The 54,981-nt window shown below is 66.0% G+C and carries 56 protein-coding genes and 2 pseudogenes (1 of these 58 only partly in view); 33 read left to right on the top strand and 25 right to left on the bottom strand.

The window, feature by feature from the left end; genetic code table 11:
* Positions 1-471, bottom strand: the 5' end (the start) of a protein-coding gene (dsrB, locus tag A6A05_RS19640) for a dissimilatory-type sulfite reductase subunit beta (RefSeq protein WP_068504860.1). 600 nt of this gene lie to the left of the window's left edge; only the first 471 of its 1,071 coding nucleotides appear in the window; the start codon lies at positions 469-471; its stop codon lies beyond the left edge, outside the window.
* A 38-nt stretch (positions 472-509) separates the two neighbouring features.
* Positions 510-1,760, bottom strand: a complete 1,251-nt coding sequence (gene dsrA / locus A6A05_RS19635) for a dissimilatory-type sulfite reductase subunit alpha (RefSeq protein ID WP_068504858.1) — start codon at positions 1,758-1,760, stop codon at positions 510-512.
* 282 nt (positions 1,761-2,042) lie between these two features.
* Between dsrA and A6A05_RS19630 the strand changes: the two genes are divergently transcribed.
* Together A6A05_RS19630 and A6A05_RS19625 are read left to right on the top strand one after the other, a co-directional pair.
* The gene (locus A6A05_RS19630) at positions 2,043-2,963 is read left to right on the top strand and encodes a TauD/TfdA family dioxygenase (protein ID WP_068504856.1); all 921 of its coding nucleotides are present in this window, start codon (positions 2,043-2,045) and stop codon (positions 2,961-2,963) included.
* Positions 2,964-2,977: 14 nt separating this feature from the next.
* A complete protein-coding gene (locus tag A6A05_RS19625) occupies positions 2,978-3,211 on the top strand; it encodes a DUF6967 family protein (protein WP_068504854.1) in 234 nt (77 codons plus the stop codon).
* Positions 3,212-3,218: 7 nt separating this feature from the next.
* Here the strand turns inward: A6A05_RS19625 and secA are convergent, their stop codons facing one another.
* Complete coding sequence (secA, locus tag A6A05_RS19620; protein WP_068504852.1) at positions 3,219-5,945, bottom strand: preprotein translocase subunit SecA; 2,727 nt, start codon at positions 5,943-5,945, stop codon at positions 3,219-3,221.
* Positions 5,946-6,128: 183 nt separating this feature from the next.
* Between secA and mtnA the strand changes: the two genes are divergently transcribed.
* Positions 6,129-7,229 carry an S-methyl-5-thioribose-1-phosphate isomerase gene (mtnA, locus tag A6A05_RS19615; protein WP_068504850.1) on the top strand — a complete coding sequence of 367 codons (1,101 nt, stop codon included), beginning with the start codon at positions 6,129-6,131 and terminating at the stop codon, positions 7,227-7,229.
* A 9-nt stretch (positions 7,230-7,238) separates the two neighbouring features.
* Positions 7,239-9,293, top strand: a complete 2,055-nt coding sequence (locus A6A05_RS19610; RefSeq protein WP_068504848.1) for a bifunctional aldolase/short-chain dehydrogenase — start codon at positions 7,239-7,241, stop codon at positions 9,291-9,293.
* A gap of 101 nt (positions 9,294-9,394) precedes the next feature.
* On the opposite strand, the gene A6A05_RS19605 is transcribed toward A6A05_RS19610, so the two are convergent.
* From A6A05_RS19605 to dsrE2, 5 genes are all read right to left on the bottom strand, one after another.
* Complete coding sequence (locus A6A05_RS19605; protein ID WP_068504845.1) at positions 9,395-9,892, bottom strand: GlcG/HbpS family heme-binding protein; 498 nt, start codon at positions 9,890-9,892, stop codon at positions 9,395-9,397.
* 133 nt (positions 9,893-10,025) lie between these two features.
* On the bottom strand, positions 10,026-10,385 hold the full coding sequence (locus A6A05_RS19600) for a thioredoxin domain-containing protein (protein WP_068504843.1): 360 nt from the start codon (positions 10,383-10,385) through the stop codon (positions 10,026-10,028).
* A 7-nt stretch (positions 10,386-10,392) separates the two neighbouring features.
* On the bottom strand, positions 10,393-10,617 hold the full coding sequence (locus tag A6A05_RS19595) for a sulfurtransferase TusA family protein (protein ID WP_068504842.1): 225 nt from the start codon (positions 10,615-10,617) through the stop codon (positions 10,393-10,395).
* A 46-nt stretch (positions 10,618-10,663) separates the two neighbouring features.
* Positions 10,664-11,002, bottom strand: coding sequence for a ribbon-helix-helix domain-containing protein (locus A6A05_RS21135; RefSeq protein WP_068504839.1), 339 nt, complete (start codon positions 11,000-11,002; stop codon positions 10,664-10,666).
* Positions 10,978-11,466 (bottom strand): sulfur carrier protein DsrE2, encoded by a 489-nt coding sequence (dsrE2, locus tag A6A05_RS19585; RefSeq protein ID WP_068504837.1) that lies wholly within the window; start codon positions 11,464-11,466, stop codon positions 10,978-10,980. Before dsrE2 ends, A6A05_RS21135 begins: the two co-directional genes overlap by 25 nt.
* A 261-nt stretch (positions 11,467-11,727) precedes the next feature.
* On the opposite strand from dsrE2, the gene A6A05_RS19580 reads away from it, so the two are divergent.
* Together A6A05_RS19580 and A6A05_RS19575 are read left to right on the top strand one after the other, a co-directional pair.
* On the top strand, positions 11,728-12,831 hold the full coding sequence (locus tag A6A05_RS19580) for a YeeE/YedE family protein (RefSeq protein ID WP_425411952.1): 1,104 nt from the start codon (positions 11,728-11,730) through the stop codon (positions 12,829-12,831).
* A gap of 68 nt (positions 12,832-12,899) precedes the next feature.
* A complete protein-coding gene (locus A6A05_RS19575) occupies positions 12,900-14,543 on the top strand; it encodes an EAL domain-containing protein (RefSeq protein WP_068504835.1) in 1,644 nt (547 codons plus the stop codon).
* On the opposite strand, the gene A6A05_RS19570 is transcribed toward A6A05_RS19575, so the two are convergent.
* Genes A6A05_RS19570 through A6A05_RS19555 form a run of 4 tightly spaced genes read right to left on the bottom strand, consistent with a single transcriptional unit; the run spans position 14,527 to position 17,872 of the window.
* Entirely contained in the window at positions 14,527-15,693 is a 1,167-nt protein-coding gene (locus A6A05_RS19570) for a glycosyltransferase family 9 protein (protein WP_068504833.1), read from the bottom strand. The genes A6A05_RS19575 and A6A05_RS19570 overlap by 17 nt on opposite strands.
* A complete protein-coding gene (locus A6A05_RS19565; protein WP_068504830.1) occupies positions 15,693-16,802 on the bottom strand; it encodes a glycosyltransferase family 9 protein in 1,110 nt (369 codons plus the stop codon). Before A6A05_RS19565 ends, A6A05_RS19570 begins: the two co-directional genes overlap by 1 nt.
* Before the next feature lie 13 nt (positions 16,803-16,815).
* Positions 16,816-17,205 carry a DUF6165 family protein gene (locus tag A6A05_RS19560; protein ID WP_068504828.1) on the bottom strand — a complete coding sequence of 130 codons (390 nt, stop codon included), beginning with the start codon at positions 17,203-17,205 and terminating at the stop codon, positions 16,816-16,818.
* Between the two features lie 58 nt (positions 17,206-17,263).
* Positions 17,264-17,872: a hypothetical protein gene (locus A6A05_RS19555; protein ID WP_068504827.1), complete on the bottom strand. Its 609-nt coding sequence runs from the start codon at positions 17,870-17,872 to the stop codon at positions 17,264-17,266.
* Positions 17,873-18,045: 173 nt separating this feature from the next.
* On the opposite strand from A6A05_RS19555, the gene A6A05_RS19550 reads away from it, so the two are divergent.
* From A6A05_RS19550 to A6A05_RS19540, 4 genes are all read left to right on the top strand, one after another.
* Positions 18,046-18,504, top strand: a complete 459-nt coding sequence (locus A6A05_RS19550; protein ID WP_068504825.1) for a CreA family protein — start codon at positions 18,046-18,048, stop codon at positions 18,502-18,504.
* A gap of 5 nt (positions 18,505-18,509) precedes the next feature.
* Positions 18,510-20,198, top strand: a complete 1,689-nt coding sequence (locus A6A05_RS19545) for a hypothetical protein (RefSeq protein ID WP_068504823.1) — start codon at positions 18,510-18,512, stop codon at positions 20,196-20,198.
* A gap of 72 nt (positions 20,199-20,270) precedes the next feature.
* Positions 20,271-20,459 carry a rubredoxin gene (locus tag A6A05_RS20460; RefSeq protein ID WP_082911094.1) on the top strand — a complete coding sequence of 63 codons (189 nt, stop codon included), beginning with the start codon at positions 20,271-20,273 and terminating at the stop codon, positions 20,457-20,459.
* A gap of 10 nt (positions 20,460-20,469) precedes the next feature.
* On the top strand, positions 20,470-22,356 hold the full coding sequence (locus A6A05_RS19540; protein WP_068504821.1) for a PhoX family protein: 1,887 nt from the start codon (positions 20,470-20,472) through the stop codon (positions 22,354-22,356).
* A gap of 3 nt (positions 22,357-22,359) precedes the next feature.
* Here A6A05_RS19540 and A6A05_RS19535 read toward each other — a convergent pair whose 3' ends face one another.
* Positions 22,360-22,803, bottom strand: coding sequence for a hypothetical protein (locus A6A05_RS19535; protein ID WP_068504819.1), 444 nt, complete (start codon positions 22,801-22,803; stop codon positions 22,360-22,362).
* A 162-nt stretch (positions 22,804-22,965) separates the two neighbouring features.
* Here A6A05_RS19535 and A6A05_RS19530 point away from each other — a divergent pair, with 162 nt between their 5' ends.
* From A6A05_RS19530 to A6A05_RS19520, 3 genes are all read left to right on the top strand, one after another.
* A complete protein-coding gene (locus A6A05_RS19530) occupies positions 22,966-23,829 on the top strand; it encodes a dienelactone hydrolase family protein (RefSeq protein ID WP_068504816.1) in 864 nt (287 codons plus the stop codon).
* 63 nt (positions 23,830-23,892) lie between these two features.
* Positions 23,893-24,390 (top strand): cache domain-containing protein, encoded by a 498-nt coding sequence (locus tag A6A05_RS19525; protein ID WP_082911093.1) that lies wholly within the window; start codon positions 23,893-23,895, stop codon positions 24,388-24,390.
* 54 nt (positions 24,391-24,444) lie between these two features.
* Positions 24,445-26,235 carry a potassium/proton antiporter gene (locus tag A6A05_RS19520; RefSeq protein ID WP_068504815.1) on the top strand — a complete coding sequence of 597 codons (1,791 nt, stop codon included), beginning with the start codon at positions 24,445-24,447 and terminating at the stop codon, positions 26,233-26,235.
* Here the strand turns inward: A6A05_RS19520 and A6A05_RS19515 are convergent.
* Together A6A05_RS19515 and A6A05_RS19510 are read right to left on the bottom strand one after the other, a co-directional pair.
* Positions 26,179-27,330 carry an FUSC family protein gene (locus A6A05_RS19515; RefSeq protein ID WP_068504813.1) on the bottom strand — a complete coding sequence of 384 codons (1,152 nt, stop codon included), beginning with the start codon at positions 27,328-27,330 and terminating at the stop codon, positions 26,179-26,181. The two genes, A6A05_RS19520 and A6A05_RS19515, sit on opposite strands and share 57 nt — an antisense overlap.
* A gap of 271 nt (positions 27,331-27,601) precedes the next feature.
* Positions 27,602-28,291, bottom strand: a complete 690-nt coding sequence (locus tag A6A05_RS19510) for a hypothetical protein (RefSeq protein ID WP_068504810.1) — start codon at positions 28,289-28,291, stop codon at positions 27,602-27,604.
* Positions 28,292-28,467: 176 nt separating this feature from the next.
* On the opposite strand from A6A05_RS19510, the gene A6A05_RS19505 reads away from it, so the two are divergent.
* The 4 genes from A6A05_RS19505 to A6A05_RS19490 all read left to right on the top strand — a co-directional run bounded on the left by A6A05_RS19505 (position 28,468) and on the right by A6A05_RS19490 (position 31,419).
* The gene (locus A6A05_RS19505; RefSeq protein WP_068504809.1) at positions 28,468-29,010 is read left to right on the top strand and encodes an aspartate 1-decarboxylase; all 543 of its coding nucleotides are present in this window, start codon (positions 28,468-28,470) and stop codon (positions 29,008-29,010) included.
* Between the two features lie 3 nt (positions 29,011-29,013).
* The gene (gene queC, locus A6A05_RS19500; protein ID WP_068504807.1) at positions 29,014-29,700 is read left to right on the top strand and encodes a 7-cyano-7-deazaguanine synthase QueC; all 687 of its coding nucleotides are present in this window, start codon (positions 29,014-29,016) and stop codon (positions 29,698-29,700) included.
* A gap of 68 nt (positions 29,701-29,768) precedes the next feature.
* Positions 29,769-30,797: an alpha/beta hydrolase gene (locus A6A05_RS19495; protein WP_082911097.1), complete on the top strand. Its 1,029-nt coding sequence runs from the start codon at positions 29,769-29,771 to the stop codon at positions 30,795-30,797.
* Positions 30,798-30,816: 19 nt separating this feature from the next.
* Positions 30,817-31,419 (top strand): hypothetical protein, encoded by a 603-nt coding sequence (locus A6A05_RS19490; RefSeq protein WP_068504805.1) that lies wholly within the window; start codon positions 30,817-30,819, stop codon positions 31,417-31,419.
* On the opposite strand, the gene A6A05_RS19485 is transcribed toward A6A05_RS19490, so the two are convergent.
* A complete protein-coding gene (locus tag A6A05_RS19485) occupies positions 31,416-31,607 on the bottom strand; it encodes a hypothetical protein (protein WP_068504804.1) in 192 nt (63 codons plus the stop codon). The two genes, A6A05_RS19490 and A6A05_RS19485, sit on opposite strands and share 4 nt — an antisense overlap.
* A 172-nt stretch (positions 31,608-31,779) precedes the next feature.
* A complete protein-coding gene (locus tag A6A05_RS19480) occupies positions 31,780-33,075 on the bottom strand; it encodes a sensor histidine kinase (protein ID WP_068504802.1) in 1,296 nt (431 codons plus the stop codon).
* Positions 33,076-33,214: 139 nt separating this feature from the next.
* Here A6A05_RS19480 and A6A05_RS19475 point away from each other — a divergent pair, with 139 nt between their 5' ends.
* The 11 genes and pseudogenes from A6A05_RS19475 to A6A05_RS19430 all read left to right on the top strand — a co-directional run bounded on the left by A6A05_RS19475 (position 33,215) and on the right by A6A05_RS19430 (position 44,812).
* Positions 33,215-34,048, top strand: coding sequence for a peptidylprolyl isomerase (locus A6A05_RS19475; RefSeq protein WP_068504801.1), 834 nt, complete (start codon positions 33,215-33,217; stop codon positions 34,046-34,048).
* A 16-nt stretch (positions 34,049-34,064) separates the two neighbouring features.
* Positions 34,065-35,297, top strand: coding sequence for a bifunctional glutamate N-acetyltransferase/amino-acid acetyltransferase ArgJ (gene argJ / locus A6A05_RS19470; RefSeq protein ID WP_068504798.1), 1,233 nt, complete (start codon positions 34,065-34,067; stop codon positions 35,295-35,297).
* Positions 35,294-35,764: pseudogene (locus tag A6A05_RS22285) on the top strand (GNAT family N-acetyltransferase); the annotation flags it as partial. The gene argJ and the pseudogene A6A05_RS22285, both read left to right, overlap by 4 nt.
* 123 nt (positions 35,765-35,887) lie before the next feature.
* Complete coding sequence (locus tag A6A05_RS22280; RefSeq protein ID WP_425411953.1) at positions 35,888-36,280, top strand: (deoxy)nucleoside triphosphate pyrophosphohydrolase; 393 nt, start codon at positions 35,888-35,890, stop codon at positions 36,278-36,280.
* 270 nt (positions 36,281-36,550) lie between these two features.
* A complete protein-coding gene (locus A6A05_RS19460) occupies positions 36,551-36,811 on the top strand; it encodes a hypothetical protein (protein ID WP_068504795.1) in 261 nt (86 codons plus the stop codon).
* Positions 36,812-37,086: 275 nt separating this feature from the next.
* Positions 37,087-38,709 (top strand): flagellar hook-length control protein FliK, encoded by a 1,623-nt coding sequence (locus A6A05_RS19455; RefSeq protein WP_068504793.1) that lies wholly within the window; start codon positions 37,087-37,089, stop codon positions 38,707-38,709.
* Between the two features lie 11 nt (positions 38,710-38,720).
* Positions 38,721-39,398, top strand: a complete 678-nt coding sequence (locus A6A05_RS19450; protein WP_068504791.1) for a flagellar hook assembly protein FlgD — start codon at positions 38,721-38,723, stop codon at positions 39,396-39,398.
* A gap of 25 nt (positions 39,399-39,423) precedes the next feature.
* A complete protein-coding gene (locus tag A6A05_RS19445; RefSeq protein ID WP_068504789.1) occupies positions 39,424-41,493 on the top strand; it encodes a flagellar hook-basal body complex protein in 2,070 nt (689 codons plus the stop codon).
* Between the two features lie 124 nt (positions 41,494-41,617).
* Positions 41,618-42,748 carry a tetratricopeptide repeat protein gene (locus A6A05_RS19440; RefSeq protein ID WP_068504912.1) on the top strand — a complete coding sequence of 377 codons (1,131 nt, stop codon included), beginning with the start codon at positions 41,618-41,620 and terminating at the stop codon, positions 42,746-42,748.
* Positions 42,745-44,442 (top strand): hypothetical protein, encoded by a 1,698-nt coding sequence (locus tag A6A05_RS19435; protein WP_068504788.1) that lies wholly within the window; start codon positions 42,745-42,747, stop codon positions 44,440-44,442. Before A6A05_RS19440 ends, A6A05_RS19435 begins: the two co-directional genes overlap by 4 nt.
* Before the next feature lie 91 nt (positions 44,443-44,533).
* Entirely contained in the window at positions 44,534-44,812 is a 279-nt protein-coding gene (locus A6A05_RS19430; RefSeq protein ID WP_068504786.1) for an HU family DNA-binding protein, read from the top strand.
* A gap of 71 nt (positions 44,813-44,883) precedes the next feature.
* Here the strand turns inward: A6A05_RS19430 and A6A05_RS19425 are convergent, their stop codons facing one another.
* The 4 genes from A6A05_RS19425 to A6A05_RS19410 form a co-directional block, all read right to left on the bottom strand.
* Entirely contained in the window at positions 44,884-45,213 is a 330-nt protein-coding gene (locus A6A05_RS19425; RefSeq protein ID WP_156521165.1) for a hypothetical protein, read from the bottom strand.
* 78 nt (positions 45,214-45,291) lie between these two features.
* Positions 45,292-45,786: a tetratricopeptide repeat protein gene (locus A6A05_RS19420; protein WP_068504782.1), complete on the bottom strand. Its 495-nt coding sequence runs from the start codon at positions 45,784-45,786 to the stop codon at positions 45,292-45,294.
* A 2-nt stretch (positions 45,787-45,788) separates the two neighbouring features.
* On the bottom strand, positions 45,789-46,130 hold the full coding sequence (gene arsC, locus A6A05_RS19415) for an arsenate reductase (glutaredoxin) (protein ID WP_068504780.1): 342 nt from the start codon (positions 46,128-46,130) through the stop codon (positions 45,789-45,791).
* A complete protein-coding gene (locus tag A6A05_RS19410; RefSeq protein ID WP_068504778.1) occupies positions 46,127-46,678 on the bottom strand; it encodes a regulatory protein RecX in 552 nt (183 codons plus the stop codon). The genes arsC and A6A05_RS19410 overlap by 4 nt, the downstream gene beginning before the upstream one ends.
* Before the next feature lie 35 nt (positions 46,679-46,713).
* Between A6A05_RS19410 and A6A05_RS19405 the strand changes: the two genes are divergently transcribed.
* Complete coding sequence (locus A6A05_RS19405) at positions 46,714-47,526, top strand: ABC transporter permease (RefSeq protein WP_068504775.1); 813 nt, start codon at positions 46,714-46,716, stop codon at positions 47,524-47,526.
* A 5-nt stretch (positions 47,527-47,531) separates the two neighbouring features.
* On the opposite strand, the gene metW is transcribed toward A6A05_RS19405, so the two are convergent.
* Both metW and metX read right to left on the bottom strand, forming a co-directional pair.
* Complete coding sequence (gene metW / locus A6A05_RS19400; protein ID WP_068504774.1) at positions 47,532-48,155, bottom strand: methionine biosynthesis protein MetW; 624 nt, start codon at positions 48,153-48,155, stop codon at positions 47,532-47,534.
* A complete protein-coding gene (metX, locus tag A6A05_RS19395) occupies positions 48,152-49,336 on the bottom strand; it encodes a homoserine O-acetyltransferase MetX (protein WP_068504910.1) in 1,185 nt (394 codons plus the stop codon). Before metX ends, metW begins: the two co-directional genes overlap by 4 nt.
* 140 nt (positions 49,337-49,476) lie before the next feature.
* Between metX and pheA the strand changes: the two genes are divergently transcribed.
* From pheA to A6A05_RS19380, 3 genes are read left to right on the top strand one after another with little or no spacing between them, the layout of a single operon-like run.
* Positions 49,477-50,334, top strand: a complete 858-nt coding sequence (gene pheA / locus A6A05_RS19390) for a chorismate mutase (protein WP_068504772.1) — start codon at positions 49,477-49,479, stop codon at positions 50,332-50,334.
* Positions 50,335-50,380: 46 nt separating this feature from the next.
* Positions 50,381-51,478 (top strand): histidinol-phosphate transaminase, encoded by a 1,098-nt coding sequence (gene hisC / locus A6A05_RS19385; protein ID WP_068504770.1) that lies wholly within the window; start codon positions 50,381-50,383, stop codon positions 51,476-51,478.
* 1 nt (position 51,479) lies between these two features.
* Positions 51,480-52,364, top strand: a complete 885-nt coding sequence (locus tag A6A05_RS19380; protein ID WP_068504768.1) for a prephenate/arogenate dehydrogenase family protein — start codon at positions 51,480-51,482, stop codon at positions 52,362-52,364.
* A 120-nt stretch (positions 52,365-52,484) separates the two neighbouring features.
* On the opposite strand, the gene A6A05_RS19375 is transcribed toward A6A05_RS19380, so the two are convergent.
* Positions 52,485-52,958 (bottom strand): hypothetical protein, encoded by a 474-nt coding sequence (locus tag A6A05_RS19375; RefSeq protein WP_068504766.1) that lies wholly within the window; start codon positions 52,956-52,958, stop codon positions 52,485-52,487.
* A gap of 144 nt (positions 52,959-53,102) precedes the next feature.
* On the opposite strand from A6A05_RS19375, the gene guaA reads away from it, so the two are divergent.
* Positions 53,103-54,656 (top strand): glutamine-hydrolyzing GMP synthase, encoded by a 1,554-nt coding sequence (guaA, locus tag A6A05_RS19370; protein WP_068504765.1) that lies wholly within the window; start codon positions 53,103-53,105, stop codon positions 54,654-54,656.
* Positions 54,657-54,870: 214 nt separating this feature from the next.
* On the opposite strand, the pseudogene A6A05_RS21130 reads toward guaA, so the two are convergent.
* Positions 54,871-54,981 (bottom strand): annotated as a pseudogene (locus A6A05_RS21130) (IS5/IS1182 family transposase); the annotation flags it as partial.

Raw genomic sequence — 54,981 nt, 5'->3', positions numbered from 1 at the left:
GTTGCGGAACTCTTCCGACAACTCGTCCATCAGCGACTTGACCACGCCCGAGGCGTCGGTGCCGGGGATGTCGCAGTGCAGCCAGCCCTGGGTGTGGCTGATGAAGCCCACCGAGTTGCCGGTGCCGCCGACCGGATAGCCGGCCTTTTCCAGGGCGTCGATCAGCGGCTGCACCTTGGCTTCGTCGGGGGTCATGAACTCGACCGCCGAACGGATGGTGAAGCGGATATAGCCGTCGCAGAACTGGTCGGCGATGTCGCACAGATTGCGGATGGTATAGACGTCCATCTGGCGCTGGGTGCCGGCCTTGACGGTGAACACCTGTTCGCCGGAATTGGACACGTGGCGCAGAACGCCCGGGCGGGGCCGGTCGTGATAGGCCCACTGTCCATAATTCTTCTTCAGGACCGGATGCATAAACTGGGTGGCCTCGGGCACACCACATTCGTCGGGACGGCGCAACTGGCTCATCGTCCTAGCTCCCTCTATTTCTGAATTGGTTGTCCCGATTACTCGGCCGCGGCGGTCTTACGATCGTTCCACTTGCGCACTTCGTCGTCCCACCCGTCGGTGCGGATGTACGAATTGGTGCGCGGTTGGGCGATCATGTTGACGTCCAGGTCGAGACCCAGGCCTTCCAGGAAATTGACCAGGCCGATGCGCTCGATCATCTCGCCGGTGCGCTCGTGTTCCAGGGCGTTCTCGGCGAAGAAATCCAGGATGTTGTGGGCCAGTTCGACGAGCTTCTCGTAATCCTCGTCGTTTTCCAGCTTCATGAAGGGGATCACCACCGAGCCGAACAGGTCGCCGATCTTCAGCGTGCGCTTGCCGCCGACCAGGATGCAGATGCCACGATCCTTGCCGGGCTTCAGCGCCTTGGTGCAGACGTTGATGCAATGCATGCAGCGCACGCAGCTCTTGTTGTCGACGTCCAAGGTGTCGTCGTCGTTGAGCGCCAGCGCCTGGGTCGGGCACATGCGGATCACCTGATTGATGAATTCCTTGCGCCCCAGATGCTTGACCTTGGCCTTGACCTCTTCCTGGTTGACGACCATGTCGTCGCGCCAGGTGCCGAGGATGGCGACATCGGCACGCTGGGTGGCGTTGGCGCAGTCGTTGGCGCAGCCCGAGAACTTGAACTTCATCTTGTAGGGCAGGCTGGGCCGGTGAATGTCGTCGGTGAAGTCATTGATGATAACGCGGTGCGCTTTCAGGGTGTCGTAGCAGGCCTGCTCGCAGCGGGCCGGACCGATGCACGAGGCGGCGGTACGCACGCCGGCGCCAGCGCCGCCCATGTCGAAGCCCATCTCGTTGATCTTGTCCCAGGCCGGCTGCACCTGGTCGGTGCGGGCACCCTGCAGCATGATGTCACCCGACTGGCCGTGCAGGGCGATCAGGCCCGAGCCGTGCTCGGCCCAGATGTCGCACATCTGACGCAGCGTCTTGGTGTCGTAGAAGAAGCCCGGCGCCGGCATGATGCGCAGCGTATGGAACTCCGAGGATTCCGGGAACTGGTCGGCGACTTCCGAGAAGCGCGGGATGACACCGGCGCCATAACCGAACACACCGACCGTGCCGCCCTTCCAGTAGCCCTTGCGGGTCACGTAGCTCTTTTCGAGCTGACCCAGCAAGCTCTTCATGTAGTCGGCATAGGGCTTGCCCTCGTCGGTGGCCAGCCGCTTCAGGCCGGTCACGAAGCTCGGCCACGGACCGCTTTCCAGCTGATCCAGAAGCGGGGTCTCGGGCATCTTCTTCGACATAGTCCTCATCTCCCTGACCGTCATTAGTCCTAGGCGAGGTCGCGCACGCCGCGCATCCCTCATCCTGCTCCCGCCGCCGGCCCACCCGGTGCGGGGTTCATCGCATTCATACACTTATGTCCAGGTGTCGCTTTCGCAGACCTTGGAACCGTCCCTTGATCGGGCCATTCTCGTGGGTGGCCCTTTACATTAATTGATTATAATATTGTGCAGCAGCCCGTTCCAAGCGGATTCTTTCATCCAACGGCAATTCGTTCAGAAGGCGCTGAAATGCGAGGTAAAATGATTCCAATAACGGCCCAAGAGCAGCAGAATTCTGCGCTTTCTCTCGCCCCTCAATTTGATCTTTCCAACAAGGGTGCGTATCAAAAGTGGCGGGATTCGCGCCTGGAATCGGCACCAGACCGGGTCGAGGACCTGCTGGTCGAGGTCGGCGACATCGCCAAGCCCACCCCATCCGAGCACGCCAAGCTGGTGGCGCTGGTGGCCGCCTGCAACATGGCGGTGACGGTCGAAAAGTCGGTCCCGCCCGACCGCGACGACAAGAATGCGCTGCGCGCCCTGGGCCGAACCCTGGGCCTGGAATCGCTGGACGGCAACCACCTGGCCGACGATGACGGCATCACCCCGCTGGCGGTGCACCGTGACGGAACCCGGTCGCGCTACATCCCCTATACCGAGCGGCCCATCGCCTGGCACACCGACGGCTATTACAACGCCCCATCCCACCGGGTGCGCGGCCTGCTGCTATATTGCGCCCGGCCGGCGGCCGAGGGCGGCGCCAACAAGCTGATGGACCCCGAGGCCTTGTATATCGCGTTGCGCGACGAGGACCCGGCCCTGGTGGCGGCCCTGATGCGACCCGACGCCATGACCATTCCGCCCAACGAGGACGAAGGCATGACGCGGCCGGCCATGGGCGGCCCGGTCTTCTTCGTGGAACAGGGCCGCCTGCAGATGCGCTATACCGCGCGGACCCGCTCGATCGAGTGGCATGCCGATCCCGAGGTCCAGGCGGCGGCCGCCGCCATCCGCCGCCATCTCGACGGCCCCGCCCCCACCTTGTTCCAGGCCCGCCTGGAAAGCGGCTGGGGCCTGGTCAGCAACAACGTCTTGCACACCCGCGAGCCGTTCAAGGACGATCCCGCCCATCCACGGCTCTTGTACCGGGCGCGCTATCACGACAGGATCAGCGGGACTTGAGCCCAGAGGACAACATGACCACCGACGCCCCCGAATTCGCCACCGAGACCGCCACCCCCATCGCGACGCTGGAAGCGCCGTGGAGCCGCGAGATCAGCCTGTCGGCGATCGACCATGAAAGCGGCCTGCGCATGCTGAAGATGCGCATCAAGGAAGGCCGCGCGCGCTTCACCATCATCGATCTGGACGAGAAGACCGCCCGCGAGCTCGCCCGCCTGCTGGGCGAGTGGGCCGGGCCCGAACGTTAAGCCCCGGTCACACCGCCCCGTGGCAATGCTTGTACTTCTTGCCCGATCCGCACGGGCAGGGCGCATTGCGCGGCGTGTCGCCCCAGGTCGAGGGATCGCCGGCCACCGCCACCTGCTTGCGCACCTGCTGGGGCGGCCCGGCCATGACGGCGGCATCGGATTCCGGGTCGCGGCCGAAGGCCGGGTCGATGCGGCTTTCATGCATCTCGCGCGGGGCCGGCGTCAGGGCTTCCTGGACATCGTTCTCGTTGGGGCCGACCCTCAGCTCGACATGGGCCAGGACGCTGGTGACGCGCTCGCGCAGGTCGTTCAGCAGGGTTTCGAACAGGTTGAAGGCTTCGCGCTTGTATTCGTTCAAGGGGTCGCGCTGGCCATAGGCGCGCAGACCGATGCCCTGGCGCAGATGATCCAGCTGCAGCAGGTGCTCCTTCCACGACTGGTCGAGGATCTGCAGCAGCAGGCTTTTTTCCACCATGCGCATGATGTCGGGGCCGTATTCGGCCGCCTTGGCCGCCATCTTGCGATCGGCATGGTCGGTGATGCGGGCCTTGATCTCCTGGTCGGCGATGCCTTCTTCCTTGGCCCACTCGACCACCGGCAGGTCCAGGTTGAAGACGCGCAGCACCTCTTCGTGCAACAGCGCGGTGTTCCATTCCTCGGCATAGGCGCGCTCGGGGATGCAGCGGCCGACCATCTCGTCGATGACCTCGTGGCGCATGCCGACGATCTCGTCCGAGACGTCATCGACCTGCATCAACTCCTTGCGCTGCTCATAGATGACCTTGCGCTGGTCGTTCATGACGTCGTCGAACTTCAACAGGTTCTTGCGAACGTCGAAATTACGGGCCTCGACCTTCTGCTGGGCCTTTTCCAGGGCCTTGTTGATCCACGGATGGATGATCGCCTCGCCATCCTTCAGACCCAGCTTCTGCAGCATGCCGTCCATGCGCTGCGAGCCGAAGATGCGCATCAGGTCGTCTTCCAGCGACAGGAAGAACTTCGAGCCGCCGGGATCGCCCTGGCGACCCGAACGGCCGCGCAGCTGATTGTCGATGCGGCGCGATTCGTGGCGTTCGGTGCCGACCACGTACAGGCCGCCGGCCGCCAGCGCCTCGGCCTTGCCGGCCGCGACTTCGTCCTTGATGGTCTGGATGCGCTTGGCCCGCTCGGCCTCATCGGTGATGTCGGCCAGTTCCAGGCGGATGCGCATATCGACATTGCCGCCCAGCTGGATGTCGGTGCCGCGGCCGGCCATGTTGGTGGCGATGGTCACCGCGCCGGGCACGCCGGCCTGGGCGACGATGCTCGCCTCCTGCTCGTGGTGGCGGGCGTTCAGCACCTGGTGGGGGATCTTCTTCTTTTTCAGCATGTCGGACAGCAATTCCGACTTCTCGATCGAGGTGGTGCCGACCAGCACCGGCTGCTTACGTTCGCGGCATTCCTCGATCAGCGTGACGATGGCTTCGTACTTCTCGCGGGCGGTGCGATAGACCTCATCGTCGGCATCGACGCGGCTGACCGGCATGTTGGTCGGCATATCGACGACTTCGAGATTATAGATCTCCTGGAACTCGCCGGCCTCGGTCATCGCCGTGCCGGTCATGCCCGACAGTTTCGGATAGAGCCGGAACAGGTTCTGGAAGGTGATCGAGGCCAGGGTCTGGTTCTCGTTCTGGATGGTGACGTCTTCCTTGGCCTCCAGCGCCTGGTGCAGGCCTTCCGAGAAGCGCCTGCCTTCCATCATGCGGCCGGTGAACTCGTCGATGATCATCACCTTGCCGTCCTTGACGATGTAATCGACATCGCGGGTGAACAGCTTGTGCGCCTTCAGGGCCTGGTTGACGTGATGGACCAGGCTGACATTCTGAATGTCGTAAAGGTTGCCGCCTTCCTTCAACAGGCCGGCGCCGATCAGCAATTCCTCGATCCGCTCGGTGCCCACTTCGGTCAGGGTCACGGCGCGGGTCTTCTCGTCCTTCTCGAAGTCGGCCTCGCCCAGTTCGGGGATCAGGCGATCGACGAAACGGTACAGTTCGGAATTGTCCTCGGTCGGGCCCGAGATGATCAGCGGCGTGCGGGCCTCGTCGATCAGGATCGAATCGACCTCGTCGACGATGGCGTAGTTGAACGGCCGGTGGACCATTTCCTCCAGCCGGAACTTCATGTTGTCGCGCAGATAGTCGAAGCCCAGCTCGTTGTTGGTGCCGTAGGTGACGTCGCAGCCATAGGCCTCGCGCCGCTGCTCGTCGTCCAGGCCGTGATGAATGCAGCCGACGGTCAGGCCCAGGAATTTGTAGACCTGGCCCATCCATTCGGCGTCGCGGCTCGCCAGGTAATCGTTGACGGTGACCACATGGACGCCGGCACCGGAAATGGCGTTCAGATAGACCGGCAGCGTGGCCACCAGGGTCTTGCCTTCACCGGTGCGCATCTCGGCGATCTTGCCCATGTGCAGCACCATGCCGCCCATCAGCTGGACGTCGAAATGGCGCTGGCCCAGGGTCCGCTTGGCGGCCTCGCGCACGGTGGCGAAGGCTTCTTCCAGCAGATCGTCCAGGTCGGTGCCGTCGGCCAGGCGGGCACGGAATTCGTCGGTCTTGGCGCGCAGGTCCTGGTCGGACAAGGCCGCCATTTGCGGCTCGAGCGCGTTGATCGCGTCCACCTTCTTCTTCAGACCCTTGACGATGCGGTCGTTGGCGGTTCCAAAAAGGCGGCGGGCAATGGCGCCAAACATGGGCGGTACCTCGGTATTCAAGACGGCGGGACGGCCCCGGGGCGCCGGGCCTTGGTGCGACCGGCAAGAGATAGAGGCCTAACGGGGGCCTGTCAACGTCGGGGGACGTTGCACGGCCGGGCGCCATCCCTTAAGGTGCGCGCCCGACCGTCCCTTTCCGGCAGGATCGAAGACACAGAAGCGATGAAGATCAACGGCACCCCCACCCGCACCATCTGGCCCGCCGCCGATGGTCAAGCGGTCGAGATCATCGACCAGACCCGCCTGCCCCACGAATTCGTCACCGTCCGGCTGGAAACGCTGGCCGACGCGGCGCACGCCATCAAGGCGATGCTGGTCCGGGGTGCCCCCTTGATCGGCGCCACCGCCGCCTATGGCATGGCGCTGGCCGCCAAGGCCAACCCGTCCGACCTGGCGCTGACGGTGTCCTATAACGTTCTGCACTCGACCCGTCCGACCGCCATCAACCTGAAATGGGCGCTGGACGAGATGATCAAGGCGCTGGGCGGCATCCCCGAATCCGATCGCGTCGCCGTCGCCTGGCAGCGCGCGGCCGAGATCGCCGACGAGGACGTCGCCATCAATTCCGCCATCGGCGACAACGGCGCGAAACTGATCAAGGCCGCCTGGGACCAGGCCAAGGCCCGCGGCGCGACCCAAGTCAACGTTTTGACCCATTGCAATGCCGGCTGGCTGGCCACCGTCGATTGGGGCACCGCGCTGGCCCCGGTCTATAAGGCGTTCGATGCCGGCATCCCGGTGCATGTGTGGGTCGATGAGACCCGGCCGCGCAACCAGGGTGCGTCCTTGACCGCGCGCGAATTGAACTGGCACGGCGTGCCGCACACGGTGATCGCCGACAATACCGGCGGCCATCTGATGCAGCATGGCATGGTCGATCTGTGCATCGTCGGCACCGACCGCACCACCCGGCTGGGCGACGTCTGCAACAAGATCGGCACCTATCTGAAGGCGCTGGCCGCCAAGGACAACAACGTGCCGTTCTATGTGGCCCTGCCCAGCCCGACCATCGACTGGACAGTCGCCGACGGGGTGAAAGAAATCCCCATCGAGGAACGCGACGTCACCGAACAGACCCACATGACCGGCAAGAATGCCGACGGCGCCATCGTCACCGTGCAGGTGACCCCCGACGGCAGCCCGGCCGGCAATTGGGGCTTCGACGTCACCCCGGCCCGCCTGGTCACCGGCCTGATCACCGAACGGGGCGTCTGCCCCGCCAGTCCCGAGGGGCTGGCCACCCTGTTTCCCGAACATGCGTGAGGTCACCCGATGAAGTCCCTGTGGTCCGATTCCGACGCCCAAGCCTTCGTCGCCAAGTACAAGGACCAGGGCCACAACGAAGATGTGGCCTTACGCGTCTACACCACCCGGCTGCTGGGCGGTGATCCTCGCCTGGTCCTGCATGGCGGCGGCAACACCTCGGTCAAGACCCGCGCCACCGACCTGTTGGGCGAAAGCGTCGACGTGCTGTGCGTCAAGGGCTCGGGCTGGGACATGGGCAACATCGAGCCGGCCGGCCTGCCCGCCGTGCGCATGGACCCTTTGTTGAGGCTGCGCCGGTTGGACAAGCTGTCCGACGAGGACATGGTCAATTATCAGCGCGCCAACCTGATGGACCAGACCAGCCCCAACCCTTCGGTCGAGACCCTGCTGCACGCCTTCCTGCCGCATAAGTTCATCGACCACACCCACTCGACCGCCGTGCTGTCGGTCACCGACCAGCCCGACGGCGAGGAACAGTGCCGCGCCCTGTACGGCAAGCGCATGGGCTATGTCCCCTATATCATGCCCGGCTTCGCCCTGGCCAAGAAGGCGGCGGAAGTGTTCGAGCAGGACCCCACCGTCGAGGGCCTGATCCTTTTGAAGCACGGCATCTTCACTTTTGGTGACAGCGCGCGTTCGGCCTATGAGCTGATGATCGAGATGGTCACCCTGGCCGAGGACCGCCTGAAGAAGAACCGCAAGACGGTGTTCGTGCCGGCCAAGCTGCCGGCCAAGACCGCAAGCGTCGCCGAAGTGGCGCCGATCCTGCGCGGCTTGCTGTCGCTGGACCAGGGCGACGGCGCCTATAAGCGCTGGGTGCTGGATTTCCGCACCTCGGACGCCATCCGCAATTATGTCGATGGCAAGGATGTCGAGCGCTATTCCCAGGTCGGCGTGGTCACCCCCGACCACACCATCCGCACCAAGAACTGGCCGGTGGTGCTGCCCGCCCCCGAGGCCGGCAAGCTGGACGAATGGACGCAAGGCGCCAAGACCGCCATCGGCGCCTTCGAGGCGCTGTATCACGATTATTTCACCCGCAACAACGAACGCTTCCATCCGGCCAAGACCGAGCTGGACCCGATGCCCCGCGTCGTCCTGGTGCCGGGGCTGGGCCTGTTCGGCGTGGGTGCCAGCAAGAAGGACGCGATGATCGCCGCCGACATCGCCGTCAATACCGTGGAAAGCGTCACCGACGCCGAGGCCATCGGCACCTACAGCCCGGTGACCGAAGCCGACATGTTCGATTGCGAATATTGGAGCCTGGAACAGGCCAAGCTGGGCAAGGGCGCCGAGAAGGCGCTGGCCCGCCAGGTGGCGGTGATCACCGGCGGTGGTTCGGGCATCGGCGCCGCCGCCGCCCGCGCCTTTGCCAAGGAAGGCTGCGAAGTGGCGGTGCTGGACCGCAACGAAGCCGCCGCCAAGGACACCGCCCGCCAGGTCGGCGGCAAGGCCCTGGGCTTGGCCTGCGACGTCACCGATCCGGCTTCGGTCAAGGCGGCGTTCGCGGCGGTGGCCGCCCATTTCGGCGGCATCGACATCGTGGTGTCCAATGCCGGCGCCGCCTGGCAGGGCCAGGTCGGCATCGTCGACGATTCGGTGGTGCGGCAAAGCTTCGAATTGAATTTCTTCGCCCACCAAAGCGTCGCCCAGGCGGCGGTGGCGGTGATGAAGGCGCAAGGGACCGGCGGCTGCCTGCTGTTCAACACCTCGAAGCAGGCGCTGAACCCGGGCAAGAATTTCGGCCCCTACGGCATGCCCAAGGCGGCGACCTTGTTCCTGATGAAACAATACGCCCTGGACCATGGCGGCGACGGCATCCGCTCGAACGCGGTCAATGCCGACCGCATCCGTTCGGGCCTGCTGACGCCCGAGATGATCGCGGCCCGTTCCAAGGCCCGCGGCGTCACGGAAAAGGACTACATGGCCGGCAACCTGCTGGGCTGCGAAGTCACGGCGGAAGACGTCGCCGACGCCTTCGTCTGGTTGGCGCGCGCCACCAAGACCACCGCCTGCACCGTCACGGTCGATGGCGGCAATATCGAGGCCAGCCTGAGGTAATCGCGCTTCGCGCCAAAAGCCCGAGCGGCAACTGAGCCGCCCGGGACCGGGCGCGCCAAAAGCAGACTCTGATCCGTCGGCCGGCAACGCCGGCCGACGGATCAGAAGTTCAGCGCGTCCTCGATGGCCTTGATGCCGGCCTTGGCGCAGACATCGTCGGCGTCGCCGCCCGGCGCGCCCGAGACACCGATGCCGGCGACGATCGAGCCGGCCGATTCGATCTTCAGCCCGCCGCCCAGGATGGTGGCACCCGGCACATTGCGCAGGCCGGCCTGCGGCATGCCCGGCCCGGTCATGCCGACCAGTTCGGTGGTGTTGGTGCGGAAGCTGACCGCCGTCCACGCCTTGCCGGTGGCCACACCCGGCGTATGCGGGCCGGCATAACGGTCGCGCAACAGCGCCTGGACGTTGCCGCCGCGATCGACCACCGCGATCGCCGCCTGCCAGCCATTCTTGCGGCAGCTTTCCAGCGCCGCCTGGGCGGCCTTCAGCGCCACCTCGGGAGTCAGCATCGTCTGGCTGAAGGTACCCTCGGCGGCATGGGCCGCAGGGGCCAGCGGGGCACAGGCCACCAAAGCGGCCAGCAGCATCTTACGCATGGTATGTCCCTCCCGTTTAGATCGTGATGCAGAACATCTGCATCACTATAAGCCCTCTGCCTTAGCGGGCGCATCCGCGCCCTTGGCCGCCGCCGCAATGGCGGCTGGCGTGATGCACGTTTCGCGCATCACGCTAACAGCTCTTGGACTTCAAGTTTCGCAGTATGGCGGACAATTCGCCCCAGAAAAAATCGTCGCCGCCATAGCCGACGATGCGCCCGGCTTCGCGGCCACATTGCATGACCAGGAAGGTGGGGGCATAGCGCAGGTTCTTGACCGAGCGAAGATCGGCCGGCAAGGCGCGCAACGACACCCGGCGCAACGGCGCCCGGATTCCTTCTTCGGTCTTGGGATAAATCGGGCCGATCTCGCGGTGCCAGCGCACGCAGAACGGACAGCCCTCGGATTCGACCATCACCAGCTCGGCGGCAAGGGCGGTCCCGGCGCCCAACGACACCAGGACCGCCACCAGCGCGGCGAGGGCTCGCCTCACGACAGGCTTACGCCTTGCGTTCGATCTTGAAGGTATAGGTGCCGCCGGCATCCTTGGTCTCGAGCAGAACATTGCCGGTCTGCTTGCAGAAGGCTTCCATGTCCTTGACCGAACCGGGATCGGTGGCGATCACTTCCAGGACCGAGCCCACCGCGATGTCCTTAATGGCCTTCTTGGTGCGCAGGATCGGCAGCGGGCAGTTGAGGCCCTTGACGTCGAGAACCGTGCTCATAACAGATACTCCCCTTCTAAGTTGGTTTCCTCAGGCCGCGCACCGCTTACGCGACGAGATTGATGTATTTCAGGCAAACAACCCGCAGACATGATGCCAGATTCTTATCGTTGTTGATAAGACAATGATCATGTACGCGGGCAATTAGGGCGTTGGCGGTGACGCCCTCGTCCCGGGCCATTTCCTCCAGCACCGACCAGAAGGCACGCTCGAGGCGGATGGTGGTGGAATGGCCATGGATGCGGATCGAGCGTTTCTCGGGCGCGTATTCACGCGCCTGCTCGGAATTGCACAGCCCGAACAGGCGGGCCAGCGGACCGGTGCCGGTCCGGTCGCTCAGGAAGGCCGGCTCGGGGGCGCCTAGATGAACAGATTGATGTCGCACTGGGTTGCCGTCTCGATATAGGTGGCCGCTCCGGCATACTCGATGCCGTCGATCAAGTCGGAAGGCTGGTACTCGAACAGGTCCATGGTCATCTGGCAGGCGATCATCCGCACGCCGGCTTCCTGGCAGGCATCGCGCAATTCTTCGATGCTGGCGACGCCCTTCTTCTTGATCAGGTCCTTCATCATCATGGTGGTCAGGCCGGGAGCGCCGGGCATGGCGGCCAACAGGTTGGGCATGGCCATGTGCATGCCCATCATCGGCATCTCCATCGCCTCGTTGCCCAGCGTCGTCACCTTGAGATCCAGCTTCTTCTTCAACAGCGTCAACCCATAGAACGTGAAGAACAGCGTGACGTTCAGATCCATCGCTACGGCCGTACTGGCCAGGATCAGCGGCGGATAGGCCCAATCAAGCGTCCCCTTGGTGACGATGATCGACATCGACTTGCCGGTTTCGGCCATCACTCGAACTCCATTGACATGATTGCATCAGATTTTGCTAATATGCAACCACCGTCATGGGGGCCGGGTAGTAGCCTTTGCCTACGCCTGAAAGTTTTCCCCAAGACAGTTTTCGGGGAGGGACGAAAATCGCCCCACTTGCCCGCTTGTGCGGACACTCGGGTCGATGCTAATTTAGACTGAAGAAATATATATGGGTTCGGTCCCGCCGCCAAGCACCTTCGCCAACGAAGCGACGGACCAGACATCCATCCAGGGAGGATGACCGTGAGCGAACTTCCAATTTCCACCATTGTCGGCCTGGGTGCCTTCATCACCGGCCTGATTTTCGGCGCTGTCGCCAACCGTACCCATTTCTGCACCATGGGTGCGCTGTCCGACATCGTCTTCATGGGCGATTGGAAGCGTTTCCGCTCGTGGATGCTGGCCCTGGCCGTCGGCCTGATCGGCACTCAGGCGATGCAATCGGCCGGCATGATCGACCTGTCCAAAAGCATCTATCTGCAGGGCGCCATCGGCTGGGCCGGCGCCGTCATCGGCGGCCTGCTGTTCGGTTTCGGCATGACCATGGCCGGCGGCTGCGGCAACAAGACCCTGGTCCGCCTGGGCGCCGGCAACCTGAAAAGCCTGGTCACCTTCATGGTCATCGCGCTGTTCGCCTATATGACGCTGAAGGGCTTCATCGGCCTCGCCCGCGTCCAGATGGATGCGACGACCGCCATTGCCGTGGCCGGCAAGGCGGCCAACCAGGGCATTCCGGCGCTGCTGGCGATGATCGGCATCCCGGCTTCCGTCGCCCAGTGGGGCACGGTGGCGGTGATCGGCGGCGGCCTGTTGGTGTTCTGCCTGAAGGATGGCGAGTTCCGTTCCAGCCCGGCAGACCTGTTCGGCGGCCTGGTCATCGGCCTGCTGATCGTGGCCGGCTGGTGGGTGACCGGCGTCCTGGGCAACGACGAGTTCGAGCCCACCGCCATCGCCAGCTTCACCTTCGTCGCCCCCATCGGCGATACCATGCAGTACCTGATGACCTTCACCGGCTCGACCATCAATTTCGGCATCGCCGCGGTCGGCGGCGTGATCGTCGGCTCGTTCCTGGCGGCGATCGCCAGCAAGACCTTCGCCTTCGAGGCCTTCGCCGGCACCGAGGACATGGGCCGCCACCTGATCGGCGCCGCCATGATGGGCGTCGGCGGCGTGCTCAGCATGGGCTGCACCATCGGCCAGGGCCTGACCGGCATGAGCACCTTGTCGATCACCTCGCTGATCGCGCTGGGCTCGGTGATCTTCGGCGGTGTGTGGGGCCTGAAGTACATGGAGGAAGGCGAGATCGGCGCCGCCCTGAAGGCGGTGTTCGCCCGCGGTTAGGGTTGCGCGGACTCACGGCAGCGGTCATGATGGGAACGTCACTTATTCCTTAAGGATGCTTCCTCATCATGGCCGATCGTGAGCGCGACCGCTTCGTCGCCCTGGCCTTTTGCCGCGCCGATATCTTGCTGGAGTTGGACGACGAGCACGACGTCGTCTTCGCCGCCGGCGCCACCCAGTTCCTGCTGGGCCTGGGGCCGGATCAATTGCGGCACAAATCATTCCTGGACCTGGTCGCCGAGCCGGATCGCGCCCTGGCGGCCGAAATGCTGGACGCGGCCCGGGCGCAAGGCCGTATCGACGACGTGGTGGTGCGCCTGTCCGGTGTCGGCACCCGGCGCCCCAACGTGGCGATGGCCGGCTATCGGGTTCCCGATTTCGACAACCATTTCTTCCTGGCCCTGAAGGTCGAGCCGGCACTGCAAGCCGAGCGCCTGTCGGAAACCCAGTTGAAGCGCGACGACGAGACCGGCCTTCTGGACGAGGCCTCGTTCGCCTCGCAGGCGGCCGAACGGGCCTTGGCCTTCAAACGGGCCGGCGGCCGGCCGCAGATCACCGTCATCAAGGTCGAGAACTTCGCCGAGATGACCACCGCGCTGGGCACCAGCGAGCGGCGCGAGGTGATGAACACCGTCGGCGACATTCTGGCAAAGCATTCGCTGGGCGGCGGCACCGCCGGGCGCATCTCGGACGACAGCTTCTCGTATCTGCATCGCGACGACGTCGATCCCGAGGAAGTGTCGTCGATGATTTCCGACGCGGCCAAGCGGCTGTTCAACGGCGATGTCAAGACCACCGGACAGACCCTGGACGCCGATGGCGCCGGCCTGGCCGAGCATCAGGTCGCCAAGGCCATCGCCCACACCATCCGCCGCTTCTCGGAAGAAGGCCATCTGGACAAGAAGAAAAGCATCTCGCAGGTGCTGACCGGCATGGTGTCCGACACCATCGAGAACGTCGCTTTCATCCGCCGTGTGGTGGCCGGGCGCGATTTCGACATGGCCTTCATGCCGATCTGCGATCTTAGGGTCGAGCGCATCCACCATTTCGAGGCGCTGACCCGCTATCGCGACGCCAAGCCCGGAACCTCGCCCTATCACCTGTTCTGCCTGGCCGAGGAAGTGGGCATCGTCCACGAGCTGGATCTGGCGGTGGTCGATACCACCATCCGCACCATCGGCGAAATGGTGGCCAAGCGCGGCTTGATGCCGTCGGTGGCCATCAACCTGTCGGGCCAATCGCTGTCGAACCCGCGCTTCGTCGAAGATTTGCGCATGCTGCTGCGCCGGTCGGGCATCCAGCCGCGCAAGCTGATGTTCGAACTGACCGAATCGGTGCGGATCGACCATCTGACCGAGGTCAACAACGTCATCCAAAGCTTCCGCAACCTGGGCTTCCGCTTCTGCCTGGACGATTTCGGCTCGGGCGCGGCCAGCTTCGACTATCTGAACGCGCTGGATATCGACGTGGTCAAGTTCGACGGCCCGGTGATCAAGCGGGCGGCGGCCAGCCAGAAGGGCTCGGACCTGTTGGCTTCGATGGCCCGCATGTGCGCCTCGATGGGGGTGCGCACGGCGGCCGAGATGGTGGAAGACAAGCGCATGGCCGGCCGGGTCTATCAATGCGGCGTCGATTTCGGCCAGGGCTATTATTTCGGCAAGCCGGAATTCGACCCCTATGTCTTCGCCGACCGCTTCATGACCGGGGCGTAAGAGTCAGCTCCTCGACCGCCTGCCATACCCGATCCGGCGTGACTTCGGCGACGCACGGAAAGGCATCCTGGTCACTGGCCCGCTTGGGGCAACGCCACAGGCAGTGATAGCACTCCATCTCGTGGGCCAGGAAGCGGGTGTTGGGCGGGCTGATTTCGTCCGGGTACGGCACGAAGCAGCCGAAATGGCCGCCGCCAGCGATCAGAATGGTCGGCGCCCCCACGCCCAGGGCCAGATGGCCGGGTCCGGTGTCGTTGGTGACCACGCAGGCGGCGTGCTTCAAGACATCGACCAACTCGCCCAGCTTCAGCGCGCCGATGGTGTCGATCACCCCCGGATGGTTCAGTTGGGCGATCAGCGGCTTGGCGAAGGCTTCCTGGCCAGCTCCGACGAACACCACCCTGAGGCCCGCATCCAGGCAGCGCCTGGCGACGTCGAGGAATTGCCCGAACGGCCAGCGCCTTCCCGGCTCGTTCGAGCCGAAATTCATCACCACATAGGGCCCGCCCTCGGGCAGCTTGGGCTCGTGGTCGCGCCACGGAATGGCCGGCACCTCGGGGGCCATGGTCCGCCCGGCCAGTTCCGACAGGAAGGTGAAATGGCGCAGGCCTTCATGGGTCGGATAGGGGCCGGTGTCGATGACCCGGGTGGCACGGTCGAGGTACCAGCCATATTCCGCCCGCGTGCGGTCGGTGATGAAGGGCTGGCAGACGATGCGCTGGGGGGCGCGGCTCATCCACACCAGCGAATCGGCGGTCAGGACCTTGCGCATGAACATGTCGCAGATCGCGGTCTGGAAGCCCTGGCGGCGGACCCACAGGGCGATCTTGGCGCGGTACCACCATTTCTTTTCGAAGGCGTGTTCGTCGATGGTGACCAGATTGAAGCCGGCGAACACCTCGGGCCCCAGGCCCTTCCACGAATGGCAGCCCAGGACCGTGATGTCGGACTTGGCCACCCCCAGCAAAGCCGGCAAATGTTCCAGGGCGCGGCGATACATCACCATGTCGCCGATGCCGTCCATCCGCACCACCACCACGCCCTTGCGGGCCTTGGGGGCCGGCGTCAGGGCGACCAGGGCGTCGATGGGGCGAAACAGCCACCACCGCCGGCGCATGCCGCGCGGGAACAAGCTCGACAGCAGCCCCATCAGCAGCCCCTGGCGATGATGTCGTCGACGGCGCCCAGCACCGTGTCGAGGTCAAGCGCGGCGACGCACGGATACATGCCGTCCTCCAGCGGGAAATAGCAGTTGCCCAGGCAGCCCTGGCACTCCACCGGGGCATAAAGCACATGCATGTTGGCCGGCGTGACCTGGGCGGCGTAGGGGACGATCTCGCCGACATAGGCGGCCGAGGCCAGGCACAGGGTCGGCGCGCCCAAGGCCACCGCCAGATGCATGCAGGCGGTATCGACGCTGACCACCATGCGGCAGCCGCGGATCAGGGCGGCCAGGCGGTCGAACGGCGCGCCTTCGAAACTGACGTTGGGCAGGTCCAGCAGGGCCTTGAATTCGGGGTTCTTTTCCAGGTCCGACGGGTGGCCGGCCAGCCGCACCTGCCAGCCATGCGGCAGACGGGCGGCAATCAGCTTCCAGACTTCCGGCGGGCTTTGCTTGGCCTTGACCGCCGAGAACGGCTGGAACAGCACGGTGGCGGCCGGCAGAAGCTCGCGGCTTTCGAACTGGCCCAGATGGACCACCGGCGGATCGAAATGCTTGCCGGTCAGGAAATCGGCGAAGGCCGACCAGCGCACCACCTTGTCGGTCTTGGGCGGTCCGGACGCGTACAGGCGGGAATAAAGACAGCGATTGGCGGCCAGCCGCTCGCCGTGCTTGTCCGACGGCCGAGGCTCCATCGCCACCGCTTCCCTTGCAGCGCAGGCCTCGACCAGCGCCTCATCCAGGTCGGGATGACGCAGATAGTCGGTGTGGATCACCAGCCGGTAATGGGCGGCGTGCAGCTCGCCGAAAATGCGGCGGCGATAGCCGATGTCGCGCAGGCGCTTGAAATCCACCGCCTTGACCCGAACCCCCGGCGGCATGACAAAGCCCATCCGGGCGGCATCGGACCGCAGCAGCACCGTTACCGGTTCGCCCGGTTGGGCCAACGCCAGGAAACGCGGCAGAACCACCGCCAGCAAGACGGTGTCGCCCAGCCCGCCGGCACTGATCAGCAGCACGCCATTGGCCTTGCTATCGCGACGCTTCAGCGACAGTTCCAGCTTCAGCAGCGGATCAAGCAGGCGATGGGCGCGCACCCGTCACACTCCGTCAGGCATAGGGGGCGTAGGACTTTTCCTCGACCAGGGCCGAGCCCAGCAGGTCGTTGACCTTGCGCTTGACCAAGGCGCGTTCGTCATTGGTGAAATAGACGGCGCGGGCCAGTTCGACGAAGGTCTGGCCGAAATCCTTGGCGCGCTCGCAATCGCGGATGTCGTCCTCGATCACCCACAGCTTCTCGTTGATGGCCTTCAGCTCGGCGGCCAGCGCCGCCAGGCCGGCATGACCCGGGAACTCGCGCTCACGCACGGCCACCAGCTCGTCCAGCTCCTTGTTGACGTTGGCAAGCTTGCCCGCGTCGGTCAGGCGCTCGGCCTTGATTTCCAGAATGGTGATCTTGTCGATCACCTCGCCCCACGACACCGGAACCAATACGGACATACCACGAACCGCCTTGTTCTTAACCCGAAAGGCGCGTTCTAGCAGATTTCTCGGCCGGCTAGAAGGGAGCCAACGCGATCAGTTCGGGATCGTCGGCATGGTCGAGCAGAATCCTGCGCACGCGGTCTTGCCACAATTCGGCGAAGGCCGCCCCCGACCGATCGTCGCCATCCCCGGACAACAAGGCCTGCAGGTGGCCACGCATCATCGGATCGGCTGGCACCAATTCCGGTCGATACCGTGCCGCCACGCCAGCCCCGCTGTCGGTGCGACGAAATCCCAGCGTGGCCGGCACCGGCGTATCGAAGGCCAGCAGGTCCAGACGGGAGAACCGCCCGGCGATGCCCTTGAAGCCGCCCGGGCCGGCGGCACCGGTCACCAGGCCGGCCACAGCGGCGATCACCCCGGCCACCCCTTCGTGCTGCGCCTCAGGCAACAAGACCTGAATGGCGCCGCGCTTAGGGATCTGGCCCGGCCATAGGGCGACCAAGGCCGCGCGCGTCATCAGCCAGGCCCCGGCAACGGTGGGACAGGAATGCCCGGCCAGTCGCACGGCATCGCCGTAGCCATAGGTGAAGCATCCGTCTGCCGGCGCCCCCACAAAGGCGGCCAGCGGGTCGTAGACGGTGATGCGGGGGGCCTGGTCGAAGAAATCCGGCAGTTTCATGACATCGGGGTCCTGGGGTGACGAGAGACCGACAAACGACCACAAAACCACGCGCCATAACATTGAGCCCGATCAAGCCCCTTTCGCGCCCCATTTCCTTATCCTATATTTGATCTGGTGCCCGCGAACGCTGCAATTTTATTCAATTATGCGCACACGCGCCGGAGTCACTGATGAAGTGGATCGCCCTTGTTGCATTCCTGGCCCTGATCGCCGGCCCCGCCAAGGCCGAGGAGATCGGCTCGGTGTCGACGGTGTTCAAGATGCTGGGCCCCAACGACAAGATCGTGGTCGAAGCGTTCGACGACCCCAAGATCAGCGGCGTCACCTGTTATCTGTCGCGGGCCAAGAAGGGCGGCGTCAGCGGCGGGCTGGGCGTCGCCGAGGACCCGTCCGACGCCTCGATCGCCTGCCGCCAGGTCGGCCCCATGGCCTTCAAGGCGAAGTTCAAGGAAGGCGAGACAGTGTTCGAGAAGGACACCTCGTTGCTGTTCAAGACCATTCAGGTGGTGCGCTTCCATGACAAGGAGCGCAACGTCCTGGTCTATCTGGTCTATTCCGACCGCATCATCGAGGGCTCGCCCAAGAATTCCATTTCGGTGGTGCCGGTGCCGCCCGGACAGGGAGGCTGACGCCCATGGCCCTGCCGATCGACCAGCAACGTCTGCTGCACGATCTGTGCGCCAAGCTGAAAGGCGTCACCGACCAGGCCCAGTTGATCGCCTTCATGGCCGAGGTGATGCGCTCACTGCTTCGCCGGGCCGGCGATGCCGAATTTCGCGCCCAGGTGCAAGACAGCTTCATCACCGGCCTGGCCGGCCGCGACTGGCCCGATCAGGTCATGCTGGCGCGCGGCGTGCTGGCGGTGGTGATCGCCAAGCGGCCCGAGATCGCCAAGGCCTGGCAGTCCCTGCACGACGCCGTCGCCCCCGGCCAGGCCCGCCGCGCCGCCGACCGCGGCGAGACCTTGCCGGCCGACGACGACGACCTGCCCGACCTGGACGGCATCGAGATCGAGCTGCTGGAAGAGGCGCAAGAACAGGTGGCGATGGCCGCCCCGCCGCCGCCGCCCTATGACTTCGCCGATGCCGAATCCCTGGTCGCCGCCTGGATCGCCGATGTCCTGGAACGCCGCCTGGGCATCTTCCGGCTGCCGACGACCCCGTTCCCCTCGGTGGCCTATAGCCACGAACGCACTTTCTTCCTGTTCGAGCCGGATTTCGCCCCGGTGGCCCGGCGCTTCCTGACCGAAGTGCTGATCCCGGCCTGTCGCGCGCCGCTGGAACGTCACGTCTACCGCACCGCCGACGCCCAGACCCTGGTCAGCCCGAAGCTCTTGGACGCCTTCCTGACCGAAAAGCGCCCGACGATCTGGAAGATTCTGATCGAGCGCCTGGGCAAGCTGGCCGCCCAGCACCGCCAGGCCGAGGCCAAGATCGAGGCGGCAAGCACGCCCGCGACCGGCGGCCCCGAATTCGAGGAGGTCAATATCCCGGTCTCGAAGCCGCGGGTCGTCACCGTGCTGGGGGTGTCGTTCCGCCTGGGCAAGCAGACGGTCAGCCAGCGCATGAAGGTGCGGCTGCGGGCCTCGACCGAACTCGAGGAATCCGAGCGCGAGGCGCTGACCCTGCTGGCGCGCTTTTCCGATCTGGCCGGCGAGGCCGGGCTGGAACTGCCGCCCGGTTGCGACTTCCAGTTCCTGCGCATCTTGCTGGAATTCGACGCCAAGGCCTTCGCCCACACCGCCCGCGAGATCGTCGCCCTGGCCGGTCACAAGGAAACCACCCGGGCCTATCTGTTCGAGCGACTGAAGGCGCTGGACGAGACCTATGCCAATTATCTGTCCGACGCCCTGATCCTGCTGCTGTTCCTGGGCGGCACCAACGATCACGCCTTCGGCTTCAAGGAGCTTTACGACGTCTGCATCGGCGAGGCGCGCGACAACAGCGCGCTGGCCTCGCGCCGGCCGTTCCTGCCGGCCGAGATCGGGCGCCGGCCGACCGAGCTGGTGTTCCAATTGCGCGAGGTGCTGAAGCGCCGCTATGACGAGGCCACCTTGACCCAGGCGGTCACCGCCTTGTTCCAGGTGTGGACCACCATGTCCAAGACCCGCTTCGGCGACAGCCTGGAAGCCGGCCTGACCGTGCTGCGCACCTTCCCGGTCACCTTCGCCGGCGACCTGGACGAGCCGGTCTTTTCCGGGATCGGCCACACGCTTTATCGGGTGCTGACCTCGGCCGAGCCCAATCTCGAGGGGGCCACCCAGTCCATCCAGGCCCAGTACGCACCGATCCTGGCCCGGCTGCGCCTGCACAAGCTTCACTGAACCTTCACCCGCGCAGGCCGGCGGGATTCGTAAAGTCCCCGCGAGACTGGGGCCTGCGCGGAGACACAGGTGATGGGGCAACCCGCCACCGAGGCGGATGGAAGCTTGGCGCTGTGGGTGTGCAATCGTTGCGGCTGGGTCTACGCCCCGGCCGAGGGCGATCCGACCCGACGCATTCCACCACTGACCGCGTTCGAACGCCTGCCCCCCGACTGGAGCTGCCCGTCCTGCGGGGCTGACCGCGATTATTTCTTCCATTGAGGAGTTCTTGATGCGCCGCCTGGATTCGACCGAGATCGTGCTGAGCCGCCGCCAAATCCTTGCCGCCTCGGCCGCCGCCGGCGCCGTGGCCGCCCTGCCCGGCCAGGCCTCGGCAGCCAAGGAAGGCGCTTCCGACCCCTCCAGCCTGGCCTTCCGCCAGCCCGAGCACACCATCGCCGACACCCACCGGGTCGCCGCCGGCCATCAGGCCCAGGTGCTGATCCGCTGGGGCGACGGCGTCGCGGTCGATGCGCCCGCCTTCGACGTCTTCGCGCAAAGTGCTGCCGCCCAGGATCGCCAGTTCGGCTACAACAACGATTTCGTCGCCTTCATGCCGCTGCCGGTGGGTTCGTTGGCGTCGGAACACGGACTGCTGTGCGTCAACCACGAATACACCAACGCCGAGTTGATGTTTCCCGGCCTGACCTTGAAGGACAAGACCGAGAAACTGTGCCGCGAGCAGGTCGATGTCGAGATCGCCGCCCATGGCCACTCGGTGATCGAGGTCAGGAAGAACGGGCAAAGCTGGCAGGTGGTCGCCGCCAGCCCGTTCGCCCGGCGCCTGTCGGCCCTGACCACCGAATTCCAGATGTCCGGCCCCGCCGCCGGCCATGACCGACTGAAGACCAAGGCCGACCCGTCGGGCCGGACGGTGATCGGCACCCTCAACAACTGCGCCGGCGGCGTCACGCCTTGGGGCACCGTGCTGATCGCCGAGGAGAATTTCGACACCTATTTCTCGGGCGACCCCAAGAAGACCCCCGAATCGGTCAACCACATCCGTCTGGGGATCAAGGGCAAAAGCCGCTATGCCTGGTCGCGCTTCCACGACCGCTTCGACATCGAGAAGGAACCGAACGAGCCCAACCGTTTCGGCTGGGTGGTCGAGTTCGACCCCTACGACCCCACCTCGGTCCCGGTCAAGCGCACCGCGCTGGGCCGCTTCAAGCACGAGGCGGCGACCTGCGTGACCCTGGCCGACGGCCGCGTCGTGGTCTATTCCGGCGATGACGAGATGTTCGAGTACCTGTACCGCTTCGTCAGCCGCGACCCCATCGACCGCAAGAACCGCCGCGCCAATGTCGGCCTGCTGGATCACGGCACGCTTTCGGTGGCCCGCTTCGACAAGGACGGCACCATGACCTGGCTGCCGCTGGTGTGGGGCCAGGGCAAGCTGACCGCCGCCAACGGCTTCGCCAGCCAGGCCGATGTGCTGATCGACGCGCGCCGCGCCGCCGATCTGGTCGGCGCCACCCCCATGGACCGGCCCGAGGATGTCGAGACCAATCCGGCCAACGGCCGCGTCTACGTCATGCTGACCAACAACAGCCAGCGAAAGCCCGAGCAGGTGAACGGGGCCAATCCCCGCGCCGACAACCGCCATGGCCATGTGCTGGAACTGACCCCGCCCGGCGCCGGCAAGGGCCGGATCGGCCGCCACGATGCCGAGCGCTTCCGCTGGGAAATCCTGTTCCTGGCCGGCCAGCGCGCCGACGGCGCCACCTATCACCCGGCCACCGACAAGTACGGCGCCTGGCTGTCGGCTCCGGACAACTGCACCTTCGACAATCGCGGCCGGCTGTGGATATCGACCGACCAGGGATCGAACCAGCGCAAGAACGCCATCCCCGACGGCATGTATGCCTGCGATGTCGATGGCCCCGGCCGGTCGCTGGTCAAGTTCTTCTATGGCGTTCCGCGCGACGCCGAGATGTGCGGCCCGGCCTTCACCCCCGACAACCGCACCCTGTTCGTCGCCGTCCAGCATCCCGGCGAGGACAAGGATTCCACCTTCGACCGGCCATCGACCCGCTGGCCGGATTTCCGGCCCGACCTGCCGCCCCGGCCGGCCATCGTCGCCATCACCAAGGATGATGGCGGCCCGGTCGGTTCTTGACCATCAATCCCCGCAGACGGCCTTGTCGCCGTCGCGGGTGCACGGCGCGCGGGTGCGCATCACCATTTCGTGGCCGCCTTCATAGCGGCAGACGACGCGGGTGATCGCCCCGGCCTTGCCGACGCCGATATCGTCCAGCTTGGCCGCCTTCAGGGATTCTGGCGGGGCGGTGCAGGACAGATAGCCCTGGAACGGGCCGGCTTCCCATAGCGAGACGTTCTTGGCCTCTTTGTAGCGCTCGATGTCGGTGCAGATGTCCTTGCCGTCCTTGTCGTACATGCGGGCATTGTCGGCGCAATAGCCGGAAAATCCCCAGCGCATCTCAGGTTCAGTCGGGCACGAGCCCACCTGGACGATATCGGCCATGCTGGGGCAGGTGAAGTCGGCGGCGGCGGCGGAACCGGCGGCAAAAACGGCAAAGGCTAGGGCAAGGGCAGTGCGAGACATGGGGGGTCCTTCCAGGGGGGCCTTCCGGGTTTCGCGCGAAAGCCTACTGCGAATGAACCGGCCCCGACCTGACAAAGGTCAAGCGATGCCGACTTGCCTTTTCAGCCGCCCATAACCAGTTCACACTGGTCGGAACAATTCAATCCTGGGGAGGATGTCCGCATGCTGGCCGATCTGAAGAGTCTTAATCCCGATTTCAGCCGTCGCGGTTTCGTCGGCACCGCCCTGGCCGCCACCGGCTTCGCGCTTGCCGCCGGGCCGGCCCGGGCCGAGGCCATCGTCACCGACACCGCCGGCCTGGAGACGGCCGACGTGCTGATCCCGGCCCGCGACCGTTCGCTGCCGGCCTATGCGGCGCGCCCGGCCAAGGCCACCGGCCCGCTGCCCACGGTGATGGTGGTGCAGGAAATCTTCGGCGTGCACGAACATATCCGCGACGTCTGCCGCCGCCTGGCCAAGCTGGGCTATCTGGCCGTCGCCCCCGAGCTTTACGTCCGCCAGGGCGATCCCTCGAAGATCACCGACATCCCGACCCTGTTGAAGACCATCGTCGCCTCGGTTCCCGACGAGCAGGTGCTGGCCGACCTGGATTCCGTCGCCGCCTGGGCCGCCAAAAGCGCCGGCGGCGACCCCAGGAAGCTGGCCATCACCGGCTTTTGCTGGGGCGGCCGCATCGTCTGGCTGTACGCCGCCCACAATCCCTCCCTCAAGGCCGGCGTGGCGTGGTATGGCCGTCTGGTCGGCGATCCCTCGGCCAACAGCCCGAAGCATCCGGTCGATATCGCCGCCGAAATCAAGGCCCCGGTGCTGGGACTTTACGGCGGCGCCGACCAGGGCATCTCGCTGGACTCGGTCGAGAAGATGCGCGCCGCCCTGAAGGCGGCCAAGGTCAAGACCGAGATCAAGGTCTATGACGGCGCCCCCCACGCCTTCCACGCCGATTACCGCCCCAGCTATCGGGCCGAGCCGGCCAAGGATGGCTGGATACAGTTGCAGGCCTGGCTGAAGGCCAATGGCGTCGGGTGATTGCAGTGCAGCAAAGGGTATATTAGAATTGGGCAAGTTTTTTCGTTACGGGGAGTGTGGGTGATGGCTTTCGTTAAGATTCTGGCGGTGTTTGCGGTCGGAGCGGCGGTTCTGGGCGGTGCCCCCGCCTTTGCCGCCGACCTGGTGCCCGAACCGGCCAAGGCCGAGGCTCCGCGCCACAGCTTCGAGCAGGCCAAGGCCCTGGTCGAGGAAGGCATCGCCCATATCAAGGCGGTCGGCCCCGACAAGGCCTTTGCCGATTTCAACGCCCCGGCCGGCAAGTGGATCCGGGGCGAGCTTTATTTGTTCGCCTTCGACAAGAAGGGGGTCTACCGGGCCACCGGCTACCGGCCGGAACGCACCGGCCAGAACGCCTGGGAGATGACCGATGCCGCCGGCCTGAAGGTGGTGCAGGAAATCGTCAAGAAGGCCAAGCGCGACGGCACCGCCACGGTCGATTATCTGTGGAAGAACCCGACCACCGGCAAGCTGGAGAACAAGACCTCGTATGTCGTCCAGGTCGGCGACCACGTGATCGGGGCCGGTTTCTATCACAAGTGACCGTAAGCTGGTAAAAGAGGGAGGCATCGACCTCGGCCAAAGGAGCCAAACCGGGTGATCGAAAGTCTGAACATCACCTTGCTGGTTCTTTCGGGTCTGGTGACCCTTTCCATCTTTTCCAGCCTGCTGTCCTTTCGGGTCGGCGCGCCGCTGCTGTTGGTGTTCCTGGCCGTCGGCCTGCTGGCCGGCGAGGACGGGCTGGGCGGCATCCGCTTCGACGATGTCGGCACCGCCTATGCCATCGGCACCGTGGCGCTGGCCATCGTGCTGTTCGACGCCGGCTTCCATACCCCTTTTAAAAGCGTGCGCCAGGCGGCGCTGCCCTCGTTGTCGCTGGCCTCGGTCGGCGTGGTGCTGACCGCCGCCCTGGTGGCGGTGCCCGGCCATTACCTGCTGGGGCTGGATTGGCCGCAGGGATTGCTGCTGGGCGCCATCGTCGCCTCGACCGACGCGGCGGCGGTGTTCTTCCTGCTGCGCGTCGGCGGCATCCATGTGCGCGACCGTGTGCGTTCGATCCTGGAAGTGGAATCGGGCTCGAACGACCCCATGGCCATCTTCCTGACCATCGTCATGATCCGGGTCCTGACCGGCGGCGGCGGCGACGATCTGGTCACCTTCATTCTGGGCCACCTGGCCATGGAAGTGGTGATCGGGCTGATCGCCGGCCTGGGCGGCGGCACTCTGATCATCGCCGCCGTCAACCGCTTGGGCATCGAGCGCGGCCTGTTGCCGGTCGCCGCCCTGTCGATGGCGCTGATGCTGATGGCCGCCACCGCCCTGATCGGCGGCTCGGGCTTCCTGGCCGTCTATGTGGCCGGCCTGCTGGCCGGCAATGCCCGCCTGGCGGCCCCCGACACCATGCGCCGCTTCCAGGACGCCGCCTCGTGGCTGGCGCAGATCGCCATGTTCCTGGCGCTGGGCCTGTTGGCGACGCCGTCGCAATTCCCGCCGCTGATCCTGCCCAGCCTGGGCGTGGCCTTCGTGCTGATGTTCGTCGCCCGCCCGGTGGCGGTGTGGGTCGGCTTGCTGCCCTTTCGCATGAACCGCAACGAAACCGCCTTCGTCGCCTGGATCGGCCTGCGCGGAGCGGTGTCGATCCTGCTGTCGATCCTGCCGATGGTGGCGGGCATGGAGAACGGCCGGCTGTTCTTCAACGTCACCTTCATGGTGGTGCTGGTCTCGCTGGCCCTGCAGGGCTGGACCATCGCCCCGGTGGCCCGCTGGCTGGGCCAGGTGGTGCCGCGCCGGATCGGCCCGGTCGAGCGCGTCGAGCTGGAAATCCCCGGCACCCGCCACGAATTGGTGTCGTACCGCATCGTCCCCGATTCGCTGGTGGCGCGCGGCCACAAGCTGCCCAGCTGGGCGCGCCCGTCACTGGTAGTGCGCGACGGCCATTCCTTCCTTGGGGCGTCGATGCACGCCTTGAAGCCGGGCGATCTGGTGTGGCTGTTCGCCCGTCCCGAACGCCTGTCCCAGTTGGACCGCCTGTTTGCCAGCCATGCCGACGCCGCCGAGGCCGACCGCCAGTTCTTCGGCGACTTCCCCATCGACCCGCACGCCCGCATGTCGGATCTGGGCCTGCTGTACGGGCTGGCCATGCCGCCCGATTCGCAAGACGTCACCGTGGCGCAGTGGATGCGCGAGACCCTGGGCAGCTATCCCGGCATCGGCGACCGCGTCGGCCTGGGCGAGGTGGAACTGATCGTGCGCGCGCTGGGTCCTCACGATGCCATCACCGAGATCGGCCTGGCCACCGAGCCGACCGAGATCGACAAGCCGAAACTGCCGCTATTCCCCTCGGGCCGCGAGGTCCGCGCCCGCATCCGTCGCTGGCTCAGGCGCTGATCCGCCGCGAAAGCGGGCCGGGATCAAACGCCGCATCGCACCGCCTGCGGCCCCGCGAAAGCGCGGGCTGTGCAGGGCGATGCCGCCCAGCAATCCGACGAACGAGCCCAGCACGGTGTCGAACAGCCGCGCCTGCATCAAATCCGCCGCCGGGCCTTGCCCCATGGTGGTGGCCTCGGCCAGCAGGATGGTCAGCGGCGTGATGAACATGACGGCAAGGCCGTAATGGCGGACCACCATGGTCTCGATGACCAAGATCAGGACGGTCATGGTCAGCGCGATGGTCCACGGCCCCAGCGGCAGCAGGAACAGGCCCCAGGTCAGCAGCAGGCCGGCCAAGGTCCCCAGGATGCGCTGCAGCTTCTTGGTCCACACCGCCCGCAACGATGCGCCCTGGATCACCGCCAGGCAGCTGACCGGCACCCAATAGGCCTGCTCGGCGCCCAGTCCCTTGGCCACGGCCGTCGACAACCCGACGCACAGTCCGATCACCACCGAATCGAACACCACGAAATCGAACGAGGCGGTCGGCGGCGGCGGCTGTTGCGGCGCCCGGCGGCGCAGGACGTGGATGCTGTAAAGAAAGCCGATCAGGCAGGCCAGCACCGCCCCCATGGCCACCAGGCCGACACGGGCCGGCACCTCCAGCACGGTGACCGGCAGATCGGCGCCGATGGCCGCGACCATCACGAAGAACAGGCTGCCGGGCATGCCGACCCCGTAGAACCGGCAGACCATGGTGACCAGGATGGCTGAGAAGGTCAGCACCGGCACCGCCATCAATGGCACGAACTGGCTCATCACCCCCAGGGCGTAGCAGGCGATCAGGCCGAAGGCGCAGGCCATCTGCATCACCATCCGATGCGACAAGGCCGTCGCCGGCAGATACATGAAGCACAATCCGCCCAGCGACGAGGCCAGACCGAAATCCAGCCGGTCGAAGAAGGCGCCGATGAACAAGGGCAGGCCGATGGCGATGGCGGCGCCGACCGGCAATTCCCACGGCCGGTCGGTGGGGTGGATCATGGTCAGATGGCCAAGCTCGGTCCGGCAGGCGGCGGCCAGACGCATCCACAGGCTGGGTCGGGATTCCATGATCCCTAGGGTCCAAACTCAATTAGGGCATGGAGTGCGTTGGGTTTCCAAGGGCGCAATGGCAGGCGGCGACGCGATGGCGATGCGGCGCATCGCCGAGCGGCGACAACGAACCAGGGCGCCCTTGGAAACCCAACCCTCCGGGCCGGACGAATTTGCTCTCCCGGGGCGTCAGACCGCTTGCGCGATGCGCCGCATCGCGCAGCGCGCTCTTCCTGCCAGGAAAGCAAATTCGTCACGGCGCACTCCATGCCCTAACTGAGTTTGGACCCTACAACAGGGCGTACTGGCCGGCGGAATCCTTCAGCTTCGAGCGGGTCTTGCGCGGCTTCTTGCCTTCCAGCTCCTGGCGGACTTCGTGGGCGACCAGTTGGGCGGCGGCATGGTGGCGCTGGGCCAGCAACTCGTCCAGCTCGACCTTCAGGGCATGGTTGGCGTGCGACAAGCGACGGTTCTCGGCCTCGAGGCGCATGCGCCGGCTTTCCGCCTCGGACAGGCGCACGCCCAACTTGCCGGCCTCGGCCAGCGCCTCGCGGAACTGGTCGTGCATGGTCGCCTCGTGGGATTTCAGGCGCAGCATCTCGGTGCGGGCGACTTCAAGCTCTTCCGTCATCCGGGCCAGTTCGGCCCTGAGGCGGATGCCGGCGGCGGCCTCGCGCGCGGCGTCCTGGAAGCCTTGCGGCTCGGCCTTGGATTCGGGCTGCGCTGTGCCGGGGCCGATCTGGCGCAGGCGCTCGTTCTCGGCCCGCAGGCGGCGCACCTCGTTGCGCAAGTCGAACACCGCGTCTTCCAGCGCCTCGGCGGTGCCGCCCTTGGGATCGGCGACGCGGCGCGCCAGTTCGACGAAATCGGCCCCCTGGCTTTCCAGCAGGCGCTTGGCCGTCCGCAACGCGTGCAGCGCCTCGGAATCGTTGTCCGAGGCGGCCAGCGCCAGCACCTTGGCAAGCTTCTGGGCGTCCATAACCGATATCTCGTGGGTCCAGGGTGGAATCAACCCCGAGATACTGAGTCTCGCGCCCTGTGAAATCAATAGAATTGTTTTACCCGAGGCCAGCGCTCAAGATTGAGTTGCTTTCCTGTGCCCGAGACGCTATCTCCCCCGCAACGACCGCCGCACTTTTCCTTGGGATTTTTGTCATGATGAAGGTCATTCGTGCCAAGCTGCACGGTATCCGCGTCACCAGCGCCGACCTGAACTATCACGGTTCCATCACCCTGGATCCCGAGCAGTGCGCGCTGGCCGGCATCTATCCCATGGAATTCGTCGATATCTGGAACAAGAATTCCGGGGCCCGGCTGTCGACCTACGTGATCTTCGGCCAGCCGGGTTCGCGCTGCTGCATCCTGAACGGCGCCGCCGCCCGCACCTGCCAGACCGGCGACGAGGTGATCATCGCCGCCACCGAGTTCATCAAGGGCCCGGAAGAGCTTTACACCCTGAAGCCGCGCATCCTGACCTACCTGCCGGACAACGCCGTCGATCAGGTGCTGTATTACGACGTCTTCCAAAGCGAAAGCCGGCCTTACGATTTCCGCATCATGGACGCCGACAAGCACACGGTGGACAGCTGCCACACCTGGCCCAACATCGACGTCGCCGCCGTGCGCGCCGACCTGGCAGCCAAGGGCTGGGCCGAGGCCGAGATCGACGCCTTCGTGCAGTCGCATTTCTCGCTGTAACCGATGACACGGCGCGCCGTCGTCTTGCTGTCGGGCGGGCTGGATTCCGCCACCGTGCTGGCCATGGCCCAGAAGGCCGGCTTCGAATGCTGGGCGCTGTCGTTTCGTTATGGCCAGCGCCACGCGGTCGAGCTGGCCGCCGCCGCCCGGGTCGCCGCCGCCCTGGGCGCGGCACGCCACCGGGTCGCCGAGATCGACCTGCGCGCCTTCGGCGGCTCGGCGTTGACCGCCGACATCGACGTGCCCAAGGACCGCGACGACGCGGCCATCGCCGGCGGCATCCCGGTGACCTATGTGCCGGCGCGCAACACCATCATGCTGTCCTTCGCCCTGGCCTGGGCCGAGGTGCTGGAAGCCTTCGACATCTTCGTCGGCGTCAACGCCGTCGATTATTCCGGCTATCCCGATTGCCGCCCGGAATATGTCGCCGCCTTCGAGCGCATGGCCAACCTGGCGACCAAGGCCGGGGTGGAAGGCCACAAGCTGACCATCCACACCCCGTTGATCGATCTGACCAAGGCCCAGATCATCGCCAAGGGGGTCGAACTGGGGGTCGATTACGCCCTGACGTCGTCCTGCTACGACCCCGACCACCAGGGCCGCGCCTGCGGCCGCTGCGATTCCTGCCGGCTGCGCCGCAAGGGCTTTGAACAGGCCGGTATTCCCGACCCCACCAGCTATACGGACTGACCCTGGATTGACGGGGCATGGCCGCCTCGCCCATCATGCCGGCGTGGTCGCCCCGGGAGGAAGCCCAGATGTTGGTTCGCGTCTTCGTCGCAATTCTGGCCTTGGCCGCCCTGGCGCGCCCGGTTGCCGCCCAGACCCTGTTGCCGCTGTCGTCGCTGGTGACGGAAGAACTGGGCTTCGACGCCCGCGACGACGGCATCCGCCTGGCGCTGCGCAACAAGCATCCCGCCGATTATTACGCGCCGCATCAGGCCGACCGCACCGTGTTGTTCCTGCACGGCGCCACCTTCCCCGGCGGCGCCACCTTCGACGTGCCGCTGGAAAACGGTAGCTGGATGGATTTCCTGGCCCAGCGCGGCTATGACGTCTATGCCCTGGACATCCGCGGCTACGGCAAATCCACCCGCCCGCCCAGCTTCGACCAGCCGGCCGAGGCCAACCCGCCGGCGATCGACACCCAGATGGCGCTGCGCGACGTCGATAAGGCGGTCGAGTACATCCTGTCGCGCCGGGGCCTGGACAAGCTGGTGCTGGTCGGCTGGTCGTGGGGCGCCACCCTGGCCGGGTCCTATACGGTACGGGCCGGGGCCAAGGTCGACCGGCTGGTGCTGTATTCGCCGCAATGGCTGTCCGACACCCCGCCGCCTGCGGGGGCGCCGGACAATTTGGGGGCGTGGCGCGACGTCTCCTTGTCCACCGTCAAGGAAAGGTGGCGGCAATCGGCGCCAGAAAAGGAGCGGCGGGACCTGATCCCCGAGGCGGTCGGCAAGGCCTGGCTGAACGCCCTGGAGGAGGTGGACCCGCTGCCCGGAGCCTTGCGGGTTCCCAATGGGCCGGTTGCCGATTTCTATCGGTTCTGGTCCGCCGGAAAGCCGATGTGGGAGCCGGGCCGCGTCTCGGTGCCGACCTTGGTGATCCAGGGCGAATGGGATGTGGAAACGCCGCCCGACATGGGGTTGTCGGTGTTCGCCTTGCTGACCAGCGCGCCGCAGCGGCGCTACATCCTGGTCGGCGAGGGAACCCACAGCCTGTTGATGGAAAAGAATCGCCGCCAATTGTTCAGCGCCGTGCAGTCCTTCCTGGCCGAGCGGTTCTGACCAGCCCAAGGACCAGCCGATGCGTATTGCCCGCCTTGCCGTCGCACTTTTCCTGCTGGCCGGGCCAGCCGCCCTTGCCGCCGAGCAGCCCTTGCCGGTACCGCCGCCGACCGACTGGCTGAAACAGGCCGACCTGTACGGCCAAGTCGCACGCATGGGCCCAGCCCAGGATGCCCAGGTGATCGACTGGACCCTGGCCCACCAGCGCCTGGTGTCGTCGGGGTTCCTGTTCGATCTTTCACGGCGGCTGCTGGCGGCCGGGCGGACCCAGGACGCGCTGGAATGGTATGCGATCGCCCTGTTGCGCGGCCATTACGATGCCGGACGCTGCCAGGACCGCTCTGCCAAGCGCGCCGTCGGCGGCCTGGCCCGCCAGGCGGCGGTGGTGGCGCGCTATGGCAACACCCATGCGCAGGAATTCGGCGATGCGGGAATGAAGGCGCTGGCCAGGAATGACCTGTTCGGCCACACGGTGAGCCCGGATTGGGTCTGCGCGCAAGGGCTGACGGGCATGGGCGGGCAAAGTGCCGGAACCATCCCCCCCAATCTCTGGGACGCGGTCGCCCTGTCGGTCCGCGAAGAATTCACCAAACAATTCGGCCAGATGAGCGGCCGGAACTAACCTTTCTCCGACGGTGCGGCGGGCTTGCGCGACGCCCGCAGCACCATTTCCAACGCTTTCTCGCTGCAATCGACGCAGTCGCCGCAGCCACGCCGGCTGGCGCATACCAAAATGTCGTGCAGTCCCTCGAGGTCGTTCTCGCCCCCCTTGCCAATTTGCCAACCACAGCGGACGGATTGCATGTTCATTGTCCGCCTCCTTTCTTATTCTTAAAAATGAAGGCGCCTCCCGGATGGGGGCGCCTTTCGTATTCATCAGACTAGCCCCCGCCGCAGGCCGGAGCCAGGGCGCAAAGGCATAGCGGCAAGGCCGCTTTCAACCCTTTTGCTTGTAGGGCTTCTGTGACGTAGTTCGTTGGAACTAGGCCGGCACCCGCGGAATGGTGAAGGAAAACACCGAACCGCCGCCAACCGCCGGATCGGCCCAGATTCGTCCGCCCAACGCCTCGGTCAGTTTGCGGGCCAGGGCCAGCCCGCTGCCGTTGCCGGGAATGCGGTCGCGGGTGTGCAGGCGGCGGAACAAGGCGAAGATGTCCTCGCCCAGGCCGGCTTCGACGCCGATCCCGTTGTCGGTGACGCGGAAGATGTATTCGGCCTCGCCCTGTTCGGCGGAAACGCTGATGCGACACGGCCTGTCGCCGGCGCGAAACTTGAGGGCGTTTTCCAAAAGGGCATGGAAGATCACCGCCAACTTGCCGGGATCGGCCTGGATCACCGGCAGATCCCCGATCTGGATATCGGCGGCGGCACGATCGACCAACAGCCGCAAATCCCGGATGGTCTGATCGACCACGGTTCGAACCGACACGGTCTGGCGGATCGTCGACGACGGCTCGACGAACCGCTCGAAATCGCCGATCAGGCTTTTCAGCCGCTTCACACCCTCGACGGCGTAGGCGATGAATTGCCGGGCCTCGTCGTCCAGACGCTCGGAATAGCGGCGGTCGAGCAATTGGACGAAACTGCTGACCTGACGCAGCGGCTCTTGCAGGTCGTGCGACACCGCATGGCCCAACTCGCGCAGGCGGTCGTTGCCGGCGGCGACTTCGCCCAGGGCGCGGATCAGCTCCCGCTCGGAACGCAGACGGGCGGTGACGTCCGAGATGCGGACCAGCCGCAACAGACGGCCTTTGATGAAGACCCCCTGCCCGTGCGAGGCCACCTCGAACAACGAACCGTCCTTGCGCACCACCTGCCAGATCGATTCGTCCGACGACGATTCGCGCAACCGCTCGACCTCGCGGGAAAATCGCTCGCGCTCGGACAGCGGCAACAAGGTGTTGACCGGGGTTCCCCGCATCTCGTCGACGCCATAGCCGAACAAGCGGCCGAATGCCGGATTGACCTCGACCACCAGGGCGGTCACCGGGTCATAGAGCAACATCGCTTCGGGATTGCCGTCGAACATCAGCCGATAGCGGCCTTCGGATTCCTCGACGGCACGCAACAACCGGTTGCCGACCGCCAGAATCAATCCCGAGCTGATGGCGACGAACAGCCAGCCCTTCCAGGTCTGGATCAGGGTCATGCGCGCGGGGTCGCTGACCATCAGCGCCAGGATGGTGTCGGACGACACCACCCACAGCACGCCAAAGACCGCGTAGATCAGCGCCAGCAATACCGCCAGCGATAGGCTTTTCCTTATCGGATCGGTCATGAATCGGCCATCACTTTTGCAACCATAAGCATAGCATACCACACCGAGCGCGCGCCCCCCTCTTGTGCGAGGGAGTGTTTCTGTGGTTCAACCGCCCTGTCGCCGGCCGTTGCCGTCCGTTTCGCAAGGAAGTTCGAACATGAAGACCACTTTTGCCCGCCTGTTTGTCCTGAGCCTGTGTGTTCCGGGTCTGGCCGCCGCCGCCGACAAGGAGGCCGTGGTGGCCGAAATCAATGGGGCCAAGCTGCATACCAGCGACGTCGTCGCCTATCAGCGCTCGCTGCCGCCGCAGATGGCGGCCCAAGCTCCCTATCCTGTGCTTCTGGACATGACGGTCAACAATTATCTTGTCGCCGAGCAGGCACGCAAGGACGGCCTGGAGAAGGACCCCCAGGTCCGCCAGGCCCTGAAGGAGCTGGAATCCCAATTGCTGGTCAAGGCGTGGATGAACCGCAAGCTGAAGGCCGCCATCACCGACGGCGCGGTCAAGCAGGCCTATGACCGCTACCTCGCCGAGTTCAAGCCGGAAGAGGAAGTTCGTGCCCGCCACATCCTGACCGAGGGCGAGGATGCCGCCAAGGCAGTGCTGGCCGACCTGAAAAAGGGCGCCGACTTCACCGAAACCGCCAAGGCCAAGTCCAAGGACCCGTCGGCCAAGACCAATGGCGGCGATCTCGGCTTCTTCACCAAGGACGAGATGGTCAAGGAATTCGCCGATGCCGCCTTCGCCATGAAGCCGGGTGAACTGTCGGCCGCCCCGGTGAAAAGCCAATTCGGCTGGCACGTCATCAAGGTCGATGACCGCCGCATGGCCGGCGCGCCGTCGCTGGAACAGGCCGCCCCGGCCATCCGCGAGCAACTGGCCGAGGAAACCGCCCAGAAGATGGTCGCCGACATGCGGGGCAAGGCCAAGGTCAAGCTGTTCACCCCGGACGGCCAGCCGCTGGAAGCCAACCCGCCCGCCAAGAAGTAGGATAGGAGAAGCCACCGTGTCCGACGCCGTTTCGCCGCTGGCTCCCGCCCAGTTTCCCAGCCTGCCTCCGCTGGCCGGCATCCGTCTGGCGAGCCATGCCTGCGGCATCCGCTATCAGGGCCGCACCGACCTGTTGGTGGTCGAAATGGCGCCGGGCACCGCGGTGGCCGGGGTCTATACACGGTCGCTGACCCGCTCGGCCCCGGTCGATTGGTGCCGCCAGGCCCAGATCGGCGGCCGCGCGCGGGTGCTGATCGTCAATTCCGGCAATGCCAACGCCTTCACCGGCAAGGCCGGCATCGCCTCGGTCGAACGCACCGTCGCCGGCGCGGTCAAGACCTTCGGCTGCGCCGAGAACGAGGTGTTCGTCGCCTCGACCGGCACCATCGGCGTGACCTTGCCCGACGACAAGATCACCGCCGTCCTGGATCAGGTGAAGCCCAAGCTGGCCGACGATTGCTGGGCCGAAGCGGCGCGGGCCATCATGACCACCGACACCTTCCCCAAGGGCGCCACCCGCACCGCCCGCATCGACGGAATCACCGTCACCATCAACGGCTTCGCCAAGGGCGCCGGCATGATCGCGCCGGACATGGCGACCATGCTGTCCTATGTCTTCACCGACGCCGCCCTGCCGGCCGACCTGCTGCAGACCCTGCTGTCCAAGGGGGTCGAGGGCTCGTTCAACGCCATCACGGTCGATAGCGACACCTCGACCTCGGACACGCTTATGCTGTTCGCCACCGGCCAGGCCAAGCACGCCCCGGTGACCGATCCGGCCGACCCGCGCCTCAAGGACTTCCGCGCCAAGCTGTTCGACCTGCTGAAGGATCTGGCCCACCAGGTGGTCAAGGACGGCGAAGGGGCGACCAAGTTCGTCGAGGTCACGGTGACCGGCGCCGCCAGCACGCGCGCGGCCAAGCGCATCGCGCTGTCCATCGCCAACTCGCCGCTGGTCAAGACCGCCATCGCCGGCGAGGACGCCAATTGGGGCCGGGTGGTGATGGCCGTCGGCAAGTCGGGCGAAAAGGCCGATCGCGACAAGCTGTCGATCCGTATCGGTGGAATCGAGGTCGCCCATGACGGCGAGGTGGTGCCCGGCTATGACGAGGCTCCGGTGACCGCCCACATGAAGGGCAGCCACATCGTCATCGAGACCGACGTGGGCGTCGGCCGGTCGAAGGCCACGGTGTGGACCTGTGACCTGACCCACGCCTATATCGACATCAACGGGTCATACCGGACGTGACCGAGGAAGCGGGCTGCTGGTCGGCCGGGACGGTGTGGGCCGGCACGGCGCTGGCCACCGCCCGGCTGCGCCTGCGCCCGTTCACCCATACCGACGCGCCCCGGCTGGCGGCGGTACTTGACGATTGGGACATGGCGAAATACACCGCCAACATCCCGCATCCCTATCACGAGACCGACGCCCACGCCTTCATCTTGCTGCAGGAACAGCGCCGCCAATTGGGCCAGGGCGCCGGCCTGGCGCTGGAGCGGACCACCGACAAACAGGTGATCGGCGCCATCGGCTTCACCATGGACCCCGACGGTTCGGCCGAATTGGGCTATTGGGTCGCCCGCGAGGCCTGGGGTCAGGGTTACGCCACCGAGGCGTTGCGCCGGCTGATCCGCCACCTGTTCGCCGATCTGGGTATCGCCCGGCTGTGGGCGATGGTCCATCCCGACAATCCGGCGTCCAAGACCGTCCTGGGCAAGGCCGGCTTCCTGCCCGACGGCCACAGCCAATGCGCCGTGGCCTCGCGCGGGTGCTCGGTGGTGTCGCCCCGCTTCGCCTTGACCGCCGACCAGTGGAAGGCCACCCACGCGGCACGGCCGATGCTGCTGGTCGCGGCGGCCGCGCTGATCGACACCGACGGCCGGGTGCTGATGGCCAGCCGGCCGCCCGGCAAGATGATGGCCGGCCTATGGGAATTCCCCGGCGGCAAGGTCCATGACGGCGAAACCCCGGAAGCCGCCCTGATCCGCGAACTGCACGAAGAGCTGGGAATCGACGTCGGCGAGAGCTGTCTGGCGCCCTTGGCCTTCGCGTCCTACGATTACGACACCTTCCACCTGTTGATGCCGCTCTATGCCGTGCGCACATGGAAAGGAAGCCCGATCGCCAAGGAAGGCCAGGGACTGAAATGGGTGCGGCCCGCGCGCATGGGCGAGATGCCGATGCCGCCCGCCGACATCCCCCTGGTGGCCATCCTGCGCGAATGGGTGTGAGATCACCCGTAAGAAAGTCCCTCGCTTCGCTCGGTGTACTTTCTCACGTTGATTCATGGTGAGAAAAACAGGCTTGGGGCGGCCCTGCGCCTATTTTTCGCGTTATTTCTCTTGCCGCCATGAAACGAGCAAGGCTCGCTTCATGGCGGGAAAATGACGGAACCCGCGCGGAAAGCTTGCTTGAGCACGGGTTCGCCGAACAAGGTTCGGGGAAAAGTACACCGAGGCGAAGCCGAGGGACTTTTCCCCGCGGGCGATAAGGACCATGCCATGCCGCTTGATCGCAAGGCGAAGGAAGCCCTGACCTACCTGGCCACCCATCTGGTCTATGGACTGGCCGCCGGAGCCGCCTTCGGCATCGGCACCCTGGCCATCGACCTGGGCCATCTGCGCACGCTGGCGCTGTCGTCCAGCCATCCGATCCTGGTCCTGGTGCTGTTCTTCTTCGGCCTGTTCGTCACCTTCGGCAGCGTCGGCATGGGCGTCGGCATCATGAACATGGCCAAGGACGACGAGTCCGATCCGGATTGAGCCGCATGCCGCCCATTGGCGGCGTACGGCTCCGGCGAGCGTTGAGCGAGCGGCCAAGCGGCCGGATGGCCGCGCTTAGGCAGAGGGGCGGTTCAACGACGCACCCGGCAATCCCTGCCCCCTCCCGGCAAGATTTTCCCGGTCGGCGCCATGCCAACGGCGGCTCGTGAAATTTTTTATCGTGATATTTCCGCGCACTAGGTCAATTGGCATGGTCTGGCACGCCTATTGCTCCGGAAATGCTGCCAAAGGCTCCATTTACGGGGAACCGGACCATGACGGTATATTCGATCAACAAGCGCGCGTTCGACCAGGCCAATATGACCCCTGCCTCGGGTTCCAAGGCCCAGACCGCCGCCGACGCCTTCGCCGCCGCCCTGCAATCGTCGGGTGGCCGTTATTCGGTCGCGGCGACGCAGCCCAACGCCGAAAGCGCCATGAAGGCCAGCTTCGACCGTCCGGCCCCCGAGGCCCGCCCGGCCAAGGCCCCGGAAAAGGCCGAACGGCCCGCGCCCAAGGAAGCCAGCCGCCCGGCGCCCCGCAAGGAAGCCGAGGCTTCAAGCCGCCCCGAGCCGACCACCACCAAGCCGGAAGCCAAGGCCGACACCGCCCCGGCCCCGGAAGAGCAGGCCAAGCTCGACACCAGCGCCGACGACGATCTGACCCAGGCCGCCCCGGAAGAGGTCGTCGCGGTCGAGACCGAGACCGTCGATGTCATCGAGGCCCCGGTGGTCGCCGTGGCGATCCAGCCGGTGGCTCAGGACGTCGTGGACGTCGAAGAGGTCGAAGTGGCCGCCGCCGCCCAGGTGGTGGTGCAAGACGATGATGCCGACCTGACCGGCCCGATCGTCAACAACGCCGCCGCCGACACCGACGATACCGCCCAGTCCGACGCCGATGCCGCCGGCCAGGCAGAATTTGCCGCCCTGGCCGCGACCGCCGCCAAGACCGGCAAGAGCAAGGCCAAGGACGGCGCCGAGGATGTGTCGATCGACCAGGCCGCCCAGGACCAGGCCGACCAACTGGCCGACATGCTGGCCGGCACGGCCGCCCGCGTCGCCGTCAAGGTCCAGGTCCAGACCGCCGCCGCCACCACCGATGCCGCTTCGTCGCTGGACCTGTTGATGGCCCAGGATGTCGGCCTGACCCCGGAACAGCTGGCCTTGGCCCAGACCCCAGCCGGCAACAACGGCGCCTCGGGCCAGGGCACCAACAATGCCGGCCAGCAGATCGCCGCCAATCCGGCGCTGGACAATGCGTTGGCCGCCCAGGGCAAGGCCGCCGAGGCCAAGCCCTTCATCGCCGCCCTGGCCGCCCAGATCGAAGCCTCAAACCAGCCGCAGGCCCCGCAGGGCCAGCAATCGGGCCAGGCCGTCGCCGGCCTGAACGGCCCGGCCGGCACCCAGGCCACCTCGAAGGCCCAGGCCCCGCAGGCCCCCCATGCGCCGCGCCAGCAGCAGCAATTGCAGCAGCAGGTGATGGATCAGGTCAACGTGCAGATCGCCAAGCAGGCCAAGGACGGTGTCGACACCATCAAGATCCAGCTGAAGCCGGTCGAGATGGGCGCCATCGAGGTCAAGCTGGACCTGGCCCAGGACGGCCGCGTCTCGGGCACCGTCACCGCCGACAACAAGGAAACCCTGGCCATCCTGCAAAAGGACTCCCGCGGGTTGGAAAAGGCTCTCGAGGACGCCGGTTACAAGACCGAGGCGGGCTCGCTGACCTTCAACCTGCGCGAAGGCTCGCAGCAGAGCGCCCAGGAAGGTAATGCCCAGGGTCGCGGCCGCGGCCGCCGCCAGGGCGCCCCCACCGGAATCGACGCCACCGCCTCGGGCGCCGCGCAGCAGGCGCAAGGGCGCTTCGCCGGCAACCGTTCCGGCGTCGACATCCAGGTCTAAGGAGCACCCCGATGACCACCGCCATCGACACCACCGGCACAGCCGCCGCCGACACCAGCAAGTCGCTGGCATCCGGCAAGAAGCTGGCCGAGAATTTCGACACCTTCCTGACCATGCTGACCGTCCAGTTGAAGAACCAGGACCCGCTGTCGCCGATGGACTCGAACGAGTTCACCAACCAGTTGGTCCAGTTCGCCAACGTCGAGCAGCAGATCGCAGCCAACACCAATCTGGAAAAGCTGATCGGTGTCGGCCAGGTCAATTTGAAGGCCCAGGCCATCGCCTATATCGGCCAGACCATCGAGACCGAGAGCAGCCAGGTTCCGCTGCAGGACGGCAAGGCCAACTTCAGCTACACCCTGGGCGAGGAAGCCCGCAGCGCCGCGGTGGTCATCAAGGACGCCTCGGGCAAGGTTGTCGCCAACCTGCCGGCCGAGACCACCTCGGGCCGCCACGAGGCGAGCTGGGATGGTCGCGACACCAACGGCAACAAGCTGACCGACGGCGCCTACACCGTGCAGGTGGTGGCGATGAACGGCGAAGGCGAGTCGCTGGACAGCGCCATCACGGTTTACGGCAAGGTCACCGACGTTGCCTCGGATAGCAAAGAAACGCTCCTTGCCATGGGCAAGGTGGTCACCACCATCGACAAGGTGCTGACCGTGCGCGACACCGCCAGCCTTCAATAAGACTGGCCGGGATTAGGAGGGTACCATGAGCTTGTACGGCGCTTTGTTCGCGGGTGTGTCTGGTCTGGCGGCTCAGTCGTCGGCCATGGGCGCGATCTCCGACAACATCACCAACGTCAACACCATCGGCTATAAGGGCACGAAGGTGAACTTCCAGACGCTGGTGACCAAGCAGACGTCACTCACCGCCTACTCGCCCGGTGGCGTGCAATCGAAGCCGCGCGCCGGCGTCGACATCCAGGGCCTGCTGCAGGCGACCAGTTCGGCGACCGACATCGGCCTGTCCGGCCAGGGCTTCTTCGTGGTCAACGAAGCCGCCCACCCGGAAGACGGCGACATGTTCGCCTATACCCGCGCCGGCTCGTTCAAGGTCGATAGCGAAGGCTATCTGCAGAACGTGTCGGGCTGGTTCATGCAAGGCTGGACCCTGATGGGCTGGGACAATTCGACCCAGGCCTCGAAGGTCACCGTCGGCGACGACATCTACATGAAGGCCTATAAGGACGATAGCGGCGACACCTCGTACATCAACGACAACATCGTGTCGGCGACCCACCTGCGGCCGCTGAACATGAACGAAGTCGGCGGCACCGCCTCGCAGACCCGCAACCTGCGCATGGGCGCCAACCTGCCCAACGGCGCCGATGTCGGCGACCTGTTCAAGCAGCCGGTGACCATCTATGACAGCCTGGGCGGCGACGCCACCGTGCAGTTCACCTGGGAAAAGATCGCGCAGAACCGCTGGGACGTCGAAGGCATCCCGCCGGAAGGCGCCAAAAGCATGCACCTCAAGAAGGACTCGAGCACGATTTATTCGGCGATGGGGCGGTTGGACTTCAACGGCCTACCGCAGACCACCGGCTCGATGTCCATGACCATCAACGGGGCGACCTACACCTTCGAGACTGACACCGGCACCGACGGCGCCACCTCGAACGTCATGTACACCAACCCGTCCTCGGCGGCGAATACCGGTGCTTTCGTCGACAGTCTGGCCGCCGACGTCAACAAGGCGTTCAACCTGGAATACAACTCGCTCTACGCCGCCGGCGGCGCCATCGCGGCCGCCGATGACCTGGAAGTGGTGGTCGACGGCACCTCCTACACCTTCTCGAACGTCGGTGCCTCGGTGACCGCGGCGGTGACGGCGCTGAACTCCACCTCCAGCTTCACCTCGCTGGGGCTGAAGGCGACCTTCAATGCCAACGACATCCACATCTATTCCGAAACCGCGATGAGCTTCTCGATCGGCACCGGCAGCTCGGGCGTGTTCGCCCAGGGTGGCTGGACCGATCCCAAGACCGCGGCCCTGGCCGATACCAAGACCACCGACGGCATCACCTATGCCGAGCGTCTGGCCGGCACCAACTCGATGATCTTCCGCCAGCGCGACGCCACCGACGACCTGGTCGTCGCCGGCCTCGACACCCTGGACCTGTCCGACGGCAACCCGGCCACCAAGCAGGGCCAGGACATCACCAATTCCGACACCTTCACGGTGTCGGCCATCAACATCACCGGCGGCACCTCGGAAGACGCCATCGAATTCAACGGCGACGGCACGCCCAAGGAAATCAACGTCGCCTATGCCGACGTCGACTGGGCCAATGGTTCGGAAGACATGTCGGGCACCGACTCGGTCGGCGTGTTCCTGGGCAATTTGAACCTGTCGGACGGCATGACCCAGCTGAACGGCGCCTATCAGCTGGCCTATTGGAGCCAGAACGGCGCCAAGTTCGGCAACTTCGCCGGCGTCTCGATCGGCACCGACGGCATCGTCACCGCCCTGTTCGACAACGGCGTGACCCGCCCGGTGTTCCAGATCCCGGTGGCGACCTTCGTCAACCCCAACGGCATGGACAGCCTGAGCGGCAACGTCTTCATCTCGACCGACAATTCCGGCGAGCCGACGCTGCGCACCGCCGGTTCGGCCGGCGCCGGCTCGGTCAACGCGGCCTCGCTGGAAGCCTCGACCGTCGATATCGGGACCGAATTCACCACCATGATCGTCACTCAGCGCGCCTATTCGGCGGCGGCCAAGATCATCACCACCGCCGACGAGATGCTGGACGAACTGGTCAACATCAAGCGCTAAACCTTCTTCGCGCACCCTTGCGGCCGGCCCCCAGAATGGGGGCCGGCCTTTTCTTTGGTTGGCGACGATGGCGGGATCGGGCATCCTTGTGCGTGTGGGCAACGACCGATTCCGGGGGGCGGACATGGCCAGGGAACCCGATCATATCGCCGCCCTTCGCCGGGCCGCCCAGGAAGGCGATGGTGCCGCCGCCTTCCAATTGGGCGAAGCCTTCCGCCTGGGTCTGAAGGTCCCCCGCGACCCGCGCGAGGCGGCCGGCTGGCTGAACGCCGCCGCCGATGGCGGCCATGCCGGCGCCCGCCATTCCTTGGCGCTTATGGCCCAGGACGGGGCCGACATCACCATCCGCCTGCCCGAGGCCGCAGCCCCGGTGCGGCGCGCAGCCCCCAGCCTCGAGGAATTGCTGGACGGATTGAAACCGGCCGGCACCAATGACGGCGGCTTCGACGCCCCGGTCCGGCTGCCCGACCCCGACCCCGATCCGCTGGACCTGGAAGCGGTCGGCGACCTTGACGCGGTGCGGGCGGCGGCGACTGCCGGCAATGCGGCTGCGCAGGTGCTGCTGGGCAATGTCTATCGCCAGGGACTGGGGATCGAGGCCGACGAGGTGGAAGCGGTGGCCTGGTACACCAAGGCGGCCAACCAGGGCGACGTGCGCGGCGCCTTTTCGTTGGCGGTGATGTATGACCTGGGGCTGGGCACCCGCAAGAACGACAAGGAAGCGCTGCGCTGGTATCTGGCCGCCGCCCACAAGGGCGACGGTCCGGCCGAGTTCAACCTGGGCAACATGATCCGCACGGGACGCGGCTGCCCGGCCGACGCGGCGGTGGCGGCGCAATGGTACGCCAAGGCCGCCGCCCATGGTGAGGTGGCGGCCCTGTTCGCCCTGGGCACCCTGTACGAGGCCGGCCAGGGCGTCGGGGCCGATCCGGCCAAGGCCATGGCCTATTACCGCCAGGGCGCCGAATTGGGCGATTCCGATTGCGCCTTCAACCTGTCCAACATGCTGCGCCAAGGCGTGGGCGGCCAGCCTGACCCCGAGCAGGCGGCCGAATGGTGCCGCCAGGCCGCCGAGCAGGGACTGGCGGCGGCCCAGTTGAATTACGGCCTGATGCTGCTGGCCGGCTTCGGCCAACCGGTGGACCCGACCTCGGCGGCCTATTGGCTGAACCGGGCCGCCGGTTCCGACGACCAGGCGGTGGTGGCCAAGGCCCGTGCCCTGGCCCAGCGCCTAGCCACGGGGGGCGGCCGATGAGCAACCCCCGCGTCTCGTTCGAAGTCCAGGTCCTGGAGGACAAGAATTGGGTGGTCACCCAGTTCATGGCCGACGAGGGCCAGGCCAAGGCCTTCGCCGAAAGCCTGCTGCAAAAGGGCAACCATGCGGCGGTCCGCGTGGTCAAGGACTGGCAGCGCCTGGACGGCAGCCATTCCGAGACCGTGGTCCTGGAAAAGACCGGCGAGGTCAAGAACCAGGGGCCGGACCTGGCGTTAGGGGCCATTTCCGACGCGCCGATCTGCCGCGAGCTGGGCGACTTCTACCTGCCCGAGGCGCGCCAGACCATCGGCCGGCTGGTGCGCAAATATCTGGACGAGCTGCAGGTGACGCCGTCCGAACTGTTGCATTCCGGGGCCGAGCTGAAGCGGTTCGGCGACAAGGGCAATCTGCTGTTTTCCGCCATCGACCGCGTCGCCACCTTGCAGGCGGCGGCCGCCGGCGAGGAATCCAAGGCCCGGCGCGACTTTTTGTCCAAGGCGTGGGACGACATCCTGGCCAGGGCGCGGGCCTTCGCCGCCAAGAAGCCGCCGCTGTGCAAGACTTTCGCCGAGATCATGGCCGAGGTGGCCAAGGGCGGCGAGCATGCCGGCTATGCCACCCAAAGCCTGATGGCGGTCCGCCTGCTGGACGTGCGCTCGTACCAGGCCAAGATCGACATCCTGCTGGCCTGGGCCGCCGAGCCCCAGGCGGCGACGGCGCTGGAATTCATCGACCTGTTCATCGCCGACACCTTGCTGTCGGCCCAGTTGATCCAGGACCTGCTGGGCTATCAGGCCAATCTGGGCGCCGCCCTGACCCAATTGTGCGACCTGGCCGAGGGCAAGGCCAGCCCGGCCAAATTCGCCCCCGAGGCGACATTTTCCGCCCTGAACGCGCTGTTCGCCAAGGGCAGCCTGCCCCAGTCCAAGGCGGTGCTGCTGGCCCGGGTCATGCGCGAGCTGGGCGGGGCCAACCCGCTGTCGCGCAACGAACCCAAGCAGGAAACCGAAGTGTTCACCCGCCTGGCCCATCGGCTGGTCGGCCACCGTTGCGTGCTGGCGCAAGGTGCGGCCGCCGAGGCGCTGCTGCACCGGGTGACCCGCATCCACGCCCATCTGGGCACCGTCACCGCCAGCCAGGCCATCGACCTGATGCTGCGATTGCTGTCCGACAAGGTCCTGAAGGTCCAGTACCTGCTGGCCCTGGCCCAGTCGAACCTGGCGCAAGGCATGGCCGACGCCCTGGCCGAGTTGATCATCGCCCGCGTCAGCGAGACCGAGCATATCGACAAGTGGGTGCCGTTGCGCCTGCCGCCGCCGGAACGGATGGCCGCCCTGGCCGGCCTGAACGCCGCCCTGGTCGTCTGTCAGATCCTGGCGCCAGAAACCCGCGCCGAGCTGGGCAGCAAGGTCGATGACGTGCTGGCGACCTATCTGCTGGCGGAAGAAGTCATCGAGAAGATCGACAAGCCCGACGACCCGTTGGCGATGCGGGCGATCCGTTTGATCAAGTTCTGCGGCTCGGGCGTGCTGATCGAGGGGCGCTCGTTGAACCTGGCCCGCGCCCGGGTGATCGAGCATCTGAAGCAGCCGCAATTTGAAGAAAAATTTCTTGCAAGTGTGCCGGAACCCGGGAAGGCCGAGGCCCATCTGCGGGAATTTCACCGTTTGCTGGTGCAAACCGGCTTTCGGTGACGATTCTCGTCATTTCCGCATTGACGCGGAGCGGGGGCTCTGGCATTGGGGAAGTTACGGATTTCAATCACCAGCAGGGGAATCACTGTCCATGAACAAGGCTGACCTGGTTTCGCGCGTCGCCGAACTCTCTGGCCTGACCAAGGCCGACTCGGAAAAGGCCGTCGACGGCGTGTTTGCCGCCATCACCACCGCCCTGAAGGGCGGCGACGAAGTGCGCCTGGTGGGCTTCGGCAGCTTCTCGGTCGCGACCCGCGCGGCCTCTGAAGGCCGCAATCCCCGCACCGGCGAGAAGATCAAGATCCCGGCCTCGAAGCAGCCGAAGTTCTCGGCCGGCAAGGGCCTCAAGGACGCCGTCAACGGCAAGTAATCGTCGTCACCGACGATCGGCAAAAACCCGCAAGGCCTGGCCTTGCGGGTTTTTTCGTGCGCCATCTTGCGTCAGAAGGTTTCCGAGTTGGTGACCTCGACGGCGGCCCATACCCCCGACAGAACATCGTCGATCTGTTCCTGGGTGGCGTCGGCCGGCAGGTTGGGCAGCGGCATCTCGATGCCTTCGGCTTCCAGCAGCGCGCGCGCCCGGGCGAAATAGAAATCGCGATATTCCAGCGTAGTGCGAAACCGGGTGTTCAAGGCGTCGTCGATCCGGCCGCGCAAGGCGGACAATTCCTCGGCCTCGTCCGCCGTCAGGTCCTTGCGACCGCCCAAGACACGATAGCGCATCGCCAGATCGTTGACCTTGTCGCGCCAGTCCGGGTCGTAACCCGGCATCAACCGTAGATTCGCCACCATGGCCGCACCGCCCACTTTGCCTTCCCGCCGCCAATCATAGCCAAGCCGGCGGCCGGCTCAATCCCCGTCTTCATCGGGATCGACACCACCGCGTGCAATGACGTCCGACAGCCGCCGGGCGCCGAAGCGGTCGGCCGGGTCCAGTTGGGCCACCTTGGCCAGGCTTTCCTGCCCGTCTTCCACCTGCCCCAGGCGGGCCTGGCAATAGCCGATGGCGATGACGATCTGCAGCCACAGGCGCGGCATCGGGTCCAGGCCGGTGAAGTCGGCGTGGCGGGGCTGAACCTCGCGCCAGTCGCGCGGCATCTGCAGCCGTTCGGCCACCCAGTCCAGGCAGGACCAGGCATGAACCAGCGCCTCGGCCAGGCGGTGGCGGTAGAAATAGAACTTATAGGCGCCGACCCGCGCGGCCAGGGTGTCGGGGGCCAGTTCCAGCGCTTGCAGGACCAGGCGCTCGGCCGCCGCCTCGTCGCCCCAGCAGGCGCCGACCTGTTTCAGGGCCGCCTCGGCGGCGGGCGGCAGAAAGCTTGGTCCGTCGTCCAGCTCGATCATGGTTAAAGAATTTCCAGCACCGCCTCGGGCGGGCGCCCCAGGGCGGCCTTGGTGGCGGTGATGACGATCGGGCGTTCGATCGCCGCCGGATGGGCGCACAAGGCGGCGATCAGGGCGTCGTCGGCAAGCCCGGCGACATCGATGCCGGCCTCGGCCGCTTCCTTCTTGCGGACGATGTCGCGCGGCCCCTTGCCCAACAGGCCCAACACCCGCTTCAACTCGGCCGGGCTGGGCGGAGTCTTCAGATATTCGACGATGACCGGAGCGATGCCCTTGCCCTCGACCAGGGCCAGGGTCTCGCGGCTTTTGCTGCAGCGGGGATTGTGCCAGATGGTGGTGCTCATTGATCCTCCTCGGTCAGGGTTTCGGGGCTGGCGGCGTCGATGATGGCCCGCGCGGTCTCGAAATCGAAGCCGTTGCGGCCCATCACCGCCAGATCGCGGGCACGGTTCTCGGCCCGGCCGCTGACCCGGAACGGCCCCAGCCGGCGGCGCCTGGCCAGGGTGATGGCGGCGGCACGGTCGGGCTGGGCTTGGTCCTCGGCCAGGGCGGCCAGGGCCTGGTCGGCATCGGCGGCGCCCACCCCCTTGGCGGCCAGGCTGGCGCGGATAGCGCGCGTGCCCTTGCCGCGCCGGTGCAGCGCCCCGGTCTTTTGCTCGGCATAGGCGGAATCGTTCAGATAGCCCAACTGGGTCAGCTTGGCGATCACCGTCTCGATGTGGGCCAGGGCCTGGTCGGCATCGTCGCCCCAATGGGCCACCGAGCGCACCACCTTGCGCTTCAACACCCGGCGCAACGAAGCGGTGGACGCCGAGAAGCGTTCCAGGTAATGCAACGCGGCATTTTCCAGGTAGGATGGGGTGATGCGCGGGGGCACGCTTGTCTTCGCCATGCTTTCAAGCCTAACCGAAGCTTCGCCAGGACACCATGACCGAGAACGCCATCCCCCGCCCGCCCGTCCCCCGGTCCTACGGCGCCGTCAACTGGCTGGGCTTTCGCACCCTGCTGGGCAAGGAAGTCCGCCGCTTCCTGAAGGTGCATTTCCAGACCATCACCGCCCCGGTGGTGACGACGCTTTTGTTCCTGGCGGTGTTCTCGCTGGCCCTGGGACGGGTCGCGGCCGACGTCCACGGCGTCGCCTTCTCGGAATTCCTGGCCCCGGGCCTGATCATGATGGCGATGGTGCAGAACGCCTTCGCCAACACCTCGTCGTCGCTGATCATCGCCAAGGTCCAGGGCAACATCGTCGATATGCTGATGCCGCCCTTGTCTCCCATCGAGCAGACGGTGGCGGTGGCCCTGGGCGGCGTCGCGCGCGGCCTGCTGGTCGGCCTGGTGGTCACCGCGGCGATGTCGCTGTTCGTGCGCATCCACATCAGCTCGCTGGGTCTGATTGCCTTCCACGCGGTGATGGGATCGCTGATGCTGTCGCTGCTGGGCATGATCGGCGGCATCTGGGCCGACAAGTTCGACCACATGGCGGCGGTGACCAATTTCATCGTCACGCCGTTATCGTTCCTGTCGGGCACCTTCTATTCCATCGACCGCCTGCCCGAGACCTTCCAACTGCTGGCCAAGCTGAACCCGTTCTTCTACATGATCGACGGCTTCCGGGCCGGCTTCATCGGCCAGGCCGACGGCTCGGTCGCGCTGGGGATCGTCATGGTCACCCTGGTCGATGCCGGGCTGATGCTGCTGACCTGGCGGATGCTGGCGACCGGCTACAAGCTGAAAGCTTGATTGGATTACGAACGGCTAAGGACGAACAAGCCCTGGTCGGCCAGCAGGTTGGCCAGCACGCCTTGGCCGTCGAACGGCAGCACGCGGCCCTCGCGGTCAAGGGCGATGCCCTTCTCGACGGTGATCCCCAGGTCGCGGCACAGCACCAGGAAGTCGCGGATGGTGCAGAAATGGATATTGGGGGTGTCGTACCATTCATAGGCCAAGGTGTCGGTCACCGGCATGCGCCCACCCAGCGCCAGACCGACGCGCACCCGCCAATGGCCGAAATTGGGAAAGGACACGATGGCGCGCCGCCCGATCCGCAGCATGTTGGCCAACACGTCGCGCGGCGCATAGGTCGCCTGCAGGGTCTGGCTGAGGATCACCGTGTCGAAGGCGCCGGTGGGATAATCCTTGAGATCGGTATCGGCGTCGCCCTGGATCACCGACAGACCCTGCGACACCGCCGCCGACACTCCGCTCATCGACAATTCGATACCGCGGCCGTCGACATTCTTGTGCCGGCCCAGCCACGACAGCAGCGAGCCGTCGGAACAGCCGACATCCAGCACCCGCGAGCCGGGCTCGACCATGTCGGCGATCAGCTTCAGATCGACGCGCAGATTGCCGTTGGCGATCACCATCATGGCTGGCTGTTCCCCTTGCGCCGCAGGCCCCGATGCTCGGCCGCGCCTTCCAGGAAGCCGGTCAGGGTGGCGTGGAACTCGGGCTCGTCCAGCAAGAAGGCGTCGTGGCCCTTGTCGGACTGGACCTCGACGAAGCTGACATTGGCCGCCACCGCGTTCAGGGCGTGGACGACGGCGCGGCTTTCCGGGGTCGGGAACAGCCAGTCCGACGAGAACGACACCACGCAAAAGCGGGTGCGCGTGCCCTTGAAGGCGTTGGCCAGCACGCCATCGCGCTCGGCCGCCAGGTCGAAATAATCCATCGCCCGGGTGATATACAGGTACGAATTGGCGTCGAAGCGATCGACGAAGGTCGAGCCCTGGTGGCGCAGGTAACTTTCCACCTGGAAATCGGCGCCGAAGCCATAGGACACCTGATCGCGGTCTTGCAGGTTGCGGCCGAACTTCCGGTGCAGCGCGGTTTCCGACAGATAGGTGATGTGCGCCGCCATGCGCGCCACCGCCAGGCCGCGATGGGGCCTAAGGCCGGCTTCCTGGTAATTGCCGCCCATCCAGTCCGGATCGGCGATGATCGCCTGGCGCCCGACCTCGTGGAAGGCGATGTTCTGGGCCGAATGGCGCGCCGCCGTGGCGATGGGAATGGCCGAGAACACCTTGTCCGGATAACTGGCCGCCCATTCCAGCACCTGCATGCCGCCCATCGAGCCGCCGATGACGCAAAACAGGTCGTCGATGCCCAGATATTCGACCAGCCGGGCCTGGACCCGGACCATGTCGCCGATGGTGATGACCGGGAAGGTCTGGCCCCACGGCTTGCCCGTCGCGGGATTGATGTCCCGGGGGCCGGTGGTGCCCATGCAGCCGCCCAAAACGTTCGAGCAGATCAGGAAATAGCGGTCGGTGTCGAACACCTTGCCCGGCCCGACCAGATCGATCCACCAGCCCGGCTTGCCGGTGATCGGGTGGGGGTCGGCGACGTAATGGTCGCCGGTCAAGGCGTGGCACAGCAAGATGGCGTTGGTCTTGTCGGCGTTCAGCCGGCCATAGGTCTGATAGGCCACCGTCACCGGCGCCATCTCGATGCCGCAATCCAGCCGGATCGGCCGGTCGCGCCCCAGCTCGACGGTATGGCCGAGCGGGTTGTGCGGCGGGCAGGTTCCCAGGGGTTCGACGGCACTCATGGACGCGGGGCAAACCAGGATCAGACGAAAGAACACGTCTAGCTATGGACGCAGGGACTGACTGTCAATGTTTTCTTTGATTTCGTGGGGGGGACGCACTAAACCTATCCGGCTTCGCCTTCCCTTTTTCAGCATCAGCCATGGCCGACGATTCCGCTTCCCTCGATTCCTTGCGCCAACAGATCGACGCCATCGACGACCGTCTGCACGACCTCGTCATGGAGCGCGCGGCGCTGGTCGGACGCATCGCCGCGGCCAAGGCCGGCACCCCGGGTGCCGCGTTGCGCCCCGGCCGCGAGGCGCAAATCATCCGCCGCCTGGTCGGGCGCCATTCCGGCACCTTCCCGCGCCCGGCCCTGGTCCGCATCTGGCGCGAGATCATGGGCGCGCTGGTCGGGCTGCAGCGGCCGTTCTCGGTGGCCGTCGCCCAGCCCAAGCGCGGCGCCGGCTATATCGACCTGGCCCGTGACCATTTCGGCGTGGTGTGGCCGCTCAACGTCCTACCCGGGTCCAGCCACGTGGTGCGCGAGGTGGCCAACGCCCGGGCCTCGGTTGGCGTGGTTGCCGCCCCCGAAGCCGCCGGCGGCGAGAATTGGTGGCTGGCGCTGGTGTCCGAGATGACCAACACGCCGCGCGTCATCGGCCGCCTGCCGATGCTGATGCCCGAGATCCCGCCCGACCATCCCGAGCCCCTGCACGCCTTCGTGCTGGCCACCAGCGAGCCCGAGGAAACCGGCAACGACCGCACCCTTCTGGTGGTCGAGACCGTGCCCGACGTCAGCCGCGACCGGCTGCGCACGCTGCAGACCGGTGTCGGGCTGGAATGCGTGTCGATGCTGGCCAGCCACCGCGACGACGATCGCTGGCTGCATCTTGCCGAGGTCACCGGCTTCGTCGCCCAGAACGATGCCCGCCTGATCGCCCTGGTGCTGGCCAATACCGGCACCATCCGCTCGACCCGCGTCATCGGCGGCTATCCCGTGCCCCTGTCCGCCTGATCCGCCGCCTGACCCGCCACCTTATCCGCCCAAGGAGTTTCCCGTCATGACCGCTCCCACTCCCCGCCCCGGTATCATGGACATCCGCCCCTATGTCGGCGGCGAATCGGCGATCGAGGGGGTCTCGCGGATCATGAAGCTGTCGTCCAACGAAGGCGCGCTGGGGCCAAGCCCCAAGGCGGTCGCCGCGTTGAAGGCGATGGCCGGTGAAATCCACCGCTATCCCGACGGCGGTGCCACCGCCCTTCGCAAGGCCTTGGCCGCCCGCTGGGGCATCGATGCCGAGCGCATCGTCTGCGGCGCCGGCTCGGACGAGTTGCTGGGCATCCTGTGCCGCGCCTATGCCGGCCCGGGCGACGAGGTGCTGTATTCGGCGCACGGCTTCCTGATGTACGCCATCGCCGCTAAGGCCTGCGGCGCCACCCCGGTCACCGCGCCGGAAACCGACCTGCATGCCGATGTCGACAATCTGCTGAAGGCGGTCACGCCGAAGACCCGGATCGTCTTCCTGGCCAATCCCAACAACCCGACCGGCACCTACCTGCCGGCCGAGGAGGTCAAGCGCCTGCGCAAGGGCCTGCGCGACGACATCTTGCTGGTGATCGACGCCGCCTATGCCGAGTTCGTGTCCAAGAACGACTATTCCGCCGGGGTTGAACTGGTCGAGGCCGGCAACAACACCGTGATGTGCCGCACCTTCTCGAAGATCTACGCCCTGGGCGGCCTGCGCCTGGGCTGGGCCTATTGCCCGGCCGACATCGCCGGCGTGCTGAACCGGGTGCGCAACCCCTTCAATGTCGGCTCGGCGGCTCTGGAAGCCGGCCTGGCGGCGCTGGAAGACGGCCCCTACATGGAGCTGTGCCGCAGCCATAACGATTACTGGCTGCCGTGGATGCTGTCCGAGATCAAGGGCCTGGGCCTGCCGGTGACGCCGTCGGTGTGCAATTTCGTGCTGATCCAGTTCCCGCTGACCGAGGGCAGAAACGCCCAGGCCGCCGATGCCTTCCTGCGCGCCAAGGGCATCATCACCCGCGCCATGGGCGGCTATGGCCTGCCCGACTGGCTGCGCATCACCATCGGTTCCGGCGAGGAAAATCAGGCGGTGATCCAGGCCCTGGCCGAGTTCACCGCCCGGTGGAAATGACATGAGCCAGCCTCTGTTCAACACCATCTGTCTGGTCGGCATCGGCCTGATCAATTCCTCGATCGCCCGGGCGGTGCGCAAGCACGGCCTGGCGGCGCGCATCGTCACCCTGGACAGCTCGGACCAGGCCTGCCAGACCGCGCTTGAGCTGGGCATCGTCGATGCCGCCTCGACCGACCCAGCCCAGATGATCCCGGGCGCCGATCTGGTGATGATCGGCACGCCGGTCGGCGCGGTCGAGAAAGTGGCCCAGGCCATCGGCCCGCACCTCGCCGCCGGCACCATCGTCAGCGATGTCGGCTCGGTCAAGATCGCGGTGATCCGCGACCTGACCCCCAGCCTGCCGGAAGGCGTTCATTTCGTCCCCGGCCATCCCATCGCCGGCACCGAACATTCCGGCCCCGCCGCCGGCTTCGCCGAATTGTTCGAGGGACGCTGGTGCATCCTGACGCCGCTGCCCGGCACCGACGACAAGGCGATCGCCAAGGTTTCGGATTTGTGGTCGGCCATGGGCTCGATGATCGAGACCATGGACCCCAGCCACCACGATCAGGTGCTGGCCGTCACCTCGCACCTGCCCCACCTGATCGCCTATACCATCGTCGGCACCGCCAACGATCTGGAAGGCCATCTGCAGCAGGAAGTGATCAAGTTTTCGGCCTCGGGCTTTCGCGATTTCACCCGCATCGCCGCCTCGGATCCGATCATGTGGCGCGACATCTTCCTGTCCAACAAGGAAGCGGTGCTGGAAATGATCCAGCGCTTCACCGAGGACCTGACCGCCCTGCAGCGCGCCATCCGCTGGGGCGAGGGCGAGGTGCTGGAAAAGCGCTTCACCGAGACCCGCGCCATCCGCCGCGCCATCGTCGACGCCAAGCAGGCTTAGGCGCGAGATTTAGGCGCGAGGCGCAGCCCGTGCCGGGCCGGCTCAAGCGCCGCCGGGCTTTGTATTGTGCCAGACCTTGGCGCTCGGCCAAAAACGACTGAGCCGCCCGGGATCGGGCTACTAATCCCCCACCCGCGTCAACCGGCCGGCCTCGGCCAGGTCGGGTCGGGCGGCCATGGCGGCCAGGGTGGCGGCCACCGCGCGGGGCTCGCCGTTCAGCAGCTTGATCGGGCCGGCCTTGATGGCGGCGCCATGACCGGCGGCCACGCCCTTTTCCACCGCTTCCGGCGGCAACAGGAACACCAGTTCGCGCGCATTGGCCCGCAGCAGCAGCACGATGCGGCGCTCCGCCTGATAATCGGCCACATACAGCCCGTTGGCGGCCGGCGCCAGCCGGACCATGCCACCGGCGCCGACACGGTAGGCCCCTGCCGCCTCGTCCCAGGCCAGCGTGACATCGGTGCCGTCGGTGCGCCGCCAGGTGCCGTCGGCGATGCCCGCCGCCCGGACGCCCTTGTCCACCACCGGGCCTTGCACCTCGTAGCAGGCCGCCAGCGTCGCCGCCGCCAGTACGGCCACCACCCATCCGCGCATGACATCCGTCCTTGTTGCCCTGATCGACCGGCGCAACATTAGGGAATGCTGGAGGCCTCCTCCTTGACCTCCGGCAAGTGCTTGCCCCGCCCCCGCCGCATCGCTAAAGTCCGCCCATTCCCAATCCTTCGCCCAAGGCGCGCCATGTCCGACCGCATCCTGATCCTCGATTTCGGCTCCCAGGTTACCCAGCTGATCGCCCGGCGGGTGCGCGAAAGCGGCGTCTATTGCGAAATCCATCCGTTCAACAAGGTCACCGCCGACAGCCTGGCGGCGTTCGGCGCCAAGGGCATCATCCTGTCGGGCGGTCCGTCCTCGGTGACGGAAGACGGCAGCCCGCGCGCACCTCAGGCGGTGTTCGACACCAAGCTGCCGGTGCTGGGCATCTGCTACGGCCAGCAGACCCTGTGCGAGCAGCTGGGCGGCAAGGTCGAGCCGGGCGACCACCGCGAGTTCGGCCGCGCCTATGTCGATATCGTCGCCGATTGCGCCTTGTTCACCGGGGTCTGGGCCAAGGGCGGCCGCGAGCAGGTGTGGATGAGCCACGGCGACCGCGTCACCCGCCTGCCCGAGGGGTTCCGGGTGGTCGGCACCTCGGACGGCGCGCCCTATGCCGCCATCGCCAATGACGAGCGTCATATCTATGCCGTGCAGTTCCACCCCGAGGTGGTGCACACCCCGCACGGCGCCCAATTGCTGAAGAACTTCACCCACGGCGTCTGCGGCTGCTTGGGCGATTGGACCATGGCCGCCTTCAAGGCCCAGGCCATCGCGCGGATCCGCGATCAGGTGGGCAAGGGCCGGGTGATCTGCGGCCTGTCGGGCGGCGTCGATTCCTCGGTGGTGGCGGCGCTGCTGCACGAAGCCATCGGCGACCAGCTGACCTGCGTCTATGTCGATCACGGCCTGATGCGGCTGGGCGAGTCGGAACAGGTGGTCAGCGTCTTCCGCGACCGCTTCAACATCAACCTGGTCCATTGCGACGCGTCCGAGCTGTTCCTGGGCCGGCTGGCCGGCATGACCGACCCCGAGGCCAAGCGCAAGACCATCGGCGCCCTGTTCATCGACGTGTTCGAGGCCGAGGCCAAGAAGGTCGGCGGCGCCGACTTCCTGGCCCAGGGCACGCTGTACCCCGACGTCATCGAATCGGTCAGCGTGATCGGCGGCCCCAGCGTCACCATCAAGAGCCACCACAATGTCGGCGGCCTGCCCGAGCGCATGAACATGAAGCTGGTCGAGCCGTTGCGCGAATTGTTCAAGGACGAGGTGCGGGCCTTGGGCCGCGAACTGGGCCTGCCCGACGACATGGTCGGCCGCCACCCCTTCCCCGGCCCGGGCCTGGCCATCCGCATCCCGGGTCAAGAGATCACCCGCGAGAAGCTGGAGATCCTGAAGAAGGCCGACGCGATCTATCTGGAAGAGATCCGCGCCGCCGGTCTGTACGATGCCATCTGGCAGGCCTTCACCGTTCTGCTGCCGGTGCGCACGGTCGGCGTGATGGGGGATTCGCGGTCATACGACTATGCCTGCGCCATCCGCGCGGTGACCTCGACCGACGGCATGACGGCGGATTTCTACCCCTTCGACATGGCCTTCATCGGCCGCGTCGCCAACCGCATCATCAACGAGGTCAAGGGCATCAACCGGGTGACGTATGACGTGACGTCCAAGCCGCCGGGGACGATTGAGTGGGAGTGAGGTTTCAATAGGTTAATTGGTTTCGGAAGGCCCCTGCGGGGGCCTTCTTGCTGTGGGAAATCTGTGTGGGCTAAGGTGGCTGCGGGGAGTTTTGTGGGGACTTCCCGGCATCCAAGGGGGTAGCTCTCATCACGGTCTATAAGCGGGAAGGCTCCCCGCACTGGCAGATTGAGTTCTAGACCAGGATCTTAGAGTCCGTCCGCGAAGTTCCCTATTATTTCCTGTGCCTTGCGATTCTGCGCAGCATGAGGCGGATCATGGCCAGGCGCAGGAACGCCAGCGCCATTCTGGCGAGGTTCTCGAAGTCCTTGGCGAGGCGTCGGCA

The organism is Magnetospirillum moscoviense, from assembly GCF_001650635.1.
GTDB classification, from domain to species: Bacteria; Pseudomonadota; Alphaproteobacteria; order Rhodospirillales; family Magnetospirillaceae; genus Magnetospirillum; species Magnetospirillum moscoviense.
This window is presented reverse-complemented; position numbering and strand designations above follow the sequence as displayed.

Excerpts from the sequence above, each read along its gene's own strand:
- dsrA (WP_068504858.1), bottom strand. The coding sequence starts at position 1,760 with ATGTCGAAGAAGATGCCCGAGACCCCGCTTCTGGATCAGCTGGAAAGC.
- A6A05_RS19630 (WP_068504856.1), top strand. The coding sequence starts at position 2,043 with ATGATTCCAATAACGGCCCAAGAGCAGCAGAATTCTGCGCTTTCTCTC.
- A6A05_RS19625 (WP_068504854.1), top strand. The coding sequence starts at position 2,978 with ATGACCACCGACGCCCCCGAATTCGCCACCGAGACCGCCACCCCCATC.
- secA (WP_068504852.1), bottom strand. The coding sequence starts at position 5,945 with ATGTTTGGCGCCATTGCCCGCCGCCTTTTTGGAACCGCCAACGACCGC.
- mtnA (WP_068504850.1), top strand. The coding sequence starts at position 6,129 with ATGAAGATCAACGGCACCCCCACCCGCACCATCTGGCCCGCCGCCGAT.
- A6A05_RS19610 (WP_068504848.1), top strand. The coding sequence starts at position 7,239 with ATGAAGTCCCTGTGGTCCGATTCCGACGCCCAAGCCTTCGTCGCCAAG.
- A6A05_RS19605 (WP_068504845.1), bottom strand. The coding sequence starts at position 9,892 with ATGCGTAAGATGCTGCTGGCCGCTTTGGTGGCCTGTGCCCCGCTGGCC.
- A6A05_RS19595 (WP_068504842.1), bottom strand. The coding sequence starts at position 10,617 with ATGAGCACGGTTCTCGACGTCAAGGGCCTCAACTGCCCGCTGCCGATC.
- dsrE2 (WP_068504837.1), bottom strand. The coding sequence starts at position 11,466 with ATGGCCGAAACCGGCAAGTCGATGTCGATCATCGTCACCAAGGGGACG.
- A6A05_RS19580 (WP_425411952.1), top strand. The coding sequence starts at position 11,728 with ATGACCGTGAGCGAACTTCCAATTTCCACCATTGTCGGCCTGGGTGCC.
- A6A05_RS19575 (WP_068504835.1), top strand. The coding sequence starts at position 12,900 with ATGGCCGATCGTGAGCGCGACCGCTTCGTCGCCCTGGCCTTTTGCCGC.
- A6A05_RS19570 (WP_068504833.1), bottom strand. The coding sequence starts at position 15,693 with ATGGGGCTGCTGTCGAGCTTGTTCCCGCGCGGCATGCGCCGGCGGTGG.
- A6A05_RS19560 (WP_068504828.1), bottom strand. The coding sequence starts at position 17,205 with ATGTCCGTATTGGTTCCGGTGTCGTGGGGCGAGGTGATCGACAAGATC.
- A6A05_RS19555 (WP_068504827.1), bottom strand. The coding sequence starts at position 17,872 with ATGAAACTGCCGGATTTCTTCGACCAGGCCCCCCGCATCACCGTCTAC.
- A6A05_RS19550 (WP_068504825.1), top strand. The coding sequence starts at position 18,046 with ATGAAGTGGATCGCCCTTGTTGCATTCCTGGCCCTGATCGCCGGCCCC.
- A6A05_RS19545 (WP_068504823.1), top strand. The coding sequence starts at position 18,510 with ATGGCCCTGCCGATCGACCAGCAACGTCTGCTGCACGATCTGTGCGCC.
- A6A05_RS20460 (WP_082911094.1), top strand. The coding sequence starts at position 20,271 with ATGGGGCAACCCGCCACCGAGGCGGATGGAAGCTTGGCGCTGTGGGTG.
- A6A05_RS19540 (WP_068504821.1), top strand. The coding sequence starts at position 20,470 with ATGCGCCGCCTGGATTCGACCGAGATCGTGCTGAGCCGCCGCCAAATC.
- A6A05_RS19535 (WP_068504819.1), bottom strand. The coding sequence starts at position 22,803 with ATGTCTCGCACTGCCCTTGCCCTAGCCTTTGCCGTTTTTGCCGCCGGT.
- A6A05_RS19530 (WP_068504816.1), top strand. The coding sequence starts at position 22,966 with ATGCTGGCCGATCTGAAGAGTCTTAATCCCGATTTCAGCCGTCGCGGT.
- A6A05_RS19525 (WP_082911093.1), top strand. The coding sequence starts at position 23,893 with ATGGCTTTCGTTAAGATTCTGGCGGTGTTTGCGGTCGGAGCGGCGGTT.
- A6A05_RS19515 (WP_068504813.1), bottom strand. The coding sequence starts at position 27,330 with ATGGAATCCCGACCCAGCCTGTGGATGCGTCTGGCCGCCGCCTGCCGG.
- A6A05_RS19510 (WP_068504810.1), bottom strand. The coding sequence starts at position 28,291 with ATGGACGCCCAGAAGCTTGCCAAGGTGCTGGCGCTGGCCGCCTCGGAC.
- A6A05_RS19505 (WP_068504809.1), top strand. The coding sequence starts at position 28,468 with ATGATGAAGGTCATTCGTGCCAAGCTGCACGGTATCCGCGTCACCAGC.
- queC (WP_068504807.1), top strand. The coding sequence starts at position 29,014 with ATGACACGGCGCGCCGTCGTCTTGCTGTCGGGCGGGCTGGATTCCGCC.
- A6A05_RS19495 (WP_082911097.1), top strand. The coding sequence starts at position 29,769 with ATGTTGGTTCGCGTCTTCGTCGCAATTCTGGCCTTGGCCGCCCTGGCG.
- A6A05_RS19490 (WP_068504805.1), top strand. The coding sequence starts at position 30,817 with ATGCGTATTGCCCGCCTTGCCGTCGCACTTTTCCTGCTGGCCGGGCCA.
- A6A05_RS19485 (WP_068504804.1), bottom strand. The coding sequence starts at position 31,607 with ATGAACATGCAATCCGTCCGCTGTGGTTGGCAAATTGGCAAGGGGGGC.
- A6A05_RS19480 (WP_068504802.1), bottom strand. The coding sequence starts at position 33,075 with ATGACCGATCCGATAAGGAAAAGCCTATCGCTGGCGGTATTGCTGGCG.
- A6A05_RS19475 (WP_068504801.1), top strand. The coding sequence starts at position 33,215 with ATGAAGACCACTTTTGCCCGCCTGTTTGTCCTGAGCCTGTGTGTTCCG.
- A6A05_RS22280 (WP_425411953.1), top strand. The coding sequence starts at position 35,888 with ATGCTGCTGGTCGCGGCGGCCGCGCTGATCGACACCGACGGCCGGGTG.
- A6A05_RS19460 (WP_068504795.1), top strand. The coding sequence starts at position 36,551 with ATGCCGCTTGATCGCAAGGCGAAGGAAGCCCTGACCTACCTGGCCACC.
- A6A05_RS19455 (WP_068504793.1), top strand. The coding sequence starts at position 37,087 with ATGACGGTATATTCGATCAACAAGCGCGCGTTCGACCAGGCCAATATG.
- A6A05_RS19450 (WP_068504791.1), top strand. The coding sequence starts at position 38,721 with ATGACCACCGCCATCGACACCACCGGCACAGCCGCCGCCGACACCAGC.
- A6A05_RS19445 (WP_068504789.1), top strand. The coding sequence starts at position 39,424 with ATGAGCTTGTACGGCGCTTTGTTCGCGGGTGTGTCTGGTCTGGCGGCT.
- A6A05_RS19440 (WP_068504912.1), top strand. The coding sequence starts at position 41,618 with ATGGCCAGGGAACCCGATCATATCGCCGCCCTTCGCCGGGCCGCCCAG.
- A6A05_RS19435 (WP_068504788.1), top strand. The coding sequence starts at position 42,745 with ATGAGCAACCCCCGCGTCTCGTTCGAAGTCCAGGTCCTGGAGGACAAG.
- A6A05_RS19430 (WP_068504786.1), top strand. The coding sequence starts at position 44,534 with ATGAACAAGGCTGACCTGGTTTCGCGCGTCGCCGAACTCTCTGGCCTG.
- A6A05_RS19425 (WP_156521165.1), bottom strand. The coding sequence starts at position 45,213 with ATGCCGGGTTACGACCCGGACTGGCGCGACAAGGTCAACGATCTGGCG.
- A6A05_RS19420 (WP_068504782.1), bottom strand. The coding sequence starts at position 45,786 with ATGATCGAGCTGGACGACGGACCAAGCTTTCTGCCGCCCGCCGCCGAG.
- arsC (WP_068504780.1), bottom strand. The coding sequence starts at position 46,130 with ATGAGCACCACCATCTGGCACAATCCCCGCTGCAGCAAAAGCCGCGAG.
- A6A05_RS19410 (WP_068504778.1), bottom strand. The coding sequence starts at position 46,678 with ATGGCGAAGACAAGCGTGCCCCCGCGCATCACCCCATCCTACCTGGAA.
- A6A05_RS19405 (WP_068504775.1), top strand. The coding sequence starts at position 46,714 with ATGACCGAGAACGCCATCCCCCGCCCGCCCGTCCCCCGGTCCTACGGC.
- metW (WP_068504774.1), bottom strand. The coding sequence starts at position 48,155 with ATGATGGTGATCGCCAACGGCAATCTGCGCGTCGATCTGAAGCTGATC.
- metX (WP_068504910.1), bottom strand. The coding sequence starts at position 49,336 with ATGAGTGCCGTCGAACCCCTGGGAACCTGCCCGCCGCACAACCCGCTC.
- pheA (WP_068504772.1), top strand. The coding sequence starts at position 49,477 with ATGGCCGACGATTCCGCTTCCCTCGATTCCTTGCGCCAACAGATCGAC.
- hisC (WP_068504770.1), top strand. The coding sequence starts at position 50,381 with ATGACCGCTCCCACTCCCCGCCCCGGTATCATGGACATCCGCCCCTAT.
- A6A05_RS19380 (WP_068504768.1), top strand. The coding sequence starts at position 51,480 with ATGAGCCAGCCTCTGTTCAACACCATCTGTCTGGTCGGCATCGGCCTG.
- A6A05_RS19375 (WP_068504766.1), bottom strand. The coding sequence starts at position 52,958 with ATGCGCGGATGGGTGGTGGCCGTACTGGCGGCGGCGACGCTGGCGGCC.
- guaA (WP_068504765.1), top strand. The coding sequence starts at position 53,103 with ATGTCCGACCGCATCCTGATCCTCGATTTCGGCTCCCAGGTTACCCAG.